We start from the raw sequence: 43972 nt of genomic DNA on the forward strand, positions 1-43972 counted from the left end.
GCCGCGATCCCTGAAGCTCTCGGGGATCGCGGCGCCGCCGTTGTATGTGGCCTGCCGAGCGGGTGACGAGACCCCGTCCGGCCACGAGCAACGACCCCCGACTCTTCTGAAACACGGCTGAACCGGGCGCGCTTTCCGTACAGTCGTAACGGCAATGCCGGCGGTTCCGATTTCACACGGTGAAGGCACGCGCGGCGCGTACTGCGGAGATTTCCGCGGTACGCGCCGACGCCTGCCACAGCTGTAGAGCTCCATCGGAGGAAGCATGAATGTCGTTGTCCCGCAGTGCAGGGTCAGATGAGAAGGCGCGCCGGTGTGCGGGCAACTCTGGTGGCCGCCGTCGCGACTGTGAGCATGGTGTGGCCCGGGTCGGCGATGAGCGACACGGTGGTGGATCAAGGTGTTCGGTACGTCGCGCTCGGTGATTCGCGGGCCGCAGGACCGTACCTCGACGCAGCCGCAATGATCGGTGGATGTGCCCGTTCCGATGTGGGATACCCGGCGCTGGTGGCGCACGCACTACGTCCCGCGTCGTTCATCAACGTGTCGTGCGCAGCCGCCCGCACCGACAACGTCACCAGGATCCCGCAGGACACGAAGACCGGACAGGTACCGCGCCAGATAGACCTGCTCGCAGCAGACACCACCCTGGTGACCCTCAGCATCGGCGGCAACGACGTCGGATGGCGCACCCTGGTCTCCGCCTGTTACACCGATCTTCCGGGCGGAGATGCGCACTGCCGGTCCAATCCGAACGTGGCGACTCGAATGGCCGCCGCACTCGACGCGCTGGGTCCGAAAGTGACGGCGACGCTCGGCAAGATCCGGCAGAAGGCGCCCGGTGCGAGGGTCCTGCTCGTCGGGCACGGCGGCATCTTCGGCGACCGCGGGTGCTGGCCGAACATCCCCACCAGCGACGCCGACGCCTCCTTCGTCAAGGGATTCTTCGGCCGGATGAACCAGGTACTCGCCGGTGCAGCCGCGAACACCGGTGCCGAATTCGTGGATGTCGCCGGGGGTTCGGAGGGGCACGACGCGTGCGCCGCTCCCGACCAGCGCTGGTTCGAGGGACAGCAGTCGCTGTCTTTTGCAGCACCGATGCATCCGACCACGGCCGGGATGCGTCATATCGCGGGACGTGTCGTGGCTGCGTGGTAGCAGGCCCGATCTCGCACAGTCCCGAGGCGGATCGGGAAGAGTAGTCCCTGTGCGGCCGCGCAGGGTCGCGTGGGGAGGATCCATGTTCGGCGACCGCTGGGGTGTGACCGACGCCGAGGTCGCCCGCCGCTACCCGTGTGACGACTTCGTCCCCGATCCGACTCTTCAGGCGTGGAGGGGCGTGACCGTGCGCGCCGCTCCGGCTGTCGTCTGGCCTTGGGTCACCCAGCTCCAGATGGCGCCGTATTCGTACGACTGGATAGACAACGGTGGCCGTCGTTCTCCGCAGAGACTGCTCGATATCCCTCCACCGGAGCCCGGCCGGCCCTTCACGCGCACGGCGAACCACCCGCAAGGACGGTTGCTCGCGGTCGAAACGCAGGTGCACTACACAGGACGGATCATGGGCGCTGTCATGTCGTATGTGCTCGTCCCCGCGGGCCCGCACACGAGGTTGCTGTTGAAGCTCGTGATGAGCGGGGCCGGCGTGCTGGCTCCGGCGATCTGTGTCGGCGACCTCGTCATGGCGAGAAGGCAACTGCTCAATCTCGCAAGGCTCGCCGAGCACACGTCGCCGCCGGACGACGCACATGGGTCCACGGCGATCTAGCTTTGGTGGGATAGTGCCCGCTATCCGGGCACTTTGTCACCAAACTTTTCACTCGACCTCCGCCGTCCCGTACCGAGTGTTCCGCCACACAACATCTTCCACCGTGCCGCATCACCGTTCCGGCACCGCTGTCGTCTGCGGAGGGCGATACGCGGGTGCCTTCGCCGACCCGCTGGGTTGGAGTGTGCGCAACAGCGGCATCACCCGGAAGGGCACGACGTTCGACAGCACCATCACGCTCGTCGAGCGGGTGATGATCGACGACCGGTTCAACTCGATGAGGGTGTGTTGTAGTCCGAGGTGGGAGTCGGCGGCGATGCGGCACAGGATGTCACCGGTTCCCGTGGTCGAAAATGCTTCCAGCACGCCGGGAATGGATTCCAGTACTTCGCGAATGGTGGCGAGTGCCCCCTGGGCGATCTCCATCGTGACGAACGCCTGGACATCGAATCCTGCGGCGGCGAGATCGACCTGTGGCCCGTATCCGGCGATGAGGCCGCCGTCTTCGAGTCGTCGCAACCGGGCAGCGCCGGTGGCACGAGCGACGCGGAGTCGCCGGGACAGTTCGAGTACTCCGATCTTGGGATCCGAGTGGAGGACTTCGAGGAGCGCGAAATCCAGTTTGTCGAGTTGCAGGACGTCACGCACGATCGTTCCTTCCCGCCGGGTCGCGGAATGTAGGCCGATTGTATAGCTGAACGGTCGGATGCCGGTGTATTCCGGTCCGGTCGACCAGTTCTGCGAGAACAGATTGCCACCGGCTCCCGACGGGTTTCTCCTGGTGACATCCGACGACGAACCACCTCGCACTCGCGGCAGGAGATCGCTATGACTCTCGAACGGGACCTCACCGATACCGAGCGACTCGCTCGCCTGGACCCGGACGAATTACGCAGGCTCGTCGGAGCCGTCGAGTACGACGCGGCACACGATCCGTTTCCGGTCAGCGGCTGGGACGCGGTGTCGTGGGTGGTCGGCAACGCCACTCAGGCGGTGCACTTCTACCAATCCGCCTTCGGTATGGATCTCGTCGCGTACTCCGGGCCCACGACGGGAAACAGTGACCATCACGCCTACGTATTGTGCAGCGGCGCGGTGCGTTTCGTGATCAAGGGAGCTGTCGACCCGGACAGTCCACTTGCCGATCACCATCGGGTGCACGGAGACGGTGTCGCCGACATCGCGTTGCAGGTTCCCGATGTCGACGCGTGCGTGGAACATGCTCGCGCACAGGGTGCCAGGATCCTCGACGAACCGCACGACGTCTCCGACGAGTACGGCACGGTACGCCTTGCCGCGCTCGCCACGTACGGCGACACCCGGCACACGCTGGTCGACCGGTCGCGATACTCGGGCGTCTATCTGCCCGGATATGTCGAACGTGTCTCCTCCTACCGCCGACACGGCGACGCGGGGGCGCGGATGTTCGAGGCACTCGACCACGTGGTCGGCAACGTCGAACTCGGCCGGATGGACGAGTGGGTCGATTTCTACCGGCGGGTCATGGGTTTCACGAACATGGCGGAGTTCATCGGGGACGACATCGCTACCGATTACTCGGCACTGATGAGCAAGGTGGTGTGCAACGGCAACCATCGTGTGAAGTTCCCGCTCAACGAACCGGCGGTCGCGAAGAAGCGTTCGCAGATCGACGAGTATCTCGACTTCTACCGCGGTCCCGGAGCGCAGCACCTCGCGCTGGCGACCCGCGACATCCTTGCCGCGGTGGACCGCATGCGAGATCAGGGCATCGAATTCCTGCCCACACCCGATGCGTATTACGAGGACCCGGAATTGCGTGCACGCATCGGGGCCGTCCGGGTTCCGGTCGAGGAATTGAAGAAGCGCGGCATCCTCGTCGATCGTGACGAGGACGGATACCTGCTGCAGATCTTCACCAAGCCGGTAGGGGATCGCCCCACGGTGTTCTTCGAACTCATCGAGCGACACGGTTCCGCCGGATTCGGCAAGGGCAATTTCAAGGCCTTGTTCGAAGCTATCGAGCGGGAGCAGGCGGCGCGCGGCAACTTCTGACGACGCGCACGGTCATCGGTCCGGTGCCGGCGGCGACTCCGAGACGATTCCGCGCACCGCGAGCGAGAGTGCGTGACGTGCGAGTGGATCGGACACGTTGCCGGACCCGAGCAGGAGCGCCCCGGGCAGGTCGACGACGCAGTACTTCACGAGGGTGAGTGCGGTCGCATCCTCCCTGCCCCACTGTTCGACGGCGAGCACGGTGAGCAGGGTGGTCAGGGTGCGTCGCAGTCCGGCCAGCTGGTCGCGCTGAGACTCTGCGAGGTCCGGGGTGCGCAGATCGTCGAGGGTGACCGCGAGCAGCAGTTGCGCGCCGAACTCGTCGCGCTCCGCATAGGTGGCCGGCGCGAGCGCTGCCGCGACGATCGCTTCCGTGGGGCCGGAGGCCGTCAGGGTGCTGTCGGCGATGTCGCGCTGGAACTCGAGGAATCGGGTGGCCTCGCGTGCCCACACGGACGCCAGCAGACCGTCCCGGGAGCCGAACGCGTTGTAGATCGCACCGTTCGATGCTCCCGAGACGTCGCTGAGTGCCCGGATCGTCACGCCGGGTGTGCCTCGCCGTACCCACAGGTGGCGCGCGTGATCGAGCAGATCGTCGAGGTCGTGCCGGCGAGGTCGTCCCACGGTGTCCCTATCGGTCGGCGGGGTGTGCAGGTGTGGTGACGGTCAGCCCATCGGCTGCTGGAGGGCTGCGACGGCCGAGGTGAACATCGTCTGCTTGATCGCACCCAGCGTCTTGCGGTCCTTGCCTGCGAGAGGCCGGACGATGTCGGCCGCACCGGTCTGCAGATCGTCGAGGCCGGCGACGGCGTCCACGAGACCGTCCTGGAGGGCCTGCGGTCCGGGGTAGCGATGTCCGGTGGTCATCGCGGTGACTGCCGTCCGGGGAGTGAGCTTGCTGGTGATCAGGGAGGACATGCCGGGCGTGAACGGGATGTGGATGTCGACTTCCGGGAAGCACAGGTAGCCGCGGTCGTCTCGCATGATTCGGTAATCGTGTGCCATCGCCAGCATCGCCCCTGCTCCGAAGGCGTGTCCGTTCAGGGCCGCGACCGTCGGCACGGGCAGGGTCAGGACGCGCGCGAACAGAGCATGGACGCGGTCCACGTAGGACGTGTACTCGTCCAGGTGCTGCCCGAGCCAGTCGAGATCCAGGCCGTTGGAGTAGAACTTTCCGGAACCGATCGTGACCAGTGCGGCCGCGTCGGTGCCGGCCTCGAGTTCGTCGAGGCACTTCTCGACGGCGGTGAGCCACTCCGGGCCGAAGCGGTTCTCGTCGTCACCGAGGTTCAGCGTCCAAATCGGGCCGTCCTGAGTGATCGATGGCATGTGTGACCCCTTTCGTAGGCAGGTCCGCAACGACGGTGGCGGAACAGCGCCGACCATAACAGAGCGGATGCTCTAAAATGGATCTTCCTCGTGCATGCCGCTGTCCCGGGCGGAGGTGAACGGTGCCGCGAATAGGGGATCCTGGTCAGGCCAGGTCGCGAAGCTGACTGCGAAGGGCCTGCTCGGTGTGCCGGACGGCGGTGCCCACGATCGGCTCGATCAGCTTGCCCAATGCCATTCCTGCCAGACCGCCCGGCAATTGGTATGCGAAATCGACGTCGAGCCGGGTCCTTTCGTCGCCGATCTCGATGAAGCGCCACGTCGAGGCCGACCGCATGCCCGCCACGGACTCGAGGGCGAGGGAGCGGCCGAATTCCCATTCGACGACCTCGACCCGCGAGTCGAGAGTCTTGGGTCCCACGCGCATTGTTGCGTCGTAGACGGTTCCCAGGCCGCTGACCTGCGTGCCCACGGGCTGGAATCGGGTCATTCCGAACATCCACTCGGGAACGGTCCGGTGGTCGTCGACGTAGGCGAAGGCGACGTCGGCCGGAATCTCGGCTGTCGCGCTGTGGCGGAGATGGATCATGTCACCGGTCCTTCGAGGTAAGTGCGACGGAGGGTACGGGGAACCGCAGCGCCGGGACAGGGGGATTCCCGAACCCATTGCCCGATCGTCCGCGCAGTGCTTGAATTCGGCGTGACGCACATCACAATTATCCTGCTCAGGAGGCCCGGTGAAGACGAAAGCGGCAGTGATCAAGGGAATCGACCGCCCGTGGGAGATCGAGGAGATCGACCTCGGCGACCCGGTGGCGGGTGAGGTGCAGGTCCGTTTGGCTGCCTCGGGCCTGTGCCACTCGGACGAGCATCTCCGCACGGGCGCAACTCCGCTTCCGTTCTTCCCGGTTCTGGGCGGACACGAGGGTGCCGGCGTGGTCACCAAAGTCGGTCCGGGAGTGACGACCCTCGAGGAGGGTGACCACGTCGTCCTCGCATTCATCCCCGCGTGCGGCCGCTGCCGATCGTGCGCCAAGGGCTTGCAGAACATCTGCGACGAGGGAGCGGGCCTGCTCACCGGGCAGGCGATCTCGGACAAGACTTATCGCGCGAGCTTGAACGGCGACCCGGTCCTGCAGATGTGCCTGCTCGGCACTTTCGCCCCGTACGTCACGGTCAACGAAGCCTCGGTGATCAAGATCGAGAAAGACATTCCGCTCGAGAAGGCCGCACTCCTCGGCTGCGGGGTCGCTACGGGATGGGGTTCGGCCACGGAAATCGGCGGAACCAAGCTCGGCGACACCGTCGTGGTCGTCGGTATCGGCGGCGTCGGCATCAACTCGGTTCAGGGCGCGGCTCACGCGGGCGCCCGGTTCGTCGTCGCAATCGATCCCGTCGAGTACAAGAGGCAGAAGGCGAAAGAATTCGGCGCAAGTCACACGTTCTCGTCACTCGAGGAGGCGGCGCCGGTGATCGGTGAGATCACCTGGGGCGCAATGGCCGATGTCACGATCATCACTGTGGGGGAGATCCACGGGGACATCATCGCGCCCGCGCTCTCGGTCACGGCGAAGGGTGGGCAGGTCGTCGTCGTCGGCATGGGCAACGCAACCGACACGCAGGTCACTCTGAGTCTGTTCGAACTGACGCTTCTCCAAAAGAGACTGCAGGGGGCCATTTTCGGCGGCACAGGTCCGCGTTCGCAGATCCCGAAACTGCTCGACCTCTACCGCAACAAACAACTCGATCTCGACGGCCTCGTCACCAACACCTACAAACTCGAGGACATCAACCAGGGGTACGAAGATATGCACGCGGGCAAGAACCTGCGCGGCCTCATCGTCTACGGAGACGACGACTACTGACCCCGCTCCGCTCGGGTGAGGTGGCCGGGGACCGTCCCCTACGGTGTTGTCCATGGACATGCATGAGGATCCGGTCTCCGGCGACGTCGGGTCGTGGCGGCGTTACGGCCCCCCGACCTTGCCGAAACCTCTTGCGGCGGCCCTCGAAGCGTTCGCCGAACGCGGGTACGACGGCACCTCGATCCGGGAGATCGCGTCGAGGGCTGGATTGTCGGTGCCGGGGCTGTACCACCACTACCCGTCGAAGCAGGCCCTGCTCGTCTCGCTCACCACCACCGTGATGCACGACCTGCTCGACCGCAGCCGCCGGGCGCTCGCCGAGGCCGGCCCGACACCGTCGGAGCAGTTCGACGCCGTGGTCGAATCGCTCCTGCGTTTCCACATGGTCCGGCGGGATCAGGCGTTCGTGGCATCCACCGAGATGCGCAGTATGGAACCCGCGAGCCGTGCGGCCTTCGTCGCCTTGCGCGACGAACAGCAACGCATGCTCGACGGGATCGTCGAAGGCGGGGTGGCGACCGGGGAGTTCACGACTCCGTATCCCAAGGACGCCAGCCGCGCGGTGACGACGATGTGTGTCGGTGTCGCGAGCTGGTACCGCCCGGACGGCCCGTCGAGTCCCGATGACATCGTCCATCGGTACCTGGTCATTGCACGGAGCACCGTCGGGGCGCGGTAGAGCCGGGGTTGACCCACTCTCCGGGATATGCCACCGTAGCGGTCACCGAGCGATCGATCGGTCGGTTGGTCTGGAAGGAGTATCAGCATGGCGGTCGACCTGGCCTACGCCGAGCACGTGCAGGATCTCGTGGCTCGAACCGAAGCGTTCGTTCGCGGCGAAGTGCTTCCCGTCGAGGACGCCCATCGGGGCGACATCGCCGCAGCGGGTGGCGATTCCGTACGGGTGGCACTGCAGAGCGCCGCCAAGGCGGCGGGTGTCTTCGCCCCCCATGCGCCGGTCGAGTACGGCGGCCAGGGCCTCGGGATGGTGGACCGGGCTCCCGTGTTCGAGGCGGCCGGCTACTCCCTGTTCGGCCCCGTGGCCCTGAACATCGCCGCTCCCGACGAAGGCAACGTGCACATGCTCGCGCATATCGCGAGCGACGAGCAGAAGAGCCGATACCTGGCTCCTCTCGCTGCAGGCGACATGCGCTCGGCCTTCGCGATGACCGAACCGGCACCCGGCGCCGGCGCCGACCCCAACGCACTCACGACCCGCGCCGAGAAGACGACGGGGGGCTGGAAGATCAACGGCCGCAAGCACTTCATCACAGGGGCGGACGGCGCCGGATTCTTCATCATCATGGCCCGCACCTCCGGGGAGCCGGGGCAGCGCGGCGGAGCGACGATGTTCCTCGCTCCCGCGGACTCCGACGGGCTGAAGGTGGGTCGTCACATCGAGACGCTCGACAAGTCGATGATCGGCGGACACTGCGAGGTCGACTTCGAGGATCTGTACGTCCCGGACAGCGCAGTGCTCGGTGAAGTGGATCAGGGATTCGCCTACGCGCAGGTCCGGCTCGGCCCGGCTCGCATGACGCACGTCATGCGCTGGCTCGGTGCCGCCCGGCGTGGCCACGACACCGCGCTCCGGTATGTGGCAGGACGTGACGGATTCGGCTCCAAGCTCGGTGATCTCGGCATGATCCAGAAGATGGTCGCCGACAACGAGATCGACATCGCAGCGACCCGGGCTCTGCTGGTGCAGGCATGCTGGGAACTCGACCGGGGATCGCACGCCGCGAACGCCACGTCCATCGCCAAGACCTTCGCCGCCGAGGCCATCTTCCGCATCGTCGATCGCTCGGTCCAGATGTGCGGTGGTCTCGGGGTTTCCGAAGATCTTCCCCTCGCCAGGCTCTCGCGCGAGGTCCGCCCGTTCCGCATCTACGACGGACCGTCCGAGGTGCACCGCTGGGCCATCGCAAAGCGTGCCGTCGGTGCGGCCCGCAAGGCCGCCGCAGCCGAAGGAGCAGCGAAGTGACCGCGGTGCACAAAGGGCTCGACCTCGTCGCGCTCGACCGATTCTTGCGTCGATCCGGGGTTGCGGTCGACGGCGAACTGCGGGCAGAACTCATCTCCGGCGGGAAATCCAATCTCACCTACGGCATCCTCGACGACACATCCCATTGGGTCCTGCGGCGACCACCCACGGCGGGACTGACACCGTCGGCACACGACGTCGCCCGTGAATACCGCATCACGTCCGCGCTGCAGGGCAGTGCGGTGCCGGTCGCGCGCACCGTCGCGCTGTGCGAGGACGACTCCGTGATGGGCGCACCGTTCACGGTGGTGGAGTACGTCGGGGGGCGCGTCGTACGCAGCAAGGACGACCTCGATTCGCTGTCCGATACCGACATCGACCGCTGCACAAGCGAACTCGTGCGCGTGATCGCCGAGCTCCACGCCGTCGACTACGAAGCCGTGGGGCTGGGCGGGTTCGGACGGCCCGACGGGTACGTCACCCGCCAGGTGAAGCTGTGGCAGAGCCAGTGGGACAGGGTGAAAACCCGGGAACTTCCCGATGTCGAGCGGCTGCACGCCGCACTCGCGGACTCGATCCCGGAGTCGCCCGCCCCGTCGATCGTGCACGGTGACTACCGTATCGACAATACGATTCTCTCCCACGACGACGTGGGAAGCGTTGCAGCCGTGGTCGACTGGGAGCTGTCCACTCTCGGCGACCCGCTGACCGACCTCGCCATGATGTGCGTGTACCGGCATCCCGCGCTCGACCAGGTGCTCGGGTTCCCCGCAGCCTGGACCAGCAACAGGCTGCCGTCGGCGGACGACCTCGTCGAGCGATACGCCACCGTCTCGGGACGCGACATCGCCCACTGGAGTTTCTACATGGGCCTCGCCCACTTCAAGCTCGCCGTCATCGCCGAGGGCATCAATCATCGCTGGCGGGCCGGCGCGACCGTCGGCGACGGGTTCGACCGCGCGGGTGACGCGGTGCCCGCGCTCGTCGCCGCAGGACTCGACTTCGTGACGGGAGCAGGTTCGTGATCGCGAGCGCCCTCGTCACCGGGGCGACACGGGGCATCGGCCTCGGCGTCGCCACCCGCCTCGCGGAGCGCGGATTCGCGCTGACGATCTCCGCCCGGGACGCAACCCGGCTCGACGAGGTCGCCGCTCTGTTGCGGGATGCGGGTGCGACGGACGTCCGGACCGTCGCCGCCGACCTGGCGGACCCCGACGCCGCGGGCAGGGTGGTCGCCGCACACGCCGACGCGTTCGGCGCGATGAAGGCCCTGGTACTCAACGCGGGTGTCGGCACCGCCGGCACCATCGCCGAGTTCCCCTCCCGCCGGTTCGACAAGACGGTGGCAGTCAACCTCAACGCGCCGTTCGCTTTGATGCAGGCGGCACTGCCGCTGCTGCGGTCCGGTGCGCGGAACGATCCGGGTCGCGGCGCGAAGGTGATCGCGCTCGCGTCCGTCGCCGGTGTGTACGCCGAAGCCGGTCTCGCCGCGTACGGCGCGACGAAGGCCGCACTCGTGTCGCTGGTGGAAACCCTCAACGCCGAGGAATCGGGTAACGGCGTCTCGGCATCCGCAATCGCTCCCGGGTATGTCGACACCGACATGTCCGAGTGGATCAAAGACCGGATCCCGGCGGAGGACATGCTCGAGGTCGGCGACGTCGTCGAGCTCGTCGACGCACTGCTGAAGTTGTCGTCGCGCGCGGTCCTGCCCCGGCTGGTGCTCAGCCGCGCGGGAGCGAGTCTCTACAGCGCCTGACCTTCCCGCCTGCGCATCACTCGTCGTCCGAGTTCTCCTTTTCTTCGCCTCGCCGGCGAAGGAAGTTGAACCCGGGCACGCCGGTGATCGCCTGACGGAGGTCCTTCACGACGCAGAGCAACTCGTGGATCTCCGGCGCGACCGTGTCGAGCGTGCCGAGGATCGGCATGATCATGTTCATCCGCTCGGACAGCTCGGGAAGCCGGTCGAGCATGAGGATTGCCGCGTGCACTTCCTCCGGCGACAGTTCCTCGATGAACTGGGCCGCGAGGGGCGCAGCCTGACGTGCGAGGGGCTCGTAGGTCTCGAGGAGTTCGCTCGCGATGTCGGCACTTCGTCCGGCGGAGTCGATGATCGTGCGGGCTTCCCCGGCGACGAGAGCGACCTCTCCGACGACCGTCCGGGCCTGCCCGGCGACGGTGCCGACATCTCCGACGATGGCCTCGGCTTGCGTGGCGACGGTGCCGACCTGGCCGACGATGGTGCGCGCTTGTCCGGCGACCGCGTCGGCGTCCGCGACGACAGAAGTCGTCGACGCGATGATCGCCTCGACCCGAGCGACCGCCACTGCGGCATCGTCGACCACGGCGTCGACGCGCCGGATCAGCGATTCGACATTGTCGAGCAGCGCCTCGGCACGGGCGGGCACCGACACCGCGAAGGTGGCGGTGGCGACTGTGCGCTCGACCACCGTGCGCGTGGCACCGAGAAGGGAACCGACGAGAGGGACAGCGGGTAAGGCGATCATCTCGCCATCTTTCACCACGGCGGCCACGGTGCGACAGCAACCTCACGTTTCGGTCGTCCCGTGCGTCTACTCGATGTGAACCTTGCATCGGATGGAAGGATCGAACCCGTGACCGCATCGCGCACGCACACCCTGATCGACACCCCGATCGGTGAGTTGACGTTGGTCAATACCGACGGCGTCCTGTCGGGCCTGTACATGGTGGAGCACCGTCCTTCCCCCGATCGCACTTCCTTCGGGTCCCGGACCACCGAAGGGTTCGACGAGGCGCGGACACAGTTGGACGAGTACTTCGCAGGTGAACGCACCCGCTTCACTCTTCCGCTCGCACCGGCCGGCACCGACTTCCAACGGACGGTGTGGGCCGCGTTGGCGGAGATCGAATACGGCACAACCTGCACCTACACCGCCGTTGCGGCCGCGGTGGGACGGCCCACCGCGGTTCGCGCGGTGGCCGCGGCGAACGCGAGGAACCCGTTGTGCATCGTGGTCCCGTGTCATCGGGTGATCGGGAGCAGCGGCAAGCTCACCGGATATGCCGGGGGTCTCGACCGCAAGCGCCTGCTGCTCGATCGGGAAGCGGCGTTCCGGAGGGCAAAGGCCACTCATGCCCCGGTCTGACACGACGGAGCCCACACATCTACCCCCGTTCGAACGGGTGGTCGCCGACCACGGTCCGACGGTATCGAGGGTGTGCAGGGCTCTGCTGGGTCCCACCGACGCAGACGACGCGTGGTCCGAGACGTTTCTCGCGGCGTTGCGTGCGTACCCCGCCCTGCGGCCGGGCAGCAATATCGAAGCGTGGCTGGTCACCATCGCCCACCGCAAGGCGATCGACGTGCACAGGCTGCGTGGTCGTGCGCCTGTGCCGACGGAGATCGTCCCCGAACGCCCCGCAACAGCGGGATTGCCGGGATCAGGCGACGACCAACTGTGGTCGGCGGTGGCGGCGCTGCCGTTCACGCAGCGCGCAGTGCTGGTGTATCACTACGTGGGCGGGTTGCCGTATGCCGAGATCGGCGCGATTCTCGGCAACAGCGCCGACGCGTCCCGGCGAGCCGCCGCCGACGGCCGGGAAGCGTTGCGCCGCTCCTATCACGCCGAAACAGGAAGCCGCTCATGAACTTTCCTATCCCGTCGGTGTCTACTTCCGATCTGGCCTGGCTGCACGACAAACTCGTCCTCGACGCCGAAGCCGCAGGGTTGCTGGATGTCGCCTACCGCGTCGTCGATACTCCGGTGGGTCCGCTGCTGTTGGCGTCCACCACGGTGGGGCTCGTGAAGGTGGCCTTCGTCGCGGAGGGCGAGGACGCCGTGCTCGACGAACTCGCCCGGCAGATCGGGCCACGCATCCTCGACGCACCCGCCCGGTTCGACGACGCGGTACGTCAGCTCGACGAATACTTCGGCGGCACTCGCACCGCGTTCGATCTCCCTCTCGACTTTCGTCTCGCGACAGGCTTTCGGCGGGAGGTGATCTCGCGGCTTGCCGACATCGAGTACGGACGCACCGCCAGCTACGCGGACGTTGCCGCATCAGCGGGAAGTCCTCGAGCGGTGCGTGCCGTGGGGACGGCATGCGCGAAAAACCCCTTGCCGGTGGTTCTCCCGTGTCATCGCGTCGTCCGCACCGACGGAGGACTCGGGCAGTACGCGGGCGGTGTGGAAGCCAAACAGATCCTGCTGCGGCTCGAAGCCGCCGCGTGATCACTGTCGCCCGGCTCCCGGTGGCGCTCCCATTTTCGGTGCGTCCACTGCTCGCCACCATGCGGAGCCATGCGGTTCCGGGGCACGAACGTCACGATGTAGCCACCGGAACGCACTGTATTGCGCTGCGCACCGCGCACGGTATTGCGAGCGCGGCCGTGACACTCCGCGCCGATACCGGCAGCGTGGTGGCGCGGATCGATGCGCCGCGCCGGGCCGACATCGCAGATGTCGAAGCGGCGGTGCGCCGTTGGCTCGACCTCGACGCCGACCCCACCGTCGTCGACGCCGCGCTTGCCGCCGATCCTGTCCTTGCTCCATTGGTGCGAGCCCGGCCAGGCCTGCGGGTGCTCGGCAGTACCGACTGGTTCACCACGGCCGTGCAGACGATCCTCGGGCAACAGGTGAGTGTCGCGGCAGCAGCCACTTTCGCGGGGCGGCTCGTCGCGGCGTTCGGCGACGACGCGCCAGGTGGATTGCGGTGCTCTCCGACACCGCAACGGATCGCTGCCCTCGCGCCGGAAGATCTGCGTGCGGCGATCGGCACCACACGGTCTCGGGCGAACACCCTGCTGGTCTTGGCCCGAGCGGTATCCGACGGCCTCGATCCCGCGTCGGCGTCCTTTTCCCGTGATCTGCTCGCGCTGCCCGGAATCGGGCCGTGGACCGTCGACTATCTCGCCCTGCGAACCGGCGACCGCGATGCGTACCCCGCCGGTGACCTTGTGCTCCGGCGCGCCCTCGAGGTCGGCACCGCACGCGAAGCGACTGCGCTCGCGGCACAGTGGCAACCGTGGCGTGCCTACGCGGTTGCTCATCTGTGGGCGCATGCAACATTGAATCGGCACCCGTAACGCCCGAACGCACGTATTCTTCGGCCAGTCCGGAATGTGCCAGCAGTCCGTCAGCAGTACCCGAGACGGGGGTGTAGACCGCCATGTCGACGAAGCCACGCGTCACGTCCGGTCTGTTGTGGCGGTGCATCGCGTGCGTGACAGTTGCCGTCACGGCCATGGTTCTCGGCGCGGGCAGCAGTGTGGCACAGCCGATCCCGGAGCCCCTGCCTTCGCAGGATCCGTTCTACACCTATGACGGTCCGCTGGCGGATTTCGCTCCGGGCACGATTCTTCGCTCCAGGCCCTCGGTGTTTGCCGCACCGGGTGTCACCACGCCGGTCACCAGCACACAGGTCCTCTACCGTACGACCGACCAGCAGGGCGAGCCGACCGACACCGTTGCGACTGTGCTTCAACCGCTCGCACCGGGGCCCACCAAGCTCATTTCGTTCCACATGGCGTACGACGCACTCGGATCCGAGTGCGATCCCTCCTATACGTTGACCGGGAGCGCTGACAGTGGTGTGTCGCTTGCGGAGCAGACCGTCATCGCCGGATATATCGCCGCGGGATACACCGTTGTGGCTCCCGATTACGAAGGGCCGGAACTGGAGTGGACGGTCGGACGCGAATCGGCGTACGCGGCACTCGACGGGATCAAGGCTACCGAAGAACTGCTGTCGCTTCCCGATTCGACGCCCGTCGGCCTGATCGGCTACTCCGGTGGATCGGTACCGACCCAGTGGGGCGCCGAGGTGGCGCCGAGTTACGCGCCCGAACTGAATATCATCGGCGCTGCCGCCGGCGGCGTGCCGGTCGATCTCGCACACAACCTGCCCTACGTCAGCGGTAGCGCGAAATGGGCGGGCGTGATTCCGGCTTTGGTTGTGGCCTATCAGCGTACATACGACCTCGACACGGACGCGTTTCTCTCCGACCGGGGCAAGCAGGTCGTCGCCGAGGTTGCCAACCGGTGCATTGCGGAGTTCGCGTCCGACTATCCGGGGCTCACCGACGCGGATATGGTTCGTGCGCCCTACCGGTCGTTGCTCGACGTCCGAGAAGTGGCGATCGCGATCAACGACAACATCATGGGCACCGCCGGTACCCCGATTGTTCCGATGTTCCTGGCTGTCGGCCACAGCGACCCCATCGGCGACACCATCATGGTGACCGGCGACGTCGAAGGGCTTGCCCATACGTACTGCACTCGCGGAGTCGCGGTGGCCTATTCCCAGTACGACGGCCTCGACCACGAGGAGGCATTCGTTCCGTTCCAGGCGCAGGCGGCCGAGTTCCTGAACAGTCGCTTCGCCGGCGACAACGTCCGAAACGACTGTGCCTCGATCGGAGTCGGAAATTCGCTCGCGCCTGTTCCGGTGCCCGCAGGCTGATGTCGGGGCTCAGGTTCCTCCGGACCGTGCCGCGTGCGACTAGGCGAGTGCGAAGACCGGGAAACCTGGTGCGATAGCCGCCAACTCGTCATCGCTGGAGTTTTTGGTGACACCGTCGAAAAATTTCCCGACTTCCCAGCCCCACCGTTGCAGATACTGGCGCAGCACCGGGATCTTGTCGGCGTCCGCAACTTCGGAGGCGCTGAATTCTTCGACGCGACGCCCGAGGCGAAGTTCCCCGGTGCCGGCTACCCGCAGATTGCGCACCCATTGCGTGTGGCCGCGCGGGGCGACGAGGTAGCGCCTGCCGTCGGAGGTGGTCAGCACATTGACCATGGTGGTGCGCCATTCGCCGCTTTTCCTGCCGCGCACTGCGAGCAGGCGAGAGCCCGCGACGCTGATTCCGAGCTTGGGAAGTGTGTTGAAGAACCGGTTCATGATCGAGTCCAGTCCGGTGGGACCGATGTAGCGGGTGGAGGCATACATGACGTTTCCTCACTCTCATTCAGAGAGCGGTGCTCTCTGTTGAGAGCCAGTGTGCGCCGGTTGGCGGGGCAGAGTCAAGAGCAGTGCTCTCTGTTGCCGTGTCGGCTGCCCGGGACCGGCCCGTCACCACTGCGAGACGCTTACTCCGGGTCGTCGGCGTAGGTCGTGCGCACGGCTGTCTTCATCGGAAAGCGGACCCGCGTATTGCCGAACATCAATCGGGTGGCGACGTCGACCGACGCGGAGATGTGCGCGGACGCGAGCGCGGGGTTGCGGGTGTGCACCACGACTTCGTCGTGCTGGAAGAACACGAGCTCGCCTGCGGTCGGGTCGGGATCGGTGGTCAGCCGTCGCCGCAGTTCGGCGAGGAGGCACAGCGCCCACTCGGCGGCAGTGGCCTGCACGACGAAGTTCCGGGTGAAGCGGCCGCGGGCACGGACGTCGGGCCCGGACTGAAAACCCGGCGGTGCGGGCGGGCAGGCGCGCCCGAGCCACGAATGCACGACCTCCCCGCGTTCACCGGCCTTCGCTGCACGCTCGACGAATTCCACCGCGTCGGGAAAGCTCTTTCGAAGGACAGCGAGCAGCGACCGGGAGTCACCGGAGGTCGCGCCGTACAGCACTCCGAGCACCGCGACTTTCGCCTTCGCGCGGTCGCCGGCGAACGCGGTGGCGGCAACGGGTGCGTACAGGTCGTCCTCGCCCGCGGCGGCGACCATCCGGGGATCACCGGACATCGCCGCGAGGATCCGCGGCTCGAGTTGCCCCGCATCGGCGACGACGAACGTCCACCCGGGGTCGGCAACCACACTCGAGCGGAGCGCTTTCGGGATCTGAAGTGCACCGCCGCCGCGGCTTGCCCAGCGGCCCGAGACGACGGCGCCGGGGACATAGACCGGCCGGAACCTGTTGCCGTGCACCCAGGTATCGAGCCAGTGCCACCCGTTGGTGCTGAACAGTTTCGCCAGGTCGCGGTGCCGGAGAAGCAGCGGCACCGCAGGATGGTCGATCTCCTGCAGGATGTGCTTGCGCGTGGACTGCACTTCGATGCCTTCGCGCCGGAAGGCGTCGAGTACCTCGGTATGCGAGGCGGGATTGACCGGGCGGCCGAACGCCGACCCGATCTCCTCGGTCACGGCGACGATGCCGGCGGGCATCTCGTAGCCGGTGGGCCGTGGTCCGAGAGTGCGTTCGAGGTGTCGTCGATGGGATTCGGCCGAGAACGGCAGTCCGCCGAACCCCATCTCGGCAGCGGCCAACGTCCCCGCCGACTCCGCGGCCACGAGTAACTCCAGACGGGGATCACCGGTGATGCGGCGGCGCTGGTCGGCGAACCGGGAGATCACGGTGTCGAGGTCCACGGCCGGTGCTGCGTCGAACAAGCCGGGTCGCTCGTCGACCGGGTCGTCGGCGGGCGGAGGGGGTAGGCCCTCGCGCGTGCTCAGGATTGCGCCCGTCGTCGCCAGGTCGTGGCATCGCTGGACGCGCACGCCGGCACGAAGGAGTTCGCCGTACACCGACGAAGTGGACGTCCACACCCATCGGGGACGATCGGTGGCTTCGATCTCGGCCACCGCGGCGGCGAGGTCGCGATGATGTCGCACCGCTGCGTCGGGGGTTCCGTTCTCGTCGACGGTGACGGTACTGGCGCCGCGTACGGCACCGCTACCGGATGGATGAGGAACGACAACCGTGCGCACCGCTCAAGTGTGCCTCTCGAGGTGTGGCTCTTCTTCGCCGCCCGGCCTCCGGCCCGTCGGGCCCAAGATCGTCTTCACCCCCCGTTTCACCCAAGACCGGCGGCCCCGGGCTCCGCAGCGCGGCTACGGTGGTCGTGCGGAGCCCCGCCGCAACCCCGACATGCGGTGGGGTTCCGTTGTGCCGGGACTATCCGATCTTGACGCTCTCCAGGACGCGTGTGGTCGCAGGCGCATCCTCGAGACGGTGGAATCCGCGCCGATCGTAGATCCAGGTGACCACCACACCGATCAACAGGCCGACACCCAGACCCACGAGGGTCATCTTCGTGCCTTCGGCAAGGCCTGCGGAAAGGTTGCCGTCGAAGTAGAGGATGGCGCGCACCGCGAGGTAGATCTGATGCATCGGTTCGAAGGTGGCGAGCCACTCGAAGAGCGGCGGCGACGCCTCGATCGGAATCGTGCCGCCGGAGGACGGCAGTCCCAGCACGATGAACAGCATCAGGTTCACGATCAGTCCGGCGGGTCCGAACACGGACATCACCGAGAGCGAGGTGATGCCGACCGCGGAGATGGCGAGGGCGCCGTACTCCCAGAGCAACAGCGGGCGTGGCACGGGCATCCCGAGCGCCGTGCCGATCCCCAGATACAGCGCGGACACGACCAGTGCGAGGACGACCAGGATGCCCCATTTGAGGAACAGCACCTGAAGTCGCGACATCCTGGTGGTTTCCTTGGTGATGTACAACGGTCCGTATTCGGTGGGCACGAACCCCAGCGCGGAATCGACGATGGAACTGACGATGGTCGCACCGGTGAAGCCCGCCAGGATGAGAAGCAGCGTGTAGTAGAACGCGGACAGCCCGGAACCGGTGTGGGCAGGCAGGGGTTTGTGCTCGACGTCCAGGACGTTGATGGGCTCAGCAAGTGTGAGCGCGCTACCGCCCGAGAGCTGGAGATCGGGCGCGGTCTCCGCAAGCGTCGTACGGACGGTCTTCGTCAGTTCTTCGCCCACCGACTTGTTGACGGTGGTCAGCGCCTCGTCACCGATGATCCCGACGATGGCTGACGCGAACGTTCCGGTGCGGGGGTTGCTGTAGAGGGTGATGACGGGTTTCTCGATGTCACCGGGGACGACGCTGGCTTGCGCGAGGATCGACGTGCGCTTCGTGAAATCGCTCGGAATCACGATCGCGCCGTACAGTTCGCCGGTGTCGAGGCCGCGGTGCGCTGCGGCTATCCCCATTTCCTGGAGAGCGATGCGCTCGGAATCGACGCCGTCGAGCACCGCGGCGGTGATCTCGGATCCGAGGTTGCGGCGCGCATCGGCTCCCGGCATGACGTCGCCGACATCCTGGTTGACGATCGCCATCGGGAACTCGCGGAGATTCTCGGACGGCTCGAGCATGCTGCCCAGGTAGAAATAGCCCAACGCAGCCATCACCGCAGTGACCACCACGAGTGGTGCCAGCCAGAACCGGGCGCCCCGCAGGGTGTGTCGATGTGGATCGACCGGGATGTCGGAAAAACTCACCCGTCGATTGTGCACACGTGTGTGCTGATTCGTAGAACCAAGTGGCGGAGTGCACATGGGGCGCGTGGAGAAAGCGTGGGTCACGCCGGGGTGAACCAACCAGCAATGGCGACAGGACTCTGGCTCTTCACAATAGTGTGTGTCACACAGTATGGTGAGCCGCATGAGTGATCTTGATGTGTATGCCGGGCACGACCAGGAGGTGCGACGAGGGTCCGTCGTCGTCGCGAGCCTCCTGATGCTGCGCGTTCCGGGCTACGGCTACGGATTGCTCGAGGCTCTCGCAGCCGCCGGAATCGCCGTCGACGCCGGCACGCTGTATCCGTTGCTGCGACGACTCGAAAAGCAAGGCCTGCTCGTCAGCGAGTGGAACACCGACGAGGCGAGACCACGCAAGTTCTACCGGACCTCCGAAGCCGGCGCGGAAGTTGCGCAGCGGCTCCTCGACGAGTGGTCGGGTCTCGCTCGCACCTTGCAGGCCATCGCATCCACCTCGGAAGAAGGTGCATCATGACGCTCACAGACCGCTACATCGCCGCAGCTTTGCGCAGCCTTCCTGCCGACAAGCATCAGGACATCGGCCGTGAACTCCGCGGCTCGATCGCGGACGCCGTCGACGCCCGGATCGCGGCGGGCGAGTCACCGGTGGATGCGGAGGCCGCGGTACTCACCGACCTCGGCGATCCGGACCGGCTCGCGGCAGGGCTCGCGGGACGCCCCATGTACCTGATCGGGCCCGAGTTCTTCCTCGACTGGTGGCGCCTGCTGAAGGCGCTGTTGTGGATTGCTCCTCTCGTCGGGGCGATCCTGCTCGTGGTCGACCTCATCGGGGGCAGTACCGGCGTCGAGGTGCTCGTCACGGGGTTGTCCAGCACCGTGGAAGTGGCCCTGCAGATCGTTTTCTGGGTCACGGTCGTCTTCGCCGTGTTGGAGCGCAACGGCACCCGTCGCAAGGATTTCGCCGCCGAGTGGACCGTCGACCAGCTACCGCAGTCCGTCACCAACGGACGCGTGTCGCTGGGGGATACCGTCTTTTCCGTCGGAATGCTCGTGTTCCTCATCGTGGTGTTCATCGCGCAGCGGACGTCCTCTTCCTTCGAAGACTCCGAGGGTGTCCCGATCCCGTTCATCGCACCAGACCTGTGGAACTTCTGGATGCCGGTGCTCCTCGCCGTACTGGCGCTCGAGGCCGTGTTCGAGATCGTCAAGTACACGGTCCGGCGCCGGACGATTCTGCTGGCCGGCGTCGACACCGTTCTCAACCTGCTTCTCGCGATTCCGCTGGTCTGGCTGCTGACGAGCGACAGGTTTCTCAACCCTGCGTTCTTCGACGCCGTTTTTTCGGGTGTCACCTTCGCGGGCGGACCCGAACAGATGGCGCGCTTCTCTCAGGGGATCCTCGTCGTAGTCGTGGTGGTGGCGGCGTGGAGCATCGGTGAGGCGTGGTTCAAAGCACTGCGCCCGCTGTCCCGCTCGTCGGCGGCGGTGTCGCTGTAACGTCGTCACCGACCTGCGCGGCACCACCCCAGGAACCCCCGGGAGTCGAACCATGGCGTTCTACCGACAGCTCGGCGTCATCCCGCCCAAGCGTCACACCCAGCACCGGGACGACCGCGGCGCCCTCTACTACGAGGAATTGATGGGCGAGGAGGGATTCTCCTCGGACTCGTCGCTGCTCTACCACCGGTACATCCCGTCCGCGATCGCCGACGCCACCACATGGGAACTCGGCGACCAGAACACCGCGCCGAACCACCCGCTCGCACCACGGCACCTCGAACTCCACAAGCTCTTCCCCCCGGAGATCTGGTCGGAGACCGACGTGGTCACCGGACGTCGTCTGATCCTCGGGAACCCGGACGTGCGGATCTCATATGTCGTCTCGTCGAAGGAATCACCGCTCTACCGCACCGTGGTCGGCGACGAAATGGTGTATGTCGAGTCCGGAACCGCCGATGTCCACACGGTTTTCGGCACTCTCTCGGCGAAACCCGGCGACTACGTGCTGCTGCCGGCAGCCACCACGCATCGCTGGGTGCCGACCGGTGACGAACCACTGCGTGCCTACATCATCGAGGCGAACAGTCACATCGCTCCGCCGAAGCGTTACCTGTCGAAGTACGGGCAGTTCCTCGAGCACGCCCCCTTCTGCGAGCGCGATCTGCACGGTCCCGCGGAACCGGTACAGGTCGAGGAGGAGAACGTCGACGTCCTCGTCAAGCACCGCACGTCACGCGGGATTGTCGGCACGCGATACGTGCTGGCGCATCATCCCTTCGACGTCGTCGGGTGGGACGGCTGCCTGTACCCGTTCACGTTCTCCGTTCACGACTTCGAGCCGATCACCGGCCGTGTCCATCAGCCGCCACCCACGCATCAAGCGTTCGAAGGCAACAACTTCGTGATCTGTAATTTCGTGCCCCGCAAGGTGGACTACCACCCGCTCGCGATTCCGGTGCCGTACTACCACTCCAACGTCGATTCGGACGAGGTGATGTTCTATTGCGGCGGAGACTACGAAGCCCGCAAGGGTTCGGGCATCGGGCAGGGGTCGGTTTCCGTCCACCCGGGCGGTCACGCGCACGGTCCGCAACCCGGTGCCTACGAGCGCAGCATCGGTGTCGAATACTTCGACGAACTGGCCGTCATGGTCGACACCTTCCGCCCGCTCGAACTCGGTGAAGGTGCACTCGCCTGCGAGGACCCGTCCTATGCGCGCAGTTGGAATCGCACTCCGGGAGCAGGGGAGTGACCCACCCACGACGCGCTGTCATCGCAATCCCCGAGGGCTCACTCTTCGGACCGGACAACCTGCCCTACGGCGTCTTCTCCACCGCGGATACCGAACCGCGCGTCGGTGTGCGCGTGGGTGATTCGGTTCTCGACCTGAGCCGGCTGTTCGACGACATCGTCTTCGCCGAACCGTCACTCAACGCATTCATGGCACAGGGACGCACGCGGTGGGACGAGGTCCGTGCCGCAATCCAGGACGCGATCACCGGTGACCTCGACGACGACGCGGTATTCACGATCGACGACGTCACGATGCATCTTCCGATCGAGGTCGCCGATTACGTCGACTTCTACGCCTCCGAGAATCATGCCTCGAACCTGGGCCGGTTGTTCCGTCCCCAGAACCCCGACCCGCTCATGCCCAACTGGAAGCACCTGCCGGTGGGGTATCACGGCAGGTCGAGCACCGTCGTGACCTCGGGTGTGGATATTGTGCGCCCGTGCGGTCAGCGCAAGGGACCGAACGACGAGGTGCCGGTCTTCGGCCCGTCGATCCGGCTCGACATCGAAGCGGAAATGGGGTTCGTCGTGGGCGTCGGTTCGCCGATGGGCTCACAGATCGCTCCCGACGAGTTCGCCGACCACTGCTTCGGCGCGGTGATCCTCAACGACTGGTCGGCCCGCGACATCCAGGCGTGGGAGTACGTCCCGCTCGGCCCCAATCTCGGAAAGTCGTTCGCGACGTCGATCTCTCCGTGGGTGGTGCCGCTTGCCGCTCTCGAGGCCGCGCGGATCGACACGCCGGTGCAGGACCCGGAACCGCTGCCCTATCTGACGGGCAACGAGAAGTGGGGTCTGGACATCGATCTCGCCGTCGAATGGAACGGCCATATCGTGTCGCGTCCCCCGTACGCGCAGATGTATTGGTCGCCGGCGCAGATGCTCGCCCACACGTCGGTCAACGGGGCGGCCACGAGGACCGGCGATCTGTTCGGTTCCGGCACCGTCTCCGGGGCGGAGAAGGACCAGCGCGGCGCCTTCATCGAACTCACGTGGGGTGGCAAGGAACCCGTGCAGGTCGGAGATGACACCCGCACGTTCGTAGAGGACGGCGACGAAATCGCCATCTCGGCCACCGCACCGGGCCCCAACGGCACCCGTATCGGATTCGGCGAGGTCCGCACTCGTATTCTGCCGGCCACGGGCGCGGTGAACTGACCGGCACTCATGCCCGTCGATCGTGGGCTTCGGGCTCTTCGTCGACCGAGAGAAGTTCCCCGACAGTGCAGTTCAAGACCCGGCATACCGCGGTGAGGGTGGAGAATCTGATCGCGCGGGCGCGCCCGTTCTTGAGCACCGAAAGATTGACGACGCTCACACCGACCTGGTCGGCGAGGTGTGCCAGCGTCATGCCGCGTGCCTCGAGCAACTCGTCCAGGTGGCACTGCACGGCGTGATCGTTGTCGGGCGGCATCAGACGAGTCCCTCGTTGTCGCGGGCCACACGGCTACCGATGCGCAGTACGACGGCGACGGCGGACAGCGCCATGCAGAAGACGTACGCGTACCAGAACTCCGGTCCGATTCCCTGCGCGCCGACACCGTCGTCCCAGGCGAGATCCCGAATGGCGAGATTGGAGCCGAGAACGCGGGGAAACGTCGGCGCAATGATGGTGATGACGGCGGCGACCGACGCGGCGGTGACTCCGCGGATGACCCCTTTGTCGAACAACCGCCCGCGCACGAACCTCACCATGACCCAGGTGAGAAGAGCCAGAACCGCCAGGTAGCCGATTGTTTCCAGTGCGTCGGCGCTGCGGAGGAAGCCGACGGTCACGGGCGACACGTCCCCGGTCGGAATGTCGATGTTCGATGTTCCTGCGACGGAGACTGGAGTTCCATTGGGAGAGAACATGTTCGGCGGAGGCGTGTGCTCGAAGGAGAACCGCGCCGTCACGGTCCGGTTCTCCAGGTCGTCGAGGAGTCCGACGACGTAGTTGACCACGACGACGAGGGCCGTGGCCGCGAACACTGTGATCGACGCCCAGAGGTCCCTCCGGTCCTTGTTCGACGTCTCGGTAGGAGTGATCGATGGTGCGTCTTCGACCGTGCGCATGGGGCCTCCCGGCATAACGAAAGTCGATAATATCGATATTCGTTATACACATCGAAAAACGATATGTCTATCGGACTCGGACGGACTACCGGATCTCGAGTGTGTCCCCGACCGCGATCAGCCCGCACCGGGTGACGGTCGCGTAGACCCCGACGTACGCACCCGGTTTATCGTCCGTGAGTCCCGGTGCGACGGGCCGCGCCATCACCGTGCGGAGCATGTCGCGCCGCGCGGGCACCTCCTGGTGTGCGAGCGTCACCATCACGCACCGCGAGGTGAGCTTGTTCGGTTCGACCGTCGCGGAGCCGATACCGACCTGCTTCCCGACCCAGCCGTCTTCGAGGAATCCCGCGTCCTCGTCCGTCGCCACGACGATCTGCGGCCGGAAACGACGCAGCGCGATCTCCGATGCGTCCCCGGTGCCGAGCGCGTCGACCGCGGACGTGGACACCAGATGGAGTGGCGCTTCGTCGTAGGTGCGCGGGCGGGTCTCCAACCGGACGGGCCGTCCGGTCGTGTCCGACAACAGATCCTCCACAGCGGGGTCGTTGCCGTGCACCACAGTGCCGTCGGGCAGGGTGATCTCCAGGGCGGCAGGGTCGCGCGGATCGACTTCGTCGAGCAGTCGCGCACGGCACGACAGCAAAGAACCCCAGCGGCGGAACCGCTTTGCGCTTGCGACATCGCCGGTCTCCGGATCGACGACCGCCCATACATGGTCCCCGCGCAGCCCGTCCGACTCGACGGTGGCTGCGTCCATCCGCTCACCACCGAACGACTTCACCGGATAACGCCAGAGCTGACCGATTCGCACAACATGCCAGCATACGGCGCGGCCGTGTGACCGGGGAGGACAGCTCACCGGGTGACAGGGGCCACATGATGACTAGGGTGTCGCCCATGACGGACAACACGACACGGCGGTGGGGCCTCACCATTCCGCTCGACGGCATTCCCTTCTCCGAGCAGCGACGGGTGATCGAGGAATTACCGGACCTCGGTTACACCGACGTCTGGTCGTCGGAGGCGGGGGCTGCGGACGCCTTCACGCCCCTCGCGCTGGCGAGCACCTGGGCGCCGTCCCTCCGCCTGGGCACCGCGATCGTGCCGGTGTACACCCGCGGGCCGGCCACGCTCGCGATGTCTGCCGCGACTCTCGCGGCCGCGGCGCCCGGCAGGTTCGTGCTGGGTGTAGGTACGTCCTCCGACGTGATCGTCGGGAAGTGGAACGGGATCCCGTTCGAGGAACCGTTCAAGCGCGCCCGCGACACCCTGCGGTTCCTGCGGTCCGCCCTCGCCGGTGAGAAGGTGAGCCACGAGTACGACACCTTCTCGGTCCAGGGCTTCCGTGCGGGCCTCGTCCCGGACCCCGCGCCGCCGGTTCTGCTCGCTGCGTTGCGTCCGGGCATGCTCAGGCTGGCGGGTAGGGAAGCGGACGGTGCGATCGTGAACTGGTTGTCCGCCGACGACGTGCGCACCGTTGCCCCGTATGTCGACGAAGGCGGCGCCGGTAAGGAGATCGTCGCGCGGATCTTCGTGCTCCCCGGCATGGATGCAGAGACTTCCCGCGCGATCGGGCGCCGCATGATCGCCGCGTACATGAACGTTCCGGTCTACCGCGCCTTTCACGAATTCCTCGGACGGTCGGACGATTTCGCGGGAATGTGGCGGCTGTGGGCCGAAGGTGACCGCAAGGGGGCACTCGAGGCGATCCCGGACCGGGTCGTGGACGATCTCGTGGTGCACGGTCCTCCGGAAGCATGCCGTGAGCACGTGGAGCGCTACATGGACAACGGCGTGACGACGCCGGCGATCGCGCTTCTGCCCTCCGAGGATCCCGCGCCGATGATCCGCGCTCTCGCCCCGCGCTGAGTTCTCACCGAGTGTCGCGGTGGTGCGGGCCGGGCCGGTCCGGCAGGCTGGGAGCATGACCGACACCAGTACCGCGCCCGTACTCGTCGCCGTCGACGAGGCCAGTGGAATCGGCGTGCTCACCCTGAACAACGCCCGGCAGCGCAATACGTTGTCCGTGAACACGATGCGCGAGGTGATCGCGGGGCTGATCGCACTGTCCTCGGATACGAAGGTGATCGTGATCCGTGCGGAGGGGCCGGCGTTCTCCGCGGGCCACAATCTGCGGGACATGATCGGGCGCACCCTCGAAGAAGAGCGCGCCATCTTCGAGACCTGCAACGAGATGATGAAGACCGTGCAGGCGATCCCTCAGCCGGTGATCGCGTCGGTGCAGGGGCCCGCGTTGGCGGCGGGCTGTCAACTGGTCGCCGCATGCGACCTCGCGGTGGCTGCGGACAGTGCGGAGTTCGGAACACCCGGCGTACGGATCGGGTTGTTCTGCTCGACACCGATGGTCGCGGTCAGCCGGGCCGTCGGGCGGAAACGCGCACTGCAGATGCTGCTCACGGGCGACATGATCGATGCCCGGACGGCGGCGGACTGGGGCCTGGTCAACTTCGTCGTGGAGGCGGAGGCGCTGGACACCGAGACGACGGCACTCGCGGTGAAGATCGCGGCCGCGTCGCCGGTGACGGTGCGGATCGGCAAGGAGGCGTTCTACCGGCAGATCGAACTCCCTCAAGACGCCGCGTACGAGGCGATGGCGGAGACGATGGCGACCAACGCCGTCCTCGACGACGCGCAGGAGGGTATGTCCGCGTTCGTCGACAAGCGTGCGCCGGTGTGGACGGGACGGTGACCGCGGCGCTTATCGAGCGCTAGGTCTCGACCAATTGTTGGACGTCCTATAACGTTGCCCGCATGAGTTCCGATCCCCGTGCGAACACCGTCGACGCTGTAGTGCACCGTTCCGCCGCCCGGTTCCCCGACCGTGTGGCGTTGCGGTTCGCCGATCGCAGCCTCACCTACCGGGAACTCGACGCCGCCGTGTCCCGGACCGCCGCGCGTCTGCTGTCCCTCGGCCTCACCGCCGGCGATCGCGTGGCCGGGTACGGCACCAATTCCGACGCGTATGTGCTGGGTTACCTCGGGGCGGCGCGCGCCGGTCTCGTGCACGTGCCGATCAACTACGCGCTGCGCGGCGAAGAGTTGTCCTATCTCCTCGCGCAGTCCGGGGCCAAGGCTGTGCTCGTCGATCCGGCGCTGCGCGGCGAACTCGACCGCGTTCTGTCCGACGTTCCCGCCGAGCACGTGCTCGCACTGCGCGACGAGGACGCGTCGCTGCTGAGCGAGGCGACGGACGGTCCCGTGCCGGCACTCGACGCCGCGCCGTCCGCCGACGATCTCGTGCAACTGCTGTACACCTCGGGAACCACGTCGAAGCCCAAGGGCGCCATGATGACTCACGGCGCACTGGTACACGAGTACACGTCGTCGATCGTCGCCCTCGACTTGCGCGCCGACGACAACCCGCTGATCTGCATGCCGCTGTACCACTCGGCGGCCATGCACGTGTTCCTGCTGCCGTACCTCGCGGTCGGCGCGACGATCACCCTGCTGCCGGCCCCGGACATCCCGGAGATCCTGCGCCTGGTCGAATCCGAGCGGATCGGATCGCTGTTCCTCGCCCCCACCGTGTGGGTCCCCCTGGCCAACCATCCCGATCTGGACACGCGCGATCTCTCGTCGCTGCGCAAAGCGCAGTACGGCGCGTCGATCATGCCGGTCACGGTGCTCAACCGGTTGCGCGAGCGCTACCCCGACCTGGGCTTCTACAACTGCTTCGGCCAGTCCGAGATCGGCCCCCTGGCCTGCGTGCTCGGGCCCGACGAACACGCCGACCGCCCCTCGTCGTGCGGGCGCGCGGTGCTGTTCGTCGAGACCCGCGTCGTCGACGCCGAAGGGAACGACGTTCCCGACGGCGAACCGGGTGAAGTGCTCTACCGGTCGCCGCAGTTGTGCCTCGGCTACTGGGAGAACCCGGATGCGACCGCGGAAGCCTTCCGCGACGGCTGGTTCCACTCCGGTGACCTCGTCACGCGCGATCCGGAGGGGTACATCACCGTCGTGGACCGGATCAAGGACGTGATCAACACCGGCGGCATCCTCGTCGCCTCCCGTGAGGTGGAGGACGCCCTCTACACGCACGGGTCCGTTGCGGAGGTCGCCGTCATCGGGACCCCCGACGAGAAGTGGATCGAGGCGGTCACCGCGGTGGTCGTGCTCAAGGACGGTCACACGGTCACCGAGTGCGAACTCGTCGACCACGTGCGGAACCGGCTCGCGGCATTCAAGGTACCCAAGATCGTCCGCTTCGTCGATACTCTCCCGCGCAACCAGAGCGGCAAGCTGCTCAAGCGGGAACTGCGCGCCGTCTGACCGGAGGCCGCGTCGAGCACGCCGGGCGACACTGTGACATCCAGCCGTTCCGGCGGGTCATCAACGAAGGGGACACATGAGGAACAAGCACGTGCCGTCGTGGCACGACGACGAGGTGCGGGCACTGTCGGAACTGGCGGGCGATTTCTTCGAACGCGAGGTCATGGCGCACGCGGAGAAGTGGGACGAGCAGCGTTGCATCGACCGCCACGTATGGCTCGAGGCAGGCAAGCTGGGGCTGCTGCTGTGCTCGGTTCCGGAAGAGTACGGCGGTGGCGGCGGCACGTTCGCGCACGACCTCGCCGTGTTCGAAGCGCAGGGATACTCCGGCGACCTCGCGCTCGGCATCTCCGTGCACAGCGGCATCGTTGCGCACTACATCCTGGAGTACGGCACGGAGGAGCAGAAGCGGACCTGGTTGCCCGGGATGGCAACCGGCGAGATCCTCGGTGCGATCGGCATGACCGAGCCGGGAGCCGGTTCGGATCTCAAGGCGATCAAGACCAGCGCGATCCGCGACGGCGACGAGTACATCGTCAACGGGTCGAAGACGTTCATCACCAACGGGTCGTCGGCCGACGTCATCGTCCTCGCCGTCAAGACCGACCCGAAGGCCGGTGCCAAGGGCGTCTCGCTGCTCATCGTCGATCTGCGCGACTGTGAGGGCTTCGCGGTCGGGCGCGTGCTCGACAAGGTGGGGCAGCATGCCGCCGACACGTCGGAACTGTCGTTCACGGACGTGCGGGTGCCGGTGTCGAACCTGCTCGGCGAAGAAGGACAGGGCTTCGCGCAGCTCATGGCGCAACTCGTGCAGGAACGTCTGATCATCGGCGCGCAGGCGGGCGGCGCCATGCAGCGCGCGGTCGACGAGACCGTTCGGTACACCAAGGCGCGACAAGCGTTCGGGCACAGCCTCTTCGAATTCCAGAACACGGCGTTCGAGCTTGCCGAGTGTCAGACCATCGCCCGCACCAGCCGCATCTTCCTCGACCACTGCATCGAGCAGCACCTGCGCGGCCGCCTCGACCCCGCCGATGCGGCGATGGTCAAGTACTGGCTCACCGACAAGCAGTGCGAGGTCGTCGACCGGTGTGTCCAGCTGCACGGCGGCTACGGCTACATGCGGGAGTACCTCATCGCCCGGATGTACGAAGACGCCCGGGTACAGCGCATCTACGCAGGTGCGAACGAAGTCATGAAGGTGCTCATCGCACGGTCGCTGTAGCAGCGGGCCGCGTGGTTGCTTCGATGGGCGAGTTACCTCACCACGGCCTTCTCGTGGTGAGGTACGCAGCCATTTCCTGACTCTGGCGACGGTGCGCCCGGCGATGTTCGGCGCGCGCCTCTCCGGAGGCGTTGAGCTTTCGCTCCTCGTCGGACTCCGGGATCACCGGCGGCACCGCGGTGGGTCGCCCGTCGTCGTCGATCGCCACGAACGTCAGGAAGGCAGTCGCCGCGATGCGGCGGTCTCCGCTGCGCAGATTCTCGGCGGTCACCTTCACGAACACTTCCATCGAGCTGTGACCGGTCCAGGTGACGAACGACTCGAGGCACACCGAGTCGGTCTGGTGCACAGGTGCGAGGAACGCCACAGAGTCGGTCGAGGCCGTAACCACGGATGCGCGGCTGTGGCGGGTCGCCGAAATCGACGCGGTCATGTCGATATCACTCATCAACTTCCCGCCGAAGAGGGTGTTGTGATCGTTGACGTCGTTGGGAAAGACCCTATTGGTCTTGACAACTCGTGATTCGCTGCAGGTTTTTGCTTCCACCGGGATCCTTTCGAGCGCGGGACCTGCAGGATCTCTGCCGATCGCACCTATCCAGCGTACGACTGTCGCCGGTGTGCGCGCCTACGGCCGCCGCTCGGATGTGAGGTGGACGTGGTGGTCGATGATCTTCGTCAGCATGGCGACGAGTTGCTCGCGTTCGTCGGCGTCGAGCGGCGCGAAAGCTTCGTCCTGCACGGCGGTGAGCACGCGTTCGAGTTCTGCCAGGCGGTCGCGGCCTTTCCGCGTGAGACTGACGATGTTGCGCCGGCGATCCTTGGGGTCGGAGGCGCGCCGGACGTACATGCGGTCGGCCAGTGCGTCGATGCATGCAACGACGTCGCTCCGGTCGAGACCACATCGGCGTCCGAGTTCGACCTGGCTGGACGGGCCGAATTCGTCGAGGGCGGAGAGCATCCGGTAGTGATGGCCGCGTGCGCCGGCCGCATCGAGACGGTCGAACACCACGCGGTGCACCCGCATGGCGGACTGCGTCAGCAGAAAGCTCGGGAGATGGTCGAGCCGGGTCGGCACGGGATAGTTGTCGGGGTCGGACATTCGTACACCTCCCTGAGGTCGGCAATCTGGCGGCGGGAATCGTGCCGATCGGTGACGGCTGTGGTCGTGGCGGCTGTGACAGCGCTGACGATCAGTGACGGCGGTGATCGGTGACCGCGGTACGCGGGCCTCGCCGCGGGACGCTCGAATATCCTCCGGATTCGACGAGCAGCCGCACGGCTCGATACCGATGCGGCCGAAGGGGTTCGAGGTACTCGACCATGCCGGCGTCGTCGAGCGGCGAACCGAGCAGTGCCCAGCCGACGACCGTGGCGAGGTGATAGTCGCCGACAGACAGGGCGTCGGCGTCGCCGAAGGCCCGCTGCGCGACTTCGGCGGCTGTCCAGACCCCGATGCCCGGCACCGAACGCAGTGCGCGACGCGCTCGCACGGGATCGTCGTCGACGAGACGCTCGAGCGAGTCGGCCAGCTGGGCGCACCGCACGATGGTCTTTGCCCTCGCAGGGTCGACGTTCGCGCGATGGAACTCCCACGAGGGAATTCGCCGCCACGACTCCGCGCTCGGCGGCACCCGCATGCCCTGCGGTGCGGGACCGGGTGCGGGCTCTCCGAAGCGGGTGACCAGGTGACGCCAGGAGGCGAACGCCGCGATGCCGTGCACCCGCTGCTCGAGGACGGCGGGGACGAGTGCTTCGAGTACGCGGCCCGTGCGAGTGATGCGCAGACCGGGCATGCGGCGGTGCGCCTCGGCGAGCGCAGGGTGAGCGGGAGCGAATCCGGACGGGTCGTCGTGGGCGCCGAGGAGTGCGGGAAGCCGATCGAGCAGTTCCCCGGAGCCGGGGCCCCACGCGAGACAACGGACCGAATCGGTCCCGGCCTGCGTGATCCGGTAGGTCACGGGACCCGTCTCCATGCGCGACACACGCCAGAGGGCACTTCCGTCACGGCGGTGGCAGGGGTCGCGGGGTCCGTGCTGCAGCGGGCGTAGGGTTTGTGCGACGTCGACGGGCCCGGGCACCCTCACGAGAGTGTCGACAGGTGCGGCATCGTTGACGGACGCGGTCACCGACCTACCGTACCTCTGTAGCGGTCGGACTTCTGTGACGGCCGCGACGGTTTCCCGGTGTCGGACGGAAAGGCTATGGTCGGCGACATGATCATCGTGAGCACCGACGGATCCTGCCTGCGTAATCCAGGCGGCGCCATCGGATGGGCGTGGGTCAATCACGAAGGACCGAGTGCATCGGGGGGTGAACGCTCCGGTACCAACCAGATCGCCGAACTCCGTGCGGTGCTCGAGGCACTGCGTGCGCATCCCGGTACCGAGCCCATGATCATCGAATCCGACTCGCAGTACGCCATCAAATGTGCGTCCGAGTGGCTGCCCGGATGGAAACGCAAGGGCTGGAAGACGTCCACGGGATCGCCGGTGAAGAACATCGAACTCGTGCGTGCCATCGACCGCGAACTCGTCGAACGCGCCGGACCGGTGCGGTTCCGCTGGGTACGCGGTCATGTCGGCAACCACTTCAACGAAGTCGCCGACACGCTCGCCGGCGAGGCGGCCCGGGAAGTCGCGGCCCGGCCCGGGCCCATCGAGGTACCCGACCCGCTGCCGCGCGCGGTGGCGCGGGCAGAGACGGCCAGAGCCGAAGACGTCGAACTCACGCTCTTCTGACGAGGTGTGCGGCCCGGCACGTCGCTCGAGGCCGCTCGGGTACGGTCGCGGCATGAGCGAGGTTGATCAGATCGCGCGGTTCCGGCGGGAACACGGCCTCGACGAACTCGTCGACGTGCACACCCACTTCATGCCCACCAGCGTCATGGACAAGGTGTGGGCATATTTCGACTCGGCCGGGCCGTTGGTGGGCCGGCACTGGCCGATTTCGTACCGGACCAGCGAAGAAGAGCGGGTCGCGCGACTGCGGGCGTTCGGGGTGCGGTGCTTCACCTCGATGGTGTACCCGCACAAGCCCGACATGGCGGCGTGGCTCAACTCGTGGGCAGCCGATTTCGCCGGCCGCACTCCCGGTTGCCTCCATACCTCGACCTTCTATCCCGAACCCGGGGCGGGCGCGTATGTCACTTCTGCGCTCGACGCGGGGACGAAGGTGTTCAAGTCGCACCTGCAGGTCGGCGACTACACACCCCTCGATCCGCTGCTGACCGAGGTGTGGGGACTGCTCGAGGACGCCGAGGTGCCGATCGTCGTGCACTGCGGATCGGGACCGGCGCCCGGCACCCATACGGGACCGGGGCCGATGGCGGAACTGCTGCGGCGGCACCCGAAACTCACGGTGATCGTGGCGCACATGGGGCTACCCGAATACGTCGACTTCCTCGATCTCGCGGAGAGGTACGAGCGGGTCCACCTGGACACCACGATGGCGTTCACCGACTTCGTCGAGGAGGACACGCCGTTTCCTCGGGAGGCTCTGCCGAGGCTCGACGTCCTGCGGTCGAAAATCCTTCTCGGAAGCGATTTTCCCAACATTCCCTACACGTATCTCCATCAACTGGAGGCACTCGCACGTGTCGCACCGGATTCGGATTGGCTTCGGGCGGTGTGCCACGACAACGCGGCCGCGCTGTTCGGAATCGATCAACGCGGCCGCTCGCCGGGGCAGGGTGACCCTGGCCGGCCGTCCCGTTCCTAGACGGTCACATCGCGTCTCCGGATCTTTCCGGTCGCATTTCGGGGGAGTGCGTCGCCGGTGATCCGCCAGTGTGCGGGCACCTTGTAGTACGAAAGACGTTCCGCGCAGAAATCGCGCAGGTCCTGTTCGCTGACGTCGGAGCCCGGATGGAGCACGACCACTGCCGCCACCTCCTGCCCCAGATCCTCGTGATCGACGCCGACCACCGCGCATTCCTGGACTGCGGGATGCTCGTCGAGCACCTGCTCGATCTCGGTGGGGTACACGTTCTCCCCGCCGCGAAGGATCAGATCCGAGCGTCGGCCGGTCAGCCTCAGCCGTCCCTGCTCGAGTACACCGAAGTCTCCGGTGCGCAACCAGCCACCCTCCGTGATCGCCGCGGCGGTCGCCGCCTCGTCCTCCCAGTACCCCAGCATCACGAAGGGGCTGCGAACGCAGACTTCACCTTCGACGCCCTCGGGCACCACGTCACCGAGAGGATCGCGGATTTCCATCGCGACGGTGAGGATCGGTCGTCCGAGGGTTCCGGGGAACGCCTCGAGCTCGCCCGCGGTGGCTACGGCGACCGCGGTGCTGCACTCGGTGAGGCCGTAGCTGTCCACAAGAGCCTGGTCCGCAAACGGGAACTTCTCGCGCAGCCGCTTCTTGAAGGCCGGCGACGAGGGCGCGGAGGCCAGTGCGAACGCAGACAGCGACGACAGGTCGTAACGGTCGGTGTCCTTGTGCTCGAGCATGCGTGCGGCCATGGTCGGCACCGCACCCCAGTTGGTGACTTTCTCGCGCTCGATCAACCCGAAGACCTGATCGACGTCGAAGCGGCCCTCGGTCATCACGACGGCACTGCCCGTGGCCAGCCTGGGCACCGCGAGGTTGTGGAGGCTCGCGATGTGGAACAACGGCGAGGTCAGGAGATACCGGTTGTCGCTGGGCACGGAGTCGTCGTAGGTCCGGCCGTACATGTGCGCGACCATCGCGTCCGAGTAGCGGTGGTAGTCCACCACGGCCAGCAGGTTGCGCTGAGAATGCAGAGCTCCCTTGGGGCGTCCGCTCGTCCCGCTCGTGAACAGGATGACGGCGGGGTCGTCCTCGTCGACGTCGGACGTGGGAAGTTCCGCTCCGGTCCGCTCGGCGACCAGCCGTGGCAGGTCGTCTTCGACGGTGAGGACCGTGAACCCCGACAGGCCCGTCTGGGCGAGCACGTCGGCACGCTTGGCGTCCGTCACGACGACCTTCGGCCGCACGAGTTCGACACCGTAGGCGAGTTCGGACGCCGTCCACCAGGAGTTGAGGCCGACGGCGACGGCACCCAGGCATTGCGACGCCCAGAAGGCGACGATCCACTCGGGGGAGTTGGCGCCGAGGAGCGCGACCCGGTCGCCTTTGCCGACGCCGTACTCGTCGCGCATCGCGGTGGCCACCGCCGCCACAGCGTCGGCGTGCTCGGCGAACGACATCCGTCGATCGAGCGTGATCAGGTAGTCCCGGTCACCCCACGCCTTCGACGCGGCGACGAGATCGCCGACCTTCCGGTCCCGATTCCGGATCACCGGCATCCGGTTTCCGCGCACGTCCTCTTCGACGACCTCGAATCGTCCACCGGGCCCGGTGAGTTTCGAAGTGACTTGAATCAGCATCTGTTGGAGATCTGCGGGTGCTGTCATGGACGAGCCTTTCCGGTTGCCGACGACTACTCGTGTCACGTGACGCACAAGATGCCACGCCGCCCACCTTCCCGGAAGTGAGCCGTACCACTGAGTGGATGGACCTGTGGTGACGGTCACTATCAGGTCTCACTCACCGGGAGTGCCCGAGGTCGGGCACGATGCGCTGGCTACCTTCGCGTCACCCGACACGCCGATGTGATGCTTCGGCCCTCGCCGTCCACTGTATTCGAGCGGGGCTCGGTCGAGACCAAGGAGACCTCGCAGTGAAACGCAGTTCTACTACGAAACTGGTGGCGGCCTTGGCGGCCGCGATGGTGGTGACGTCCGCCTGTGCCTCCGACCGGGAAGGCGAGGCAGTCGTGTCCGCCGGATCGCCTACTGTCGCCGGCCAGTCGGCCGCGGCATCGGAGGCGACCTTCGGAACTCTCGAATCGCCCTGTGGTGCAGGTGATGCCGGCGGGTCCACCGACCAGGGTGTGAGCGATACCGAAATCCGTATCGGTTACGGAGACGACCGTGGGTTCGCGAAGAGCCCCGGCCTGAACAAGGAGATGGGCGACGCCGTCGCCGCCATGATCGACTGGTGCAACGAGCAGGGCGGCATCAACGGCCGCCGGATCGTGGGCACCCATTTCGATGCCGCGATGACGCAGGCCAACGCTGTCATGCAGAACGCATGCGCCTCCGAGTTCATGCTGGTGGGCCACGGGTTCGCGATGGATCAGACCTCGGAACAGACCCGGGTCGCCTGCAACCTCGCGGCCGTCCCGGCATTCACCGTCTCGCCCGACGCGGCGAACGGGCCGATGACCTATCAGGGTGTTCCGTTCCCCGTCGACTACGCGAACGGGTCGCAGTGGTTCCAGATCGCGGAGATGTACCCCGAACTCGTCGGTGAATTCGATGTCATCGACAGCACGATGCCCACGATCATCACCGCGAACACCAAGGCTCGCTCGATCGCCGCAGCGGCCGGATTCACGCTGAAGAACTGCGGTGTCACCCTCAACTACGACGGCGAATCGAGCTACGTCCCGTTCGCCGAGAAGATCAAGCAGTGCGGTGCCAAGGGCTTGTGGACCTCACGTTCGCCGGTGCCCGCCGAGTTCAACTTCGTCAAGGCGCTCGACCAGGTCGGCATCGATCCGATCCTCCTCGGCGAGGCCACCTGGTACGCCAATGCCGTTCCCACCTGGAACGGTGAGACCGGACTGCTCGACAACATGCATGCCGGCATGACGTTCCAGATGCTCGAGAACACGGACGCCGTCCCGGCGGTGAAGAAGTACACCGAACTCGTCGCCGAAGCCGGCGGCAAGACCGCACTCCTCGGTATGCAGGCCACCTCGTCGTTCCTGCTGTGGGCGACGGCCGCGAAGGAATGCGGATCGGACCTGACCCGCCAGTGCATGGTCGACCAACTCTCGCAGATCCACGAGTGGGACGGCGGCGGGCTGCACGCCGTCACCGATCCGGGCAACAACATGCCCGCCACGTGCGGTCTCGTCGTGTCCCTGAAGGGCGCTGAGTACTCACAGGCGTTCCCCGCGGAAGCCGCCGAATTCAAATGTGACGACCGGTATCTCGTCGCCACCGACGCGAAGACATGGGGCACCGACCTGGGCCCGGACCGCATCTCCACGAAATACCTGAACCCGAACGTCATCAGGCCGACCGCCTGATCCGTTCGACCGGTGCCGGCGGCGTGATTCGCGACCGCCGGTACCCTCGAGCAGAGGTACTTGCATGGATACCTTCCTGACCTTCACGATCGTGGGGTTGGTGCTCGGATCGGTGTACGCCATCGCCGCGTCGGGCCTCGTTCTCACCTACAACACGTCGGGCATCTTCAACTTCGCACACGGTGCGCAGGCCATGCTCGGGGCGTTCGCATACTGGCAATTCCGCTACGGCTGGGGACTGCCCACCCCGGTGGCGCTGCTTCTCGTGCTCGGAGTCCTCGGACCATTGATGGGGCTGGCGCTCTACGTCCTCATCATGCGCGGCATGCGCAACACGGCAGAGGTCACCAAGATCGTCGTCACGGTCTCGATTCTGCTCGGCATGCTGTCGGTGTCACATTGGTTCTGGCATCCCGAGCAAGCCCGGACGATGACGATGTTCTTCGGCGACCAAGCCAAGATCGACATCTTCGGGGTGGGAATCCGATACCACGAACTGATCTGCATCGCGGTCGCTGTCCTCATCGCGATCGGGTTGCGGGTCATGTTCACCCGCACCCGCTCCGGTGTGGCCATGCGCGGCGTGGTCGACGATCCGGATCTGTTGCGGCTCAACGGACACGACCCGGACCGGCTCGCCGCACTGTCGTGGATGCTGGGCTCGACGCTCGCCGTGCTCGCCGGCATCCTGGTGACCCCGATCAACGGCGGCACCCTCGAGGCGAACATGCTGACGCTGCTGGTGATCGATGCGTTCGCCGCCGCGATGTTCGGCCGGTTGCGGAGTATTCCGCGGACCTTCGCCGGTGCTCTGTTCCTCGGCCTGGCCGCGACCTACGTGCTCGCGTACTTCCCGACGGCGTGGACGTGGACGTCGAACCTGCGGGTGTCCCTGCCCATGATCGCGCTGTTCGTCGTGCTCATCGTGCTGCCGCAGGACCGTCTGCGCGGAGCGGTCACCCGAACCAGGGAGCGCTACCACGTGCCGTCGGTGCGCAAGGCTGTCGCGTGGGCGGTGGCTCTGGTGGTGATCGTCTACGCGATCCGGCTTCTGATGGTCACGTCGGCGATCACCACGCTCACGATCGGCATGACCTTCGCGATCATCGCGCTGTCGCTGACCCTGCTGACGGGCTACGCAGGCGAGATGAACCTGGCACCGGTGTCCTTCGGCGCGATCGCCACCATCGTGGCGTTCCACTTCGGGATCTCCGGCACAGGACTGGCAGCCCACCTCAACCTGTGGGGTGTCGCGCTGGGGGTCGCCGCGACCGCGGTGGTCGGTGGCCTCATCGCGTTGCCGGCGCTTCGGCTCCGAGGGCTGTACCTGGCGCTGGCCACCATGGCATTCGGAGTGTTCCTGTCCAACATGGTCTTGCGCGACACCACCGTGCACGAACTGTTCGGCATCAAGTTCTCCATCTTCACCGACGGGAACATCGCGATTCCGCCGCTGAAGGTGGGACCGCTGGACCTGCGCAACGACACCGTCTTCCTCATGACGGTCACGGTGATCTTCGCGGTGCTCGGCGTCGGTGTCATCGCTCTGCGCAACAGCGGTTACGGACGCCGCCTCGCCGCGATGAAGGACAGCCCCGCCGCGTCGGCGATGCTCGGACAGAGCCTCGTCCGGCTCAAGCTCGGTGTGTTCACGCTCTCGGCCGGTATCGCCGGCCTTGGTGGCCTGTTCATGGCGAGCGCGATGGGATCGGTGTCCAACGAGAGCTTCTCGATCATGGTCAGCCTGTCGTTGCTGATGCTCACCGTGGTGGCCGGTATCGGCTACGTATCGGGGGCCCTCTTCGGCGGCCTGATGTCGGGGGTCGGATTCGCGGTCATCATGACCTCGTTCGCGAATCTCGCGGCAGACCAACCGGAACTCGCGGGAATGTGGACGTTCCTCTGCCACGTCGCGGCGGTGAGCCCGGCGCTGATCGGCATCGGTGTCGCGGCCAATCCCAGCGGCAGTGTCCACCAGGTCGTCGAGGGCTACCGCCATCTCGCCAATGCGAAACCCGTCCTGGTGGGCGGCGCCGCCGTGGTCCTGGTGTCGTACCTGCTCGCGCTCGTCGGAGTACTCGACAACTGGTGGTTCGCGTCGATCACGATTGCGACGGTGTTCATGCTGCCGGTGATGGGCCAGTGGCTGATGCCGGAGGCGGTGCTCGGCGAAGAAGAGGCCGCGCGACGTCGCCCGCTGATCCCGGAACGTATCGGGCTCGACGAGCCGTACAGCGCCGAGGCACGTGACGAGATCGATCGTGAACTCGGGATCTCGGATTACCTGTCGACCCCGCCTGTCCGGGCGGACAAGGAGCTGGTCACCAATGGCTGACACGCCGATCCTCGAAACACGCGGTATCACCGTCCGGTTCGGTGGCCACGTCGCCGTGAAGGACGTGAGTATCGAAATCGGGCGCGGCACCGTGACCGGATTGATCGGACCGAACGGCGCCGGCAAGACCACGCTGTTCAACACCGTCACCGGCCTGCAGAAGCCGACCGCGGGCCGAGTGTTCGTCGACGGTCGCGATGTGACCACCCTGCCGCCGTACAAGCGGGCACGAATGGGGCTCGCGCGCACCTTCCAGCGTCTCGAACTGTTCGTGTCGCTGTCGGTGCGGGACAACCTGCGGGTGGCCGGCGACATCCACAATGCGAACTCGCGCGGGCGGATCGACGTAGAAGCGGAAGCCGATCGGCTGCTTCGACTTACGGGTCTGAGCGACATCGCGGATCAGGATGTGTCCGACATCCCCACCGGGCGGGCTCGTGTCGTCGAGGTGGCGCGGGCACTGATGACCGATCCGCAGATCCTGTTGCTCGACGAACCGGCATCCGGTCAGACGGAGCAGGAAACCGAGGAGTTCGCCGCGTTGCTCACCGGTCTGGCCGACGACGGGCTCGCGATCTGCTTGGTAGAACACGACATTCCGCTGGTGATGAAGATCTGCTCCACGATCCATGTGCTCGATTACGGCGCAGTGCTGGCAAGTGGGGTTCCCGACGAGATCAAGAACGATCCCGCGGTGATCAACGCCTACATCGGAACCGAGAAGGAGGCGATATGAGTCCCGAACCCTTGCTCGAACTGATCGGTGTACGTGCGGGATACGGTTCCATCGAGGTCCTGCACGGTGTGGACCTCGCCCTCGCACCGGGAGCGGTCGTCGCGCTGCTCGGACCCAACGGTGGCGGCAAGACGACGACGCTGAAGGTGTGCTCCGGCATCCACCCGGTGTCGTCCGGTGAGTTCCGGCTCGGCGGACATGTCGTGAACGGGGCATCGGCAGCCGAGTTGGCCCGCCTGGGGGTCTGCTCGATTCCGGAGGGGCGAGGGGTCTTCCCCAACCTGACGGTGCGAGAGAACCTGTGGATCGCCACCGGCACGGGTGTCACGCTCGCCGAACTCGAGGACGTGGCCTACGCACGGTTCCCCATTCTCGGTGAACGCCGGACTCAGCTGGCGGGATCGATGTCGGGTGGAGAACAGCAGATGCTTGCGTTGTCGCGGGCGCTCGGGACGAATCCCACGGTGTTGCTGCTCGACGAACTGTCCATGGGCCTGGCACCCCGGATCGTCTCGCAGATCTACGACATCGTGGGGGAGCTTGCGGCGGAAGGGGTCTCGATTCTCGTTGCGGAACAGTTCGCTCGGGCTGTCCTGCCCATCGCCACCAGTGCCGCGCTGATGCTGCAGGGACGCGTGGTGCGCGCGGGCGATCCGGCGGAGATCGAAGAAGAACTGTCTACCAGCTACCTAGGAGGATGACGATGACCACTGCGGTCGACGAACGACGTGAGCAATTCAAGCAGGATGTGGCTGCCCTGGGGCTGGGCACCACGAGCAACGGATCCGGCGGGAAGGGCCGAATTGCCGGCATGGTGCTGATGATCATCGGGGTGGCAGCCGCATTCGTCGTCTACATCGCGTCGCTGACCCTCTCGGACCTGCGAGACATCGCCTCGTATCAGCTGCTGAGCATGGGATTCATCGCGCTCACGCTGGTCGGCGCGGCCGTCTACGTGGCGTCGGTGGTCGCAAAGGTTCTGAGGTTGTGGCTGGTGCGTCAGCTCCTGGAGGGCAACGCGCAGACCGAGCGAATCGTCGAGGCCATGTCGCGCGACAAGATCTGACACGGTGAGCCGGGCACACCCGGCGCCCGAAACGGCCGGCCCCGGCGCGGGGTGGTGCGGGCCGGCCTGCCGTGGGTTCGAGCGGAGGGTGTCAGGAACCCGCTGCCTCGAGGCCGGTGGTGATGTCGGCGAGGATGTCGTCGATGTTCTCGATGCCGACGGCCAGGCGGACCAGGCCGGGGGTGACGCCCGCTGCCAGCTGCTCTTCAGCGGTGAGCTGCGAGTGGGTGGTGGATGCCGGATGGATCACCAGCGAACGGACGTCGCCGATGTTGGCGACGTGGCTGTGCAAGGTCAGCGCGTTGACGAACTTCTTACCGGCGTCGATACCGCCCGCGAGTTCGAACACCACGATGGCGCCGGGCCCCTTCGGCGTGAGCTGCTCGGCCCGATCGTGCCAGGGCGAGGACTCCAGGCCCGCATATGCCACCGAGGTGACCTCGGGCCGGGCTTCGAGGAACTCGGCCACCTTCTGCGCGTTGGCGACGTGGCGTTCCATCCGCAGGCTCAGGGTTTCGATGCCCTGCGAGATGAGAAACGCGTTGAAGGGCGAGACCGCCGAGCCGAGGTCGCGCAGCAACTGCACGCGTGCCTTGAGGGCGTACGCGGGAGCGCCGAGATCGGCGAAGACCACACCGTGGTAGCTGGGATCGGGCGTGGTGAAACCGGGGTGCCGGCCCTGCGTCCAGTCGAAGGTGCCGCCGTCGACGATGACGCCGGCGATTGCCGTGCCGTGACCGCCGAGGTACTTGGTCGCCGAGTGCACCACGATGTCGGCGCCGTGCTCGAGGGGACGCAGCAGGTACGGGGTCGCGACCGTGTTGTCCACGATCAGAGGCAGGCCGTTGTCGTGGGCGACGCCCGAGATGCCGGAGATATCGAGGATGTGGTTCTTCGGGTTGGCGATGGTTTCGCCGTAGAACGCCCGCGTGGTGGGACGCACGGCGTCGCGCCACTGGTCGAGATCGTCAGGATCCTCGACGAACGAGACCTCGATCCCGAGCTTGGGCAACGTGTAGTGGAAGAGGTTGTAGGTGCCGCCGTACAGGTACGGGCTCGAGACGATGTGGTCACCGGAGCCGGCGAGGTTGAGAATCGCGAACGTCTCGGCAGCCTGCCCGGAGGACAGGAGCAGCGCGGCGACGCCACCTTCCAGCGAGGCGATGCGCTGCTCGACCGCGTCCTGGGTCGGGTTCATGATGCGCGTGTAGATGTTGCCCGGCTCGGCGAGACCGAAGAGCGCTGCCGCGTGATCGGTGTTGTCGAAGGTGTAGCTGGTGGTCTGGTAGATCGGCAGCGCGCGGGCCTTGGTGTCGCCCCCGGCAGGCTGACCGACGTGGATCTGTTTGGTCTCGAAGCTCCACGACGCGCTGGGATCGACTGCTTCGGGGGCGTTGTCACTCATGGGTCTACTGCTCCGGATTCGGTGAGGTGAACGGGTCGTCGTGACGCTGACCTTGCGGCTCCGCGCGCGACGCCGTCGAATGCGGTCCGCGGGGGCCGGGGTGGGTGCGGGCGGTCAGCCGGCCGGGCACCCGCACATACACAGGCGACAGGCATGACGGTGCGGTCGCTGTGCCGACCGCTCGTACGTCTTGCTCACGGCTTCGACAATAACGGCTGGCGACGATTCCGACCAGGCCCATAGGAAACCGGGGGCAGGTCAGGGGGTCTGGCCGGTGAACGCTACCTACAGCCTGTGTGTTGCCCTTTCGGAGCCGTGTGTGATCCTGCTAACGTGCTGGAACAGATTCTAGTTTCGTGGGGCGCGCAGGGTCGTGGCCAGTGCTTTTGGAGGTAAATTTGACCGCCGTCGACTTCTCGCTCGGGCATGCACCCACTCCCGCGAAGCGCGAACTACCACCTTCGATGATCGATCGGATGACGCTCATCCTCGAGAGTTTCGACAGCAGGGGAGCGCTCACGCTCGAAGAGGTCACCTGCCGTTCGGGGCTTCCCCGCTCGACGGTGCACCGCATCCTCGACCAGCTGGTCGGGCGCGGGTGGATCGACCACGCGTCGTTCGGATACTGCCTGGGAGCACGCGCGCTCGGACTCGGCGGTAGCGACACAGGGCATCGGCGTATCCGAGAGGCGGCAGCGCCGCATCTCCATGAACTCGCGCTGCAGACGGGCGCGGTCGTGCATCTGACCGTCCTCGACGGCAACGAGGTCCTCTACCTCGACAAGGTCGGGGGGCAATTCGCGTCGAGTGTCCCGTCGCGTGTCGGCGGACGTTTTCCCGCATATGCCACCGCATCCGGCAAAGCGATCCTCGCCTGGCTCGAGCCCGAGCGCGTCGACGCTCTCTACGGCAAGCGTCTGCCGCCGTGCACCGATCGCACCATCGGCGACAACGCGACGCTCCACCAGGAACTGAACCGCATCCGCAAGCGCCGGGGTGTCGCTTTCGAACGCGAGGAAGCCGCGTCCGGCATCGGATGTGTGGGCGTAGCGCTGCGCGGCGTCGACGGCCCTGTCGCGGCGCTGTCCCTGGCCGCAGACGCACGTTCGACCCGCCTCGAATGGGTGGCGCCGATCGTCGCCGACGCGGCCCGCAAGATCACCCGCACCCTCTTTCCGGATCACGACCGGGAAGAGACGCCCGGCACGGCACTGCCGGCGTCAGGCTCGCTCGACCGGGTCGTCGCCAAAGCTGCCGGAAGCCGGTAGGGCAGAGAACTCCGGGCGGAAGGGCGACTTCGCCGCGGAAGGCGGGCGGGCGACGTCAGCGTTCCGGGTGCAGCGCCATGTACCGCGCGGGCAGTTCTCCGCCGCCGTGCACGGCGAGGTCTGCTCCGTTCACGTACGACGCCAGCGGGCCGGCGAGAAACAGGCATGCACCCGCGATGTCGGAGGGCACGGCCATGCGCTGCATCGGCAGTGTCTTCGTCACGGCGGCACCGCCGTCTGCCCCGTACACCTCCGCTGCGGCTTCGGTCCGGATCAGGCCGGTGGTGATGTGGTTGACCCGCACTGCCGGAGCCCACTCGAGGGCGAGCGCCTTCGTCAGCGCGAGCAGTCCTGCCTTCGCGGCCGTGTACGCGGCGGTACCGGGCTGCGGGTCGTGTGCCGACACGCTCCCGATGTTGATGATCGACCCGCCGTCGTCCTGCCGGCACATGACGGCATTCGCCGCCTGGGCGACGTAGAACGGGGCGAGCAGGTTGAGTGCGACGATCTTGTCGAAGAAGCGTGTCGAGACGGTCGCGGCGTCAGAATCGGGCGACCCACCGGCGTTGTTCACGAGCACCGGGGGGGG

46 protein-coding genes are annotated in these 43972 nt (G+C 66.5%); 29 read left to right on the plus strand and 17 right to left on the minus strand.

The features are described 5' to 3' along the window. Nucleotides 1-297 precede the first annotated feature (297 nt). Together TVH25_RS06990 and TVH25_RS06995 are read left to right on the plus strand one after the other, a co-directional pair. Nucleotides 298-1158, plus strand: a complete 861-nt coding sequence (locus TVH25_RS06990) for an SGNH/GDSL hydrolase family protein (protein WP_169622831.1) — start codon at nucleotides 298-300, stop codon at nucleotides 1156-1158. Nucleotides 1159-1240: 82 nt separating this feature from the next. Beyond that, nucleotides 1241-1768: a polyketide cyclase gene (locus TVH25_RS06995; protein ID WP_169622832.1), complete on the plus strand. Its 528-nt coding sequence runs from the start codon at nucleotides 1241-1243 to the stop codon at nucleotides 1766-1768. A 111-nt stretch (nucleotides 1769-1879) separates the two neighbouring features. Here TVH25_RS06995 and TVH25_RS07000 read toward each other — a convergent pair whose 3' ends face one another. Then, nucleotides 1880-2416, minus strand: coding sequence for an Lrp/AsnC family transcriptional regulator (locus TVH25_RS07000; protein WP_169622833.1), 537 nt, complete (start codon nucleotides 2414-2416; stop codon nucleotides 1880-1882). Nucleotides 2417-2596: 180 nt separating this feature from the next. On the opposite strand from TVH25_RS07000, the gene hppD reads away from it, so the two are divergent. Next, on the plus strand, nucleotides 2597-3802 hold the full coding sequence (hppD, locus tag TVH25_RS07005; RefSeq protein ID WP_169653281.1) for a 4-hydroxyphenylpyruvate dioxygenase: 1206 nt from the start codon (nucleotides 2597-2599) through the stop codon (nucleotides 3800-3802). A 12-nt stretch (nucleotides 3803-3814) separates the two neighbouring features. Here the strand turns inward: hppD and TVH25_RS07010 are convergent, their stop codons facing one another. From TVH25_RS07010 to TVH25_RS07020, 3 genes are all read right to left on the minus strand, one after another. Beyond that, nucleotides 3815-4426: a TetR/AcrR family transcriptional regulator gene (locus tag TVH25_RS07010; RefSeq protein ID WP_296549173.1), complete on the minus strand. Its 612-nt coding sequence runs from the start codon at nucleotides 4424-4426 to the stop codon at nucleotides 3815-3817. Between the two features lie 42 nt (nucleotides 4427-4468). Next, nucleotides 4469-5131, minus strand: a complete 663-nt coding sequence (locus TVH25_RS07015; protein ID WP_169622836.1) for an enoyl-CoA hydratase/isomerase family protein — start codon at nucleotides 5129-5131, stop codon at nucleotides 4469-4471. A gap of 145 nt (nucleotides 5132-5276) precedes the next feature. After that, on the minus strand, nucleotides 5277-5720 hold the full coding sequence (locus tag TVH25_RS07020) for an SRPBCC family protein (RefSeq protein WP_169622837.1): 444 nt from the start codon (nucleotides 5718-5720) through the stop codon (nucleotides 5277-5279). 148 nt (nucleotides 5721-5868) lie between these two features. Here TVH25_RS07020 and TVH25_RS07025 point away from each other — a divergent pair, with 148 nt between their 5' ends. The 5 genes from TVH25_RS07025 to TVH25_RS07045 all read left to right on the plus strand — a co-directional run bounded on the left by TVH25_RS07025 (nucleotide 5869) and on the right by TVH25_RS07045 (nucleotide 10739). Continuing rightward, a complete protein-coding gene (locus tag TVH25_RS07025; protein WP_422423675.1) occupies nucleotides 5869-6996 on the plus strand; it encodes an NDMA-dependent alcohol dehydrogenase in 1128 nt (375 codons plus the stop codon). A 52-nt stretch (nucleotides 6997-7048) separates the two neighbouring features. Beyond that, on the plus strand, nucleotides 7049-7675 hold the full coding sequence (locus TVH25_RS07030; RefSeq protein WP_169622839.1) for a TetR/AcrR family transcriptional regulator: 627 nt from the start codon (nucleotides 7049-7051) through the stop codon (nucleotides 7673-7675). An 87-nt stretch (nucleotides 7676-7762) separates the two neighbouring features. After that, a complete protein-coding gene (locus TVH25_RS07035) occupies nucleotides 7763-8980 on the plus strand; it encodes an acyl-CoA dehydrogenase family protein (protein ID WP_422423676.1) in 1218 nt (405 codons plus the stop codon). Next, complete coding sequence (locus TVH25_RS07040; protein WP_422423677.1) at nucleotides 8977-10005, plus strand: phosphotransferase family protein; 1029 nt, start codon at nucleotides 8977-8979, stop codon at nucleotides 10003-10005. The genes TVH25_RS07035 and TVH25_RS07040 overlap by 4 nt, the downstream gene beginning before the upstream one ends. Beyond that, on the plus strand, nucleotides 10002-10739 hold the full coding sequence (locus tag TVH25_RS07045; protein WP_422423678.1) for an SDR family NAD(P)-dependent oxidoreductase: 738 nt from the start codon (nucleotides 10002-10004) through the stop codon (nucleotides 10737-10739). Before TVH25_RS07040 ends, TVH25_RS07045 begins: the two co-directional genes overlap by 4 nt. 16 nt (nucleotides 10740-10755) lie before the next feature. Here the strand turns inward: TVH25_RS07045 and TVH25_RS07050 are convergent, their stop codons facing one another. Beyond that, the gene (locus tag TVH25_RS07050; protein WP_296549180.1) at nucleotides 10756-11505 is read right to left on the minus strand and encodes a ribulose 1,5-bisphosphate carboxylase large subunit; all 750 of its coding nucleotides are present in this window, start codon (nucleotides 11503-11505) and stop codon (nucleotides 10756-10758) included. A gap of 90 nt (nucleotides 11506-11595) precedes the next feature. On the opposite strand from TVH25_RS07050, the gene TVH25_RS07055 reads away from it, so the two are divergent. The 5 genes from TVH25_RS07055 to TVH25_RS07075 all read left to right on the plus strand — a co-directional run bounded on the left by TVH25_RS07055 (nucleotide 11596) and on the right by TVH25_RS07075 (nucleotide 15424). Next, nucleotides 11596-12108: a methylated-DNA--[protein]-cysteine S-methyltransferase gene (locus TVH25_RS07055; protein ID WP_169622843.1), complete on the plus strand. Its 513-nt coding sequence runs from the start codon at nucleotides 11596-11598 to the stop codon at nucleotides 12106-12108. Continuing rightward, nucleotides 12095-12610 carry an RNA polymerase sigma factor gene (locus tag TVH25_RS07060; protein ID WP_169622844.1) on the plus strand — a complete coding sequence of 172 codons (516 nt, stop codon included), beginning with the start codon at nucleotides 12095-12097 and terminating at the stop codon, nucleotides 12608-12610. Before TVH25_RS07055 ends, TVH25_RS07060 begins: the two co-directional genes overlap by 14 nt. After that, on the plus strand, nucleotides 12607-13194 hold the full coding sequence (locus TVH25_RS07065) for a methylated-DNA--[protein]-cysteine S-methyltransferase (RefSeq protein ID WP_169622845.1): 588 nt from the start codon (nucleotides 12607-12609) through the stop codon (nucleotides 13192-13194). The genes TVH25_RS07060 and TVH25_RS07065 overlap by 4 nt, the downstream gene beginning before the upstream one ends. After that, nucleotides 13191-14048, plus strand: coding sequence for a DNA-3-methyladenine glycosylase family protein (locus tag TVH25_RS07070; protein WP_169622846.1), 858 nt, complete (start codon nucleotides 13191-13193; stop codon nucleotides 14046-14048). The genes TVH25_RS07065 and TVH25_RS07070 overlap by 4 nt, the downstream gene beginning before the upstream one ends. Nucleotides 14049-14131: 83 nt before the next feature. After that, the gene (locus TVH25_RS07075) at nucleotides 14132-15424 is read left to right on the plus strand and encodes a lipase family protein (protein ID WP_169653290.1); all 1293 of its coding nucleotides are present in this window, start codon (nucleotides 14132-14134) and stop codon (nucleotides 15422-15424) included. Between the two features lie 39 nt (nucleotides 15425-15463). Here TVH25_RS07075 and TVH25_RS07080 read toward each other — a convergent pair whose 3' ends face one another. From TVH25_RS07080 to TVH25_RS07090, 3 genes are all read right to left on the minus strand, one after another. Then, nucleotides 15464-15910 carry a nitroreductase/quinone reductase family protein gene (locus TVH25_RS07080; protein WP_422423680.1) on the minus strand — a complete coding sequence of 149 codons (447 nt, stop codon included), beginning with the start codon at nucleotides 15908-15910 and terminating at the stop codon, nucleotides 15464-15466. Between the two features lie 140 nt (nucleotides 15911-16050). Further along, the gene (locus TVH25_RS07085; RefSeq protein ID WP_422423681.1) at nucleotides 16051-17610 is read right to left on the minus strand and encodes a bifunctional 3'-5' exonuclease/DNA polymerase; all 1560 of its coding nucleotides are present in this window, start codon (nucleotides 17608-17610) and stop codon (nucleotides 16051-16053) included. 187 nt (nucleotides 17611-17797) lie between these two features. After that, nucleotides 17798-19141 carry a YhgE/Pip domain-containing protein gene (locus TVH25_RS07090; RefSeq protein ID WP_296549186.1) on the minus strand — a complete coding sequence of 448 codons (1344 nt, stop codon included), beginning with the start codon at nucleotides 19139-19141 and terminating at the stop codon, nucleotides 17798-17800. A gap of 163 nt (nucleotides 19142-19304) precedes the next feature. On the opposite strand from TVH25_RS07090, the gene TVH25_RS07095 reads away from it, so the two are divergent. The 4 genes from TVH25_RS07095 to fahA are packed head-to-tail and all read left to right on the plus strand — an operon-like array spanning nucleotide 19305 to nucleotide 23092. After that, nucleotides 19305-19655 (plus strand): PadR family transcriptional regulator, encoded by a 351-nt coding sequence (locus tag TVH25_RS07095; protein ID WP_422423682.1) that lies wholly within the window; start codon nucleotides 19305-19307, stop codon nucleotides 19653-19655. Next, complete coding sequence (locus TVH25_RS07100; protein WP_296549188.1) at nucleotides 19652-20638, plus strand: permease prefix domain 1-containing protein; 987 nt, start codon at nucleotides 19652-19654, stop codon at nucleotides 20636-20638. Before TVH25_RS07095 ends, TVH25_RS07100 begins: the two co-directional genes overlap by 4 nt. 52 nt (nucleotides 20639-20690) lie before the next feature. Continuing rightward, nucleotides 20691-21893, plus strand: a complete 1203-nt coding sequence (locus TVH25_RS07105) for a homogentisate 1,2-dioxygenase (RefSeq protein WP_422423683.1) — start codon at nucleotides 20691-20693, stop codon at nucleotides 21891-21893. Next, nucleotides 21890-23092: a fumarylacetoacetase gene (gene fahA / locus TVH25_RS07110; protein WP_422423684.1), complete on the plus strand. Its 1203-nt coding sequence runs from the start codon at nucleotides 21890-21892 to the stop codon at nucleotides 23090-23092. Before TVH25_RS07105 ends, fahA begins: the two co-directional genes overlap by 4 nt. A gap of 7 nt (nucleotides 23093-23099) precedes the next feature. Here fahA and TVH25_RS07115 read toward each other — a convergent pair whose 3' ends face one another. The 3 genes from TVH25_RS07115 to TVH25_RS07125 all read right to left on the minus strand — a co-directional run bounded on the left by TVH25_RS07115 (nucleotide 23100) and on the right by TVH25_RS07125 (nucleotide 24803). Then, the gene (locus tag TVH25_RS07115; RefSeq protein ID WP_169622859.1) at nucleotides 23100-23348 is read right to left on the minus strand and encodes a helix-turn-helix domain-containing protein; all 249 of its coding nucleotides are present in this window, start codon (nucleotides 23346-23348) and stop codon (nucleotides 23100-23102) included. Further along, complete coding sequence (locus TVH25_RS07120; RefSeq protein ID WP_240952783.1) at nucleotides 23348-23989, minus strand: hypothetical protein; 642 nt, start codon at nucleotides 23987-23989, stop codon at nucleotides 23348-23350. The genes TVH25_RS07115 and TVH25_RS07120 overlap by 1 nt, the downstream gene beginning before the upstream one ends. 85 nt (nucleotides 23990-24074) lie before the next feature. After that, the gene (locus TVH25_RS07125) at nucleotides 24075-24803 is read right to left on the minus strand and encodes an MOSC domain-containing protein (protein WP_422423685.1); all 729 of its coding nucleotides are present in this window, start codon (nucleotides 24801-24803) and stop codon (nucleotides 24075-24077) included. A gap of 86 nt (nucleotides 24804-24889) precedes the next feature. On the opposite strand from TVH25_RS07125, the gene TVH25_RS07130 reads away from it, so the two are divergent. The 4 genes from TVH25_RS07130 to TVH25_RS07145 all read left to right on the plus strand — a co-directional run bounded on the left by TVH25_RS07130 (nucleotide 24890) and on the right by TVH25_RS07145 (nucleotide 29507). Continuing rightward, the gene (locus tag TVH25_RS07130) at nucleotides 24890-25861 is read left to right on the plus strand and encodes an LLM class F420-dependent oxidoreductase (RefSeq protein WP_169622862.1); all 972 of its coding nucleotides are present in this window, start codon (nucleotides 24890-24892) and stop codon (nucleotides 25859-25861) included. 55 nt (nucleotides 25862-25916) lie between these two features. Further along, on the plus strand, nucleotides 25917-26702 hold the full coding sequence (locus TVH25_RS07135; protein WP_296549193.1) for an enoyl-CoA hydratase: 786 nt from the start codon (nucleotides 25917-25919) through the stop codon (nucleotides 26700-26702). A 62-nt stretch (nucleotides 26703-26764) separates the two neighbouring features. Beyond that, complete coding sequence (locus tag TVH25_RS07140) at nucleotides 26765-28282, plus strand: acyl-CoA synthetase (RefSeq protein ID WP_422423687.1); 1518 nt, start codon at nucleotides 26765-26767, stop codon at nucleotides 28280-28282. Nucleotides 28283-28358: 76 nt separating this feature from the next. Continuing rightward, nucleotides 28359-29507 carry an acyl-CoA dehydrogenase family protein gene (locus TVH25_RS07145; RefSeq protein WP_422423688.1) on the plus strand — a complete coding sequence of 383 codons (1149 nt, stop codon included), beginning with the start codon at nucleotides 28359-28361 and terminating at the stop codon, nucleotides 29505-29507. A 37-nt stretch (nucleotides 29508-29544) separates the two neighbouring features. Here the strand turns inward: TVH25_RS07145 and TVH25_RS07150 are convergent, their stop codons facing one another. From TVH25_RS07150 to TVH25_RS07160, 3 genes are all read right to left on the minus strand, one after another. Continuing rightward, nucleotides 29545-30054: an acyl-CoA thioesterase gene (locus tag TVH25_RS07150; protein ID WP_169622866.1), complete on the minus strand. Its 510-nt coding sequence runs from the start codon at nucleotides 30052-30054 to the stop codon at nucleotides 29545-29547. Nucleotides 30055-30135: 81 nt separating this feature from the next. Further along, nucleotides 30136-30609 (minus strand): MarR family winged helix-turn-helix transcriptional regulator, encoded by a 474-nt coding sequence (locus TVH25_RS07155; protein WP_169622867.1) that lies wholly within the window; start codon nucleotides 30607-30609, stop codon nucleotides 30136-30138. 91 nt (nucleotides 30610-30700) lie between these two features. Continuing rightward, nucleotides 30701-31636 carry a DNA-3-methyladenine glycosylase family protein gene (locus TVH25_RS07160; RefSeq protein WP_422423689.1) on the minus strand — a complete coding sequence of 312 codons (936 nt, stop codon included), beginning with the start codon at nucleotides 31634-31636 and terminating at the stop codon, nucleotides 30701-30703. 87 nt (nucleotides 31637-31723) lie between these two features. On the opposite strand from TVH25_RS07160, the gene TVH25_RS07165 reads away from it, so the two are divergent. Together TVH25_RS07165 and TVH25_RS07170 are read left to right on the plus strand one after the other, a co-directional pair. Then, nucleotides 31724-32248: a ribonuclease H family protein gene (locus TVH25_RS07165; RefSeq protein ID WP_422423690.1), complete on the plus strand. Its 525-nt coding sequence runs from the start codon at nucleotides 31724-31726 to the stop codon at nucleotides 32246-32248. Nucleotides 32249-32300: 52 nt separating this feature from the next. Next, nucleotides 32301-33227 (plus strand): amidohydrolase family protein, encoded by a 927-nt coding sequence (locus tag TVH25_RS07170; protein ID WP_422423691.1) that lies wholly within the window; start codon nucleotides 32301-32303, stop codon nucleotides 33225-33227. On the opposite strand, the gene TVH25_RS07175 is transcribed toward TVH25_RS07170, so the two are convergent. Next, the gene (locus TVH25_RS07175; RefSeq protein ID WP_422423692.1) at nucleotides 33224-34888 is read right to left on the minus strand and encodes a class I adenylate-forming enzyme family protein; all 1665 of its coding nucleotides are present in this window, start codon (nucleotides 34886-34888) and stop codon (nucleotides 33224-33226) included. The genes TVH25_RS07170 and TVH25_RS07175 overlap by 4 nt on opposite strands. Before the next feature lie 266 nt (nucleotides 34889-35154). Here TVH25_RS07175 and TVH25_RS07180 point away from each other — a divergent pair, with 266 nt between their 5' ends. The 5 genes from TVH25_RS07180 (at nucleotide 35155) to TVH25_RS07200 (ending at nucleotide 40710) form a co-directional block, all read left to right on the plus strand. Then, the gene (locus TVH25_RS07180) at nucleotides 35155-36573 is read left to right on the plus strand and encodes an ABC transporter substrate-binding protein (RefSeq protein WP_169622872.1); all 1419 of its coding nucleotides are present in this window, start codon (nucleotides 35155-35157) and stop codon (nucleotides 36571-36573) included. 64 nt (nucleotides 36574-36637) lie between these two features. Further along, nucleotides 36638-38908, plus strand: a complete 2271-nt coding sequence (locus tag TVH25_RS07185) for an ABC transporter permease (protein WP_422423693.1) — start codon at nucleotides 36638-36640, stop codon at nucleotides 38906-38908. Next, a complete protein-coding gene (locus TVH25_RS07190; protein ID WP_296549203.1) occupies nucleotides 38901-39644 on the plus strand; it encodes an ABC transporter ATP-binding protein in 744 nt (247 codons plus the stop codon). The genes TVH25_RS07185 and TVH25_RS07190 overlap by 8 nt, the downstream gene beginning before the upstream one ends. Further along, complete coding sequence (locus TVH25_RS07195) at nucleotides 39641-40345, plus strand: ABC transporter ATP-binding protein (RefSeq protein ID WP_169622875.1); 705 nt, start codon at nucleotides 39641-39643, stop codon at nucleotides 40343-40345. Before TVH25_RS07190 ends, TVH25_RS07195 begins: the two co-directional genes overlap by 4 nt. Next, the gene (locus TVH25_RS07200; RefSeq protein WP_206037392.1) at nucleotides 40342-40710 is read left to right on the plus strand and encodes a hypothetical protein; all 369 of its coding nucleotides are present in this window, start codon (nucleotides 40342-40344) and stop codon (nucleotides 40708-40710) included. The genes TVH25_RS07195 and TVH25_RS07200 overlap by 4 nt, the downstream gene beginning before the upstream one ends. 91 nt (nucleotides 40711-40801) lie before the next feature. Here TVH25_RS07200 and TVH25_RS07205 read toward each other — a convergent pair whose 3' ends face one another. Next, a complete protein-coding gene (locus TVH25_RS07205) occupies nucleotides 40802-42115 on the minus strand; it encodes a bifunctional o-acetylhomoserine/o-acetylserine sulfhydrylase (protein ID WP_422423695.1) in 1314 nt (437 codons plus the stop codon). A gap of 398 nt (nucleotides 42116-42513) precedes the next feature. On the opposite strand from TVH25_RS07205, the gene TVH25_RS07210 reads away from it, so the two are divergent. After that, nucleotides 42514-43383, plus strand: a complete 870-nt coding sequence (locus TVH25_RS07210) for an IclR family transcriptional regulator (protein WP_240952787.1) — start codon at nucleotides 42514-42516, stop codon at nucleotides 43381-43383. 55 nt (nucleotides 43384-43438) lie between these two features. Here TVH25_RS07210 and TVH25_RS07215 read toward each other — a convergent pair. After that, nucleotides 43439-43972: SDR family oxidoreductase (locus TVH25_RS07215; RefSeq protein ID WP_422423696.1), on the minus strand; the 534-nt coding region annotated here is incomplete at its 5' end.

Origin of the sequence: Rhodococcus sp. 7Tela_A2 (genome assembly GCF_049311045.1) — a bacterium.
GTDB lineage: Bacteria > Actinomycetota > Actinomycetes > Mycobacteriales > Mycobacteriaceae > Rhodococcus.

Coding starts and splice junctions, on each gene's coding strand:
- TVH25_RS06990 (WP_169622831.1), top strand. CDS start 298: ATGAGAAGGCGCGCCGGTGTGCGGGCAACTCTGGTGGCCGCCGTCGCG.
- TVH25_RS06995 (WP_169622832.1), top strand. CDS start 1,241: ATGTTCGGCGACCGCTGGGGTGTGACCGACGCCGAGGTCGCCCGCCGC.
- hppD (WP_169653281.1), top strand. CDS start 2,597: ATGACTCTCGAACGGGACCTCACCGATACCGAGCGACTCGCTCGCCTG.
- TVH25_RS07015 (WP_169622836.1), bottom strand. CDS start 5,131: ATGCCATCGATCACTCAGGACGGCCCGATTTGGACGCTGAACCTCGGT.
- TVH25_RS07020 (WP_169622837.1), bottom strand. CDS start 5,720: ATGATCCATCTCCGCCACAGCGCGACAGCCGAGATTCCGGCCGACGTC.
- TVH25_RS07030 (WP_169622839.1), top strand. CDS start 7,049: ATGGACATGCATGAGGATCCGGTCTCCGGCGACGTCGGGTCGTGGCGG.
- TVH25_RS07035 (WP_422423676.1), top strand. CDS start 7,763: ATGGCGGTCGACCTGGCCTACGCCGAGCACGTGCAGGATCTCGTGGCT.
- TVH25_RS07060 (WP_169622844.1), top strand. CDS start 12,095: ATGCCCCGGTCTGACACGACGGAGCCCACACATCTACCCCCGTTCGAA.
- TVH25_RS07065 (WP_169622845.1), top strand. CDS start 12,607: ATGAACTTTCCTATCCCGTCGGTGTCTACTTCCGATCTGGCCTGGCTG.
- TVH25_RS07075 (WP_169653290.1), top strand. CDS start 14,132: ATGTCGACGAAGCCACGCGTCACGTCCGGTCTGTTGTGGCGGTGCATC.
- TVH25_RS07080 (WP_422423680.1), bottom strand. CDS start 15,910: ATGTATGCCTCCACCCGCTACATCGGTCCCACCGGACTGGACTCGATC.
- TVH25_RS07095 (WP_422423682.1), top strand. CDS start 19,305: ATGAGTGATCTTGATGTGTATGCCGGGCACGACCAGGAGGTGCGACGA.
- TVH25_RS07100 (WP_296549188.1), top strand. CDS start 19,652: ATGACGCTCACAGACCGCTACATCGCCGCAGCTTTGCGCAGCCTTCCT.
- TVH25_RS07105 (WP_422423683.1), top strand. CDS start 20,691: ATGGCGTTCTACCGACAGCTCGGCGTCATCCCGCCCAAGCGTCACACC.
- TVH25_RS07115 (WP_169622859.1), bottom strand. CDS start 23,348: ATGCCGCCCGACAACGATCACGCCGTGCAGTGCCACCTGGACGAGTTG.
- TVH25_RS07120 (WP_240952783.1), bottom strand. CDS start 23,989: ATGCGCACGGTCGAAGACGCACCATCGATCACTCCTACCGAGACGTCG.
- TVH25_RS07130 (WP_169622862.1), top strand. CDS start 24,890: ATGACGGACAACACGACACGGCGGTGGGGCCTCACCATTCCGCTCGAC.
- TVH25_RS07135 (WP_296549193.1), top strand. CDS start 25,917: ATGACCGACACCAGTACCGCGCCCGTACTCGTCGCCGTCGACGAGGCC.
- TVH25_RS07140 (WP_422423687.1), top strand. CDS start 26,765: ATGAGTTCCGATCCCCGTGCGAACACCGTCGACGCTGTAGTGCACCGT.
- TVH25_RS07145 (WP_422423688.1), top strand. CDS start 28,359: ATGAGGAACAAGCACGTGCCGTCGTGGCACGACGACGAGGTGCGGGCA.
- TVH25_RS07155 (WP_169622867.1), bottom strand. CDS start 30,609: ATGTCCGACCCCGACAACTATCCCGTGCCGACCCGGCTCGACCATCTC.
- TVH25_RS07165 (WP_422423690.1), top strand. CDS start 31,724: ATGATCATCGTGAGCACCGACGGATCCTGCCTGCGTAATCCAGGCGGC.
- TVH25_RS07170 (WP_422423691.1), top strand. CDS start 32,301: ATGAGCGAGGTTGATCAGATCGCGCGGTTCCGGCGGGAACACGGCCTC.
- TVH25_RS07175 (WP_422423692.1), bottom strand. CDS start 34,888: ATGACAGCACCCGCAGATCTCCAACAGATGCTGATTCAAGTCACTTCG.
- TVH25_RS07185 (WP_422423693.1), top strand. CDS start 36,638: ATGGATACCTTCCTGACCTTCACGATCGTGGGGTTGGTGCTCGGATCG.
- TVH25_RS07190 (WP_296549203.1), top strand. CDS start 38,901: ATGGCTGACACGCCGATCCTCGAAACACGCGGTATCACCGTCCGGTTC.
- TVH25_RS07195 (WP_169622875.1), top strand. CDS start 39,641: ATGAGTCCCGAACCCTTGCTCGAACTGATCGGTGTACGTGCGGGATAC.
- TVH25_RS07200 (WP_206037392.1), top strand. CDS start 40,342: ATGACGATGACCACTGCGGTCGACGAACGACGTGAGCAATTCAAGCAG.
- TVH25_RS07205 (WP_422423695.1), bottom strand. CDS start 42,115: ATGAGTGACAACGCCCCCGAAGCAGTCGATCCCAGCGCGTCGTGGAGC.